Raw genomic sequence first — 57,671 nt, forward strand, 5'->3', positions numbered from 1 at the left:
AAGGCGGTGACCACGGACGCCGTGACCGTACGGAAGGTCGAGCGGGAGCGCTGGTCGGCCTCCGAACTGGCGCATTCCGTGCCGGCGGGCCACGCGGTCCTGTCGCTGCGGACGGTGAGTGGCGAGCACGCGCCACCCCTCCTGGTCGACCTGCGGAACTGAGCGCACGGGGCGGGGCGGCCCATCGGCATCAGGACGCCTGTACTTCGTACAGGCTGGCAGAATCGGGACAAGCTGTTGCTACAAGACGGCAAAATGGTCGTGTGGCCCCGTACCGGGCCCGATGAACGCTCCGCCTCTTGATCGGCCTGCGTCCGTCGCCCTGCCCCTCCGCTGCCGAAGGTCCTACGGTTCCACCATGCCGCCCACCCTCGCCTCGCTCGTCCAGCACTCGGCGCTCCATCTCACCGTGCACGCGGGGGAGGACCGGCTGAGCACGCCCGTCCTCTGGGTTCACGCCAGTGAGCTGGCCGACCCTGTGCCGTACATGGAAGGCGGCGAACTGCTGCTCATCACGGCGACGACCCTGGACGCCGCGGACGCCGGGGCGATGCGGCGTTACGTACAGCGGCTGGCGGATGCCGGGATCGCCGGGCTCGGCTTCGCTGTCGGCGTCAACTACGAGCACATCCCCGAGGCGCTTGTCGGCGCGGCGCGCGAAGTGGGGCTGCCCCTGCTGGGCGTGCCGCGGCGCACCCCGTTCCTCGCCATCAGCAAGGCGGTCTCGGCGGCGCTCGCCGCCGATCAGTACCGCGCCGTGACCGCGGGGTTCGAGGTCCAGCGCGAGCTGACCCGCGCGGCGCTCTCCGAGGGGCCCGCGGCGCTGCTGCAGCGGCTCGCGGTGCACGTGGACGGCTGGGCGGCGCTGTACGACGCCTCCGGCGCCGTCGTCGCCGCCGCGCCCGAGTGGGCGGCGCGGCGGGCGGCCCGGCTGACGGGCGAGGTCGAGCGGCTGAGCGAGCGCCCCGCGCCCGCGAGCGCGGTGGTCGGCGGGACGGACGCGGGCGACGCGTCCGGGGACGCCGAGGACCGTGTGGAACTCCAGTCGCTCGGCACGGGCAGACGCGTCCGCGGCGCCCTCGCGGTCGGTACGGGGGCGGCACCGGGCACCGCGGAGCGGTACGCGGTGCACTCCGCGGTCGCGCTGCTGACGCTGACGACGGAGCGTTCACGAGCCCTCCAGGCGGCCGAACAGCGGCTGGGCGCCGCCGTGCTGCGCATGCTGCTGTCCGGGCAGCCGGACCACGCGCGGACCGTGGCGGGGGATCTGTACGGCGGGCTGCTCGACGCCCCGTTCCGGCTGCTGATCGCGGAGTCCACGCCGGGCGCCGGGAGCGCCGCAGCCGCGCAGGGGGGCACCGAGACGGACCATCCGCTCCAAGTACTGACGGATGCCGTCGAGGCGGTGGCCTCACGGGCCGGCGAGGCGGTGCTCGTGGTCCCGGACGGCGAGCACCGGCTCGCCGCGGTGGCCTCCGACGGAGGGGCGGTGGTCGCCTCCCTGGCGGGGTACGCGCGGCTGGAATCGGAGGAAGTAGGCGTTGTCACCGGCCTCTCCGCGCCGACGGGGCCGATCGCGACGGCCAATGCCTACAAACAGGCCGAGCAGGCGCTGTCGGTGGCCCGGCGGCGCGGCATGGCGCTCGTAGAGCACGAGGAACTGGCGGCGGGATCGATCCTGCCCCTGCTGGCCGACGACGCGGTGCGGGCCTTCGCGGAGGGGATGCTGCGTGCGTTGCGCGACCACGACGCGAAGGGACGCGGCGATCTGGTCGCGTCGCTGCGGGCCTGGCTGTCCCGCCACGGCCAGTGGGACGCGGCGGCGGCAGACCTGGGCGTGCACCGCCATACGCTCCGCTACCGCATGCGCAGAGTGGAGGAGATCCTCGGCCGTTCGCTGGACGACCCGGACGTGCGGATGGAGCTGTGGCTGGCGCTGAAAACCACGGCGTCACCGACGCTGCCTGCCCCTTCGGCGCCGGAGGCCCCGGAGGATCGGGAACCGCGGGAGTAGCGGGAACCGGAGGCGCGGGGGAGCGCGGGCGGCGTACGGGGCCGGCACGGCGCCCGGGAGGGGCGGGCGCCGTGACCCACAGTCGGAGCCACGGCCCGGACCCGTCCCGCAGCCGAGAGGTCGGGCGCTGGTGGGCACACACACGGCCCATATGCCCACAGGTCAATCGCCGGAAGCCGTGCGCGCCGTACGGGGTCGCCGCAGCGCGCCGCCGCCCCGTACGCCGCGGCCGCGCGCCCGCCGCGTCTCCGCGCCCTACTAGGTCGCAGCCTTCGCGCACCGTGCGCTCCGCACGCCCTGTACGGTGCGCACGCCGCGAAACTGGCACCTTCATAGGCACGCGGTTCGCGTTACCGACAGGGAAGCCGTTCCGTTCCACCCCGTCCCCACGCAGCCTCGTCACAGTTCGTTGGGTCCCGACCCCGCATGTGACATTGCGTAGCACAGCCTCGACCGCACCACTCCACTGCGGACAATCCGCCTCGCGCCTCCGCACCCCTACCGTGGGATGGACACGCCGTCTCCTCGGAAGGGCCCGGACTCGTAATGACTTCCACCCACGCTTTCTGGCTCGCCGGCCGCCAGGCCACCGGCGAGGACACCCTCGACGTCACCTCCCCCTGGGACGGCCGCCTCGTCGGAACCGTCTCCCTGCCGACCGACGCGCAGGTCGAGGAAGCCGTCGCCGCCGCGCACGCGGTGGTCGACGAGTTCGCCGCGACGCCCGCCCATGTACGGGCCGCCGCCCTCGACCATGTCTCGCGCCGCCTCGTCGAGCGCACCGAGGAGATCGCCCGGCTGATCTCCGCCGAGAACGGCAAGCCCCTGAAGTGGGCCCGCGGCGAGGTCGGCCGCGCCGTCTCCGTCTTCCGGTTCGCCGCCGAGGAGGCCCGCCGTTTCAATGCCGGTGACGCGCAGCGGCTCGACACCGACGCGGGCGGCACCGGCCGCCTCGCCCTGACCCGTCGCTTCCCCCGCGGCGTCGTCCTCGGTATCGCGCCGTTCAACTTTCCGCTCAACCTGTGCGCCCACAAGATCGCCCCGGCCATCGCCGCCGGCGCCCCGATCGTCCTCAAGCCCGCCCCGGCGACGCCGCTCTCGGGCCTCCTCATCGGCGAGCTGCTCGCGGAGACCGACCTCCCCGCCGGCGCCTGGTCCGTACTGCCCGTACCCAACGACCGGATGCCCGCCCTCGTGCAGGACGAGCGGCTGCCGGTGATCTCCTTCACCGGTTCCGACAAGGTCGGCTTCGCGATCATGGACTCCGTCCCGCGCAAGCACTGCACCCTCGAACTCGGCGGCAACGGCGCGGCCGTCGTCCTCGCCGACTACGCGAGCGACCAGGACCTCGACTGGGCCGCGGCGCGGATCGCCACGTTCTCGAACTACCAGGGCGGCCAGTCCTGCATCTCCGTGCAGCGGGTGATCGCGGACGCCACGGTGTACGAGCGCCTCGTGCCCCGCATCGTCGCCGCCGTCGAGGCGCAGGTCACCGGTGACCCCCAGGACGACGCCACCGACGTGGGCCCCCTCGTCAGCGAGGACGCCGCCAAACGCGTCGAGTCGTGGGTCGACGAGGCCGTACGGGCCGGCGCGCAGCTCCTCGCGGGCGGCAAGCGCGACGGGGCGAGCTACGCGCCCACCGTTCTCGCCGAGGTCCCCGAGGACACCACCCTCGCCTGCGAGGAGGTCTTCGGCCCCGTTCTGACGCTGCGCCGCGTAGAGAGCGAGAAGGAGGCGTTCGAGCGGGTGAACGACTCCAAGTACGGCCTCCAGGCCGGCGTCTTCACCCACGACCTGAAGGCCGCGTTCCGCGCCCACCGCGCTCTGGAGGTCGGCGGCGTGGTCGTCGGCGACGTCCCGTCGTACCGCGCCGACCAGATGCCGTACGGCGGCGCCAAGCAGTCCGGTGTGGGCCGCGAGGGCGTGCGGTACGCGATGGACGACTACACGTACGAGCGCGTCCTCGTGCTTACGGGCCTGGACCTGTAGACCCCCGCTCGTACGCGCCCCGTACGCCCGGTACAGGGCGCCGTACGGGGCGCGTACGAGCCCACCGGCAGCGGCCGGAGCCTCCAGCAGGGGGCTCCGGCCGCTGCCGTTCGTCCGGATGCGGTTTGTGTACGGGACGGGGCGACGGTCCGGGTACGGGGCCGAAACGGTCCGTTCCACGACTGGTGCGTGTGCCAGGAATCGGGTAGATACGGACGAGTAGCACCAGTCGGTAAATCGACACCGTCACCCGGTAGGTCGGCACCGTCCCGCACTGCCGCGTACCGGCCCGCACCGCCAGGCATCGTCCTTGGCCCCGACTCCGCGGCGAGGTGAGTTCCTCATGTCCGCCCCATCCGCACCCTCAGCAGCGTCCACGCCACAGGAACCACGGAAACCACAAGATTCACAAGCATCGCAGGGAACGCCCAAGGTCTCGGAGCGGGAAGCGCGGCAGGTCGCCGAAGCCGCCCGTGAGCAGGGCTGGCGCAAGCCCAGCTTCGCGAAGGAGATGTTCCTCGGCCGCTTCCGTCTCGACCTCATCCATCCGCACCCGATGCCGGCACCCGAGGACGTCAGGCGCGGTGAGGAGTTCCTCACGAAGCTGCGCGCGTTCTGCGAGACACGCATCGACGGCGCGCTGATCGAGCGCGACGCCAGGATCCCCGACGAGGTCATCAACGGCCTCAAGGAACTGGGCGCGCTCGGCATGAAGATCGACATCAAGTACGGCGGGCTCGGCCTCACCCAGGTGTACTACAACAAGGCCCTGGCGCTCGTCGGCACCGCCAGCCCCGCCGTCGGGGCGCTTCTCTCGGCCCATCAGTCGATCGGCGTACCGCAGCCGCTCAAGATCTTCGGCACTCAGGAGCAGAAGGACCTCTTCCTGCCGCGCCTGGCGCGCAGTGACATCTCGGCGTTCCTGCTCACCGAGCCCGACGTGGGCTCCGACCCCGCCCGGCTGGCCACGACGGCCGTCCCCGACGGTGACACGTACGTCCTCGACGGCGTGAAGCTCTGGACGACCAATGGCGTCGTCGCCGATCTGCTGGTGGTGATGGCCCGGGTTCCCAAGGAGGAGGGCCGTAAGGGCGGCATCACCGCGTTCGTCGTCGAGGCGGACTCCCCCGGCATCACCGTCGAGAACCGTAACGTCTTCATGGGGCTGCGCGGCCTGGAGAACGGCGTCACCCGCTTCCACCAGGTCCGCGTCCCCGCCGCGAACCGCATCGGCCCCGAGGGCGCGGGCCTCAAGATCGCGCTCACCACGCTCAACACGGGGCGTCTCTCCCTGCCCGCGATGTGCGTGGGCGCGGGCAAGTGGTGCCTGAAGATCGCCCGCGAGTGGTCGGCCGCGCGCGAGCAGTGGGGCAAGCCCGTCGCCCGCCACGAGGCCGTGGCGGCGAAGATCTCGTTCATCGCCGCCACCACGTTCGCGCTGGAGGCGGTCGTCGACCTCTCCTCCCAGATGGCCGACGAGGACCGCAACGACATCAGGATCGAGGCCGCCCTCGCCAAGCTGTACGGCTCCGAGATGGCCTGGCTGATGGCGGATGAACTGGTTCAGATCCGTGGCGGCCGGGGCTTCGAGACGGCGGACTCCCTGGCGGCCCGCGGCGAACGCGCCGTACCCGCCGAGCAGATGCTCCGCGATCTGCGCATCAACCGGATCTTCGAGGGCTCCACGGAGATCATGCACCTGCTGATCGCCCGTGAGGCCGTCGACGCCCATCTCGCGGTGGCCGGCGACATCATCGATCCCGACAAAACCCTCCAGGACAAGGCCAGGGCGGGGGCGCAGGCAGGGAAGTTCTACGCCCGCTGGCTGCCGAAGCTGGTGGCCGGGCCGGGACAACTGCCGGGTTCGTACGCCGCGTTCCATCCGGCCGGGCACCCGGACCTGTCGTCGCATCTGCGCTACGTCGAGCGCACCGCCCGCAAACTCGCCCGCTCCACCTTCTACGCCATGTCACGCTGGCAGGGCCGCATGGAGACCAAACAGGGCTTCCTCGGCCGGATCGTGGACATCGGCGCGGAACTGTTCGCGATGAGCGCCGCGTGCGTACGGGCCGAACTGCTGCGTACGAGCGGTGACCACGGCCGCGAGGCGTACCAACTGGCCGATGTGTTCTGCAAGCAGGCCCGGATCCGCGTCGAGGCGCTTTTCACCCGGCTCTGGTCCAACACGGACGACCTGGACCACAAGGTCGTGGACGGCGTCCTGGCGGGTACGTACGCCTGGTTGGAGGACGGCATCGTCGACCCGAGCGGCGAGGGCCCCTGGATCGCGGACGCGACGCCGGGCCCGTCACGACGGGAGAACGTGCACCGCCCGATCCGGTGAACCGCTGAGACGCACCGTACGGGGCGTCACGGGGCGCCGGGCAGGCCTCCCCAGCGCGCCGTGAGCGGCCCCGTACGGTGCGCACGTAGCCGGGCTCCGTGCGGGGCGTAGCCGGGCTCCGTACGGGGCTACGCCGCGCAAGGTGGAGAGCGCCACCTACGGTGATCGCCGCATCGTGATGCCCTCGCCCTCAGGGCGCTGCCCGAGAGGGCGGCCCGCTGTTCCCCGGCCATGGGGACTGTTCCCCAGCCATGGGGCCGGGGAACAGTCCGGGCACGGGGCGGCCGGGACCGCCCGCCTCACGCCTCCTGGGGTCTCTCGTTTGGATCTTGGACGCGTCGGGCGCTCCCTGATCCAGCCAGATCCAATCGGAAGACCTAGTTGAACGGGTCGAGGGTGATGTACGCCTCTTGCGGGTTGCTGTCGGTCACCAGCGACTCGTGGTTGCCGACATCGTCGAAGGCGAAGGCGTACGCCTTGCCGTCCGCCATCTGCGCGTGGATCTTCCGGGCGTAGTGGTTGGTCACCGAGTCCTGGTAGAAGCCTGCGGCTCCGGTGTCGGGCTGGTTGGGATTCGACAGGAGGGTGGAGCGGTTGTAGCCCGCGCACAGGGTGCGCGAGATGGGGCCGCGTACGGCGTCGTTCGGGGCGTCCAGGAACTTGTAGCAGCCGAAGACGCTGTCCGCGTCGGGCTTCTGGAACGAGGTGACGACCGCACCCGAAGTGTTGGTGAAGTTCATGACGTTGCCCGAGACCCGGCCGAAGTACTTGGTGTTCGGCTGGTCGGTGAACGGAGTCACCGTGAGGGTGGAGGAGGCGTACTTGCTCCACACGCGGTTGATGTAGTCGTCCATGACGGAGGCCGGCAGCGTGCCCGCCCCGATGCCGTGGCCGGGTGCCAGAGCGCGCAGAACGGTGCCGTCGGAGCGCGTCTGGATCAGATTGGCCCAGCCGCCCGGCTGAGCCCGCAGAGAGCTGTAGAAGCCGTTGTAGCCGCCTGCCTTGAGGTGGCCGGTGTTCTTCGTCGTACCGTTCGCGAGCTTGACGCCCACCGCGTACGGGGCCGAGAACATGTCGACCTGCGTGCTGTTGATCCAGAGCCCGCCGCCGTTGAGCGTGTACTCGGTCCAGTTGAAGAGGATGTCGCGGTTCGGGTCGGACGGGTTCTGTACGGCGGGCTGTACGAGGCCGCCTGTGGTCAGCTTGAAGACGAGCTTCTTACCGTACGAGAAGTAGACCCGGCCGGAGAACTGCGGCATCCGGATCGTCATCGACTGCCCGTTGGCGGGCCCGGCGATGGACGCGTCCGGTGCAGGGGTGGGCGGATTGCCCCCGGCGGGCCAGGGGTGGAACGTACCGTTCGCGTCGGCCCAGCCCTGCTGGCCCGTCGAGAGCAGCGTTCCGATGTTGTACACGTAGACCTGATCGCCGCGCGCGGAGCTGTTCTTGATGGTGAGCGGGATGGTCGCGGGGACCGCGGCCTCGGTCGACGGCGCGGTTGCGGCGGCCGTGGCGGCGGGCGCGGGGCCGGCGGCTGTGAACCCGGTCGCGAAGACCACGGTCGCGGCCAGGTACGTCAGTACCTTCCGTAGGGCAGGCACGCTCTTCCTCCTTAGGAGGTGGATTCCAGTGGGGGTGGAACAGAGGGTCTGAGAGCGCTCTCAGGATCGGGCCGCGAGGCAGGCGTGTCAATGAAAGGGGCTCAACGGACCAGAGTTGAACGAGTAGTTGACGAACCGTGCCCTCCCCGGCTCGGCACTCGGTGTCGCACGGAGCGCCCCACCACGCAACGCCGTGCTCCCGGCCCTCCGTGACCTCGTGCGTCCCAAAGCGCACAATGCGGCCGTCAGGACGGCACCGTGCGCGCAGCACGGAGCGAGTACGGCGCGGAGCATGGGCGCGATCAACTCAAGGACGGGTGGGGAATGTTCGGGGCCGGTCAACGGGACGGGAAGACCGAACGGCCGCAACGGCGCCTCGTGGTCGCGGCGGTTGGCGCCGTACTCGTCGCCATGTGTACGGCGGCGTGTGGCGCCGACGGGGCGAACGGCGCCAGGCCAGGCGACGCGAAGAGCGCCGCGAGCCGAGAGGGCGTGGACAGCCGGAGGGGCGGGGTGGACGGGAAGGGCGGACCGCGTGTCACCCTCACGTGGCCCGCTAACACAACGGCCCTCCCAGCCGCCGGCCCCGCGCCCACGCCCCTCACGGACGCACAGCTCACCGCGGGGTCCTTCACCGACGGCGAGCGGATCGGCGCCTACACAGCCTCTGCCTACGCGCTCGGCGCCCCGCTGGGCGAGAACTACACCGCCGAGCCCACGGGCTGCCAGCCGCTGGTCAGCCTTGCCCGGGGAGCCACTCCGCACGCCCCTGTGGCCGAGGTGAACCGCGGGTTCGAGGACGCCGACGAGACCTATGGCGTCACCGTCGCGGTACAACTGCGCTCGTACGCCGCCCATGGTGCGGCCGGGGTGCTCGGGGCGCTCCATGCGGCGGGGCGGCAGTGCGCCGACGGGTTCACCGAGGACCGGGGTCTCGCGAGGGCGAGGTACCTGTCCGTGGATTCGGCCGATGCGCCCGACCTGGGGGACGAGGCGGTGGCGTACCGGTTCACGATCCTCGACGTACGACACGCACGAGACGTACGAGGGGAGACAAGGCTCTACGAATATCTGACCGTCGTACGGGACGGTGCCTGCACGCTCTCCTTCCGTGCCGAGACCACGGACGGCGAGGACATCGGGGGAGTGCCCGAGGAGATCGTCCGGGCTCAGTGGGAGAAGTTCCGCGTCGCCGCCGGATGACCGTACCCAACCCCGCCCCCCAGCCCCCAGCCCTGAGCCTTGCCTCGTGGCGGAAGAGCCCGCCGTACGCCGCGGCCACGGGGCGCGTCCGAGGCGAACCCGAGACACGCACCCGGGCCCCGCGCGCCGGTCACGGGGCTGCGCGGGGGCTGCGCGCGGGACCACCCACAGGGGAGCGCTGTCCTGACCGTTCGCGGATGAGGCAAGAATGGGGGGCATGAGCGACAGCCCAGCCCCTCTCGCCGATCCGCATATCGTCTTCGACCCGATCGAAGGCCGCCGTGACATCGTCGTCCTCGGCTCCACCGGATCCATCGGCACGCAGGCCATCGACCTGGTCCTGCGCAACCCCGACCGTTTCCGTGTCACCGCGCTGTCCGCCGCGGGCGGCCGCGTGGCGCTCCTCGCCGAGCAGGCGTGGCGGCTGCGGGTCCGTACCGTGGCCGTCGCGCGCGAAAGCGCCGTACCCGCCCTCCAAGAGGCACTCGGCGCGCGGTACGGGGCGGGCGAACCGCTCCCCGAGATCCTCGCCGGCCCCGACGCCGCGACCGAACTGGCCGCCTCCGAGTGCCACACCGTACTGAACGGCATCACCGGCTCCATCGGGCTCGCCCCCACGCTCGCCGCGCTGACCGCGGGCCGTACGCTCGCGCTCGCCAACAAGGAGTCGCTGATCGTCGGCGGCCCCCTGGTCAAGGCCGTGGCCAAGCCCGGCCAGATCATCCCCGTCGACTCCGAGCACGCCGCGCTCTTCCAGGCGCTGGCCGCCGGCACCCGGGCCGATGTGCGCAAGCTCGTCGTGACGGCCTCAGGAGGGCCGTTCAGGGGCCGTACGAAGGCCGATCTGGCCGGCGTCACCCCCAAGGACGCCCTCGCGCACCCCACCTGGGCGATGGGCCCGGTGATCACGGTCAACTCCGCGACCCTTGTGAACAAGGGTCTCGAAGTGATCGAGGCGCACCTCCTCTACGACATCCCCTTCGAGCGTATTGAGGTGGTTGTCCACCCTCAGTCGTATGTTCACTCGATGGTGGAATTCAAGGACGGTTCGACACTGGCCCAGGCGACGCCGCCCGACATGCGCGGGCCGATCGCCCTCGGTCTGGGCTGGCCCGAGCGGGTGCCCGACGCCGCGCCCGCGTTCGACTGGACCAAGGCTTCGACCTGGGAGTTCTTCCCGCTCGACGGTGAGGCGTTCCCGTCCGTGGCACTCGCCCGGCACGTGGGAACAGTGGGCGGCACGGCCCCGGCGGTGTTCAACGCCGCGAACGAGGAGTGCGTGGACGCGTTCCTGGCGGGGCGCCTGCCGTTCAACGGCATCATGGAGACGGTCACCGCGGTCGTCGCGGAGGCGGAAAACGACGGGCCCCGTACGAGCGCGGATGGGGCCTCGGGACGGGGCGGCGCGGCGGGAACCTCGCTCACCCTGGCCGACGTCCTCGAAGCCGAGACCTGGGCGCGTGCCCGGGCCCGCGAGGCGGCAGCGCAACGCAGTGACGTACGTCAGCCAAGCGAAGAACAGTCGGCGGAGGCTCGCGCATGACGATTCTGTTGACGGTCCTCGGGATCCTTGTGTTCCTCGCGGGGCTGCTCTTCTCCATCGCCTGGCACGAACTCGGCCATCTGTCCACGGCCAAGTTCTTCGGTATCCGGGTGCCCCAGTACATGGTCGGCTTCGGGCCGACCATCTGGTCACGTAAGAAGGGCGATACGGAGTACGGCCTCAAGGCGATCCCCATGGGCGGCTTCGTCCGCATGATCGGGATGTTCCCGCCGGGGCCCGACGGACGCATCGAGGCACGCTCCACATCGCCGTGGCGCTCGATGATAGAAGACGCGCGTTCCGCCGCTTACGAAGAGCTCGAGCCCGGCGACGAGAAGCGCCTCTTCTACACGCGCGCGCCGTGGAAGCGCGTCATCGTGATGTTCGCCGGTCCCTTCATGAACCTCGTACTCGCCGCCGTGATCTTCATCAGCGTCGCGATGGGCTTCGGCTTCCAGACGCAGACCACGACGGTCGCCGGGGTCCAGAAGTGCGTGATCTCGCAGAGCGACAAGCGTGACTCGTGCGAGAAGGGCGACCCCGTCTCGCCCGCCCAGGCGGCCGGCCTCAAGGAAGGCGACAAGATCGTCGCCTTCAACGGCAAGCCCGTCGACGACTGGTCCACGCTCTCCAACCTGATCCGCGGCACGATCGGCCCCGCCACCATCACCGTCCAGCGCGACGGTGCGGAGCGGGTCCTGCACGCCACGCTCGCCAAGAACATGGTGGCCGCGAAGGACTCCGACGGGGAGGCCGTTCCCGACAAGTACGTCCCCGCCGGCTATCTCGGGTTCGCCGCCTCCACGGAGATCGTCCCGCTCTCCTTCATCGATTCCGTGGACCGGATGGGCGACATGATCGGGAACGGCGTCGAGTCGATCATCGCGCTGCCTTCCAAGATCCCCGACCTGTGGAGCGCGGCCTTCGGGGACGGCCCGCGCAAGGACGACTCGCCGGTCGGCGTGGTCGGCGCGGCCCGCATCGGCGGCGAGGTGCTGACGCTCGACATCCCCGCGCAGAACCAGATCGCGATGATGCTGTTCCTGCTCGCGGGGTTCAACCTCTCGCTCTTCCTCTTCAACATGCTGCCGCTGCTGCCCTTCGACGGCGGCCATGTCGCGGGTGCGCTCTGGGAGGCCCTGCGGCGCAGGCTCGCACGGTTGTTCAAGCGTCCCGATCCGGGCCCCTTCGACGTGGCGAGGCTGATGCCGGTCGCGTACGTCGTGGCCGGGATCTTCATTTGCTTCACCCTGCTCGTCCTGGTCGCCGACGTCTTCAACCCCGTCAGAATCAGTTGATACCACCCGTTTCGTAGCGGCCGGACATCATATGTGTCCGGTCGCTTACCTTTGGGCGGACTTTTCGCGAGGATGTGCCCACGCGGCACACGGTGGCGTAATCTCGGGTGCTGGAGCCCGCCGATCTCGGGACCTTGATCCACACCTTGGGGTTGCAGAGCAGATGACCGCAATTTCTCTCGGAATGCCGTCCGTTCCGACGAAGCTCGCCGATCGAAGGGTCAGCCGTCAGATCCAGGTGGGGTCGGTGGCGGTTGGCGGGGATGCGCCGGTGTCGGTGCAGTCGATGACGACGACGCGTACGTCGGACATCGGTGCGACGCTGCAGCAGATTGCCGAGTTGACGGCGTCGGGGTGCCAGATCGTACGGGTGGCGTGCCCGACGCAGGATGACGCGGACGCGCTGGCGGTGATCGCGCGGAAGTCGCAGATTCCGGTGATCGCGGATATTCATTTCCAGCCCAAGTACGTGTTCGCGGCGATTGACGCCGGGTGCGCGGCGGTGCGGGTGAATCCGGGGAACATCAAGCAGTTCGACGACAAGGTGCGGGAGATCGCTCGGGCGGCCGGGGACGCGGGGACGCCGATCCGTATCGGGGTGAACGCGGGTTCGTTGGACGCGCGGTTGCTGGCGAAGTACGGGAAGGCGACGCCGGAGGCTCTGGTGGAGTCGGCGTTGTGGGAGGCGTCGCTGTTCGAGGAGCACGGTTTCCGTGACATCAAGATCTCGGTGAAGCACAACGACCCCGTGGTCATGGTGAACGCCTACCGGCAGCTCGCGGCGCAGTCCGACTATCCGCTGCACCTGGGCGTGACGGAGGCCGGTCCGGCGTTCCAGGGCACCATCAAGTCCGCCGTCGCGTTCGGTGCGCTGCTGGCGGAGGGGATCGGGGACACGATCCGGGTCTCGCTGTCGGCTCCGCCGGCGGAGGAGGTCAAGGTCGGCATCCAGATTCTGGAGTCGTTGAATCTGCGCCAGCGGCGTCTGGAGATCGTGTCGTGTCCGTCGTGCGGGCGGGCACAGGTGGATGTGTACAAGCTGGCGGACGAGGTGTCCGCGGGGCTGGAGGGCATGGAGGTCCCGCTGCGGGTGGCGGTGATGGGCTGCGTGGTGAACGGTCCGGGAGAGGCGCGTGAAGCCGATCTCGGGGTGGCGTCGGGCAACGGCAAGGGCCAGATCTTCGTCAAGGGCGAGGTCATCAAGACCGTCCCGGAGTCGAAGATCGTGGAGACCCTGATCGACGAGGCCATGAAGATCGCCGAACAGATGGAGAAGGACGGCATCGCCTCGGGCGAGCCCGAGGTCTCCGTGAGCTGACCGAAATCCGCGATCCCTGCGCCTCGTGCGGAGCCTTCGTACGCGGCCCCGCAGCCACCGTTCCTCGGACGCCGGCTGCGGGGCCGCGGTCGTCAGGGACGGCATACGGGGTACGGGGCGCAGACGAGAGGCCCGCGCGCGAACGGAACCGTTGGGCGCCCCGTACCCGGCGCCTCCGCCCCGTACCGGGCGTTCCGTACGCCCCGGCGAGGTCCGCCCCGTACGCCGCGACCTCGCTCCGTCCCCGTACGCCGCGGCTACGTCCGCCCCGTACGCGCCACCCGGCGTACGTGGCCCCGCACGCCCCGTACCGCCCCGCACGGGGCCACGTACGTCGTGCCACAGCGCCCCCCCGTGAGCGGCCCCGGACGCGCGGCGCCCCGTACGGGGCGTACGGGGCGTACGGGCCTTGGTCGCGCACGCGAGCGGCGCGTCACAGAGCCGCCGGGTACAGTGCGGAGATCGGCATACGTATGGTGAGGCCCCCTCGTGTTGACGCAGACCACCACCCGGGTCCTCGAACCCAGTGAACTCGGCGCCGCGCTCGCCATCCTGGAGAGCGAGCCCGTCGCCAACGCATTCGTCACGTCCCGCGTCCAGGTCGCCGGACTCGACCCCTGGCGCCTCGGCGGCGAGATGTGGGGCTGGTACGCGGACGGCCGGCTCCGCTCGCTCTGTTACGCCGGAGCCAATCTCGTCCCGATCTGCGCCACCCCCGAGGCCGTCCGTGCCTTCGCCGACCGCGCCCGCAGGACCGGCCGCCGCTGTTCCTCCATCGTCGGCCCCGCGGGCCCCACCGCCGCGCTGTGGCGCCTTCTGGAGCCGAACTGGGGCCCCGCCCGCGAGGTCCGCGCCCATCAGCCGCTGATGGTCACCGAACAGCTCCCCGCCGCCGTCGCGCCCGATCCCTTCGTACGCCGCATCCGCAAGGAAGAACTCGAAGTGATCATGCCCGCCTGTGTGGCCATGTTCACCGAGGAGGTCGGCGTCTCCCCGCTCGCGGGCGACGGTGGACTGCTCTACCAGGCGCGTGTCGCCGAACTCGTCGGCTCGGGGCGCTCGTTCGCCCGCATAGAGGACGGCAGAGTCCTCTTCAAGGCCGAGATCGGCGCGGCCACCCCGCAGGCCTGCCAGGTCCAGGGCGTCTGGGTCGACCCGGAGTTCCGCGGCCGCGGCCTCTCCGAGTCCGGGATGGCGGCCGTCGTACAGTACGCGCTCGCCGATGTCGCGCCCATAGTGAGCCTCTACGTGAACGACTACAACGCCCCCGCCAGAGCTGCCTACCGGCGCGTCGGCTTCCACGAAGTGGGTGCCTTCATGAGTGTGCTGTTCTGAAAGTAAGGTTCGGCCATGCCGAGCATCCCCGGGGGCACCCCCCGTACCCCCGACGTACAGGTAGGGCCGGTCGATCTCGCCGCGCGCGTCGACGAGGCGCTCGCCGTCCAGGCCCTCGCCTTCGGCCTCAGTGACGACGAGGTCGGCGTACGGCGCCACATCGTGCTTCGGCACGTGCTGCACCGCGGCTGCCGCGCGCTCGGCGCCACCACCGCGACGGGGCGGCTCGTCGGATTCGTGTACGGCATGCCCAACGACCGTGCCCACTGGTGGTCCACCATCGTCGAGCCCTATCTGCGCGCCAATGGCTCCGACGGCTGGCTCGACGACTCCTTCGTGATCACCGAGCTCCATGTACACCCCGAGTTCCAGGCACGCGGCATCGGCCGCACCCTGATCACCGCCATCACGGACGCCGCCGCGCAGCCGCGGTCCATCCTGTCCGCCATCGACATCGAGAGCCCCGCCCGCAGGCTGTACCGCACCCTCGGGTACGAGGACCTCGCCCGCCGGGTTCACTTCCCCAGCGCACCCAAGCCGTACGCCGTGATGGGCGCCCCGCTCCCGCTGCGCGGCACGGCGCGGCGCACATACTGATTTCCGCCTGCTGGCGGACCCCGGCTAACCTCCTGGCAACACCCGAGAGAAGCAGAACGCAGGAGTGCTCCCCATGTCCCAGGTCCAGCGCATGTCCCGGTTGATGGTCAAGACATTGCGCGACGACCCGGCGGACGCCGAGACCCTCAGCCACAAGCTGCTCGTCCGCGCCGGCTACGTCCGCCGTACGTCCGCCGGCATCTGGAGCTGGCTGCCGCTCGGCAAGAAGGTCCTCGACAACATCTCGCGCGTCGTCCGCGAGGAGATGGACGCCATCGGCGCCCAGGAAGTGCTGCTGCCCGCGCTGCTGCCCAGGGAGCCGTACGAGGCGAGCGGGCGCTGGGAGGAGTACGGCGACCTCCTGTTCCGCCTCAAGGACCGCAAGGGCGGGGACTACCTCCTGGGCCCCACGCACGAGGAGATCTTCACCCAGGTCGTCAAGGACCAGTGCGCGTCCTACAAGGACCTGCCGGTGATGCTCTACCAGATCCAGACGAAGTACCGCGACGAGGCGCGTCCGCGCTCCGGCGTACTGCGCGGCCGTGAGTTCCAGATGAAGGACTCGTACTCCTTCGACACCACGGACGAGGGCCTGGCCGAGTCGTACGCGCTGCACCGCGCCGCCTACCAGAAGATCTTCGCCAGGATCGGCCTCGACTTCCGCATCGTCTCGGCGGTCTCCGGCGCGATGGGCGGCTCCGCGTCCGAGGAGTTCCTGGCGCCCGCCGCGGCGGGCGAGGACACCTTCGTCGACTGCCCCGCCTGCGACTACGCCGCCAACACGGAGGCCGTCACCTTCGCCGCCCCGGTGGTGGAGCCCGTCGAGCACGGCCCCGTCGAGGAACTGGACACCCCCGACACCCCGACCATCGAGACGCTCGCCGCGCACCTCGGCGTGCCGGCCTCCGCCACCCTGAAGAACCTGCTGGTCAAGGTCGACGGCGAGATCACCGCGGTCGGCGTCCCCGGCGACCGCGAGGTGGATCTCGGCAAGCTCGGCGAGCACCTGGCGCCCGCCGTCGTGGAACTGGTGACGGCCGAGGACTTCGTGGACCGTCCGGATCTCGTACGCGGCTACGTCGGCCCCCAGGGCCTCAAGATCCGCTACATCGCCGACCCGCGCGTCGCGTCCGGCACGGCCTGGGTCACCGGCGCCAACAAGCCCGACACCCACGCCCGCAACGTCGTCGCGGGCCGTGACTTCGAGGTCGACCAGTACCTGGACGTCGTCGTCGTCGAAGAGGGCGACCCCTGCCCCTCCTGCGGCTCCGGCCTCAAGCTGGACCGTGCGATCGAGATCGGCCACATCTTCCAGCTCGGCCGCAAGTACGCCGACACCTTCCAGCTCGACGTACTGGGCCAGCAGGGCAAGCCGGTGCGGGTGACCATGGGCTCGTACGGCATCGGCGTGTCGCGCGCCGTGGCCGCCCTGGCGGAGCAGAGCGCCGACGAGCAGGGCCTGTGCTGGCCGAAGGAGATCGCCCCGGCCGACGTCCATGTCGTGGCGGCGGGCAAGGCGCTCCAGACGGAGCTGGCGCTGGACGTCTCCGAGCAGCTTTCGGCGGCCGGACTGCGCGTCCTGGTCGACGAGCGCCCTGGTGTCTCGCCGGGCGTGAAGTTCACCGACGCCGAGTTGATCGGTGTCCCGCAGATCCTGGTGGCGGGCCGCCGCTCCTCGGAGGGCGTCGTGGAGCTGAAGGACCGCCGTACGGGGGAGCGCGAGGAGCTGACGGTCGCGGAGGCGGTCGCCCGCCTGACGGCCTGACGGCCGGCTGCCGCGCTGTGCGCGCCGTACGGGCCTGGTTTCCGCCCCGTACGGCGCGCGGCGCGGCTACGTACGGGGCGCAGCGTACGAAGGGGTGGCCCCGCCCCGTACGGTGCGCACGCGGCTACGTACGGGGCGCGGTAGGACGGGGCGGGCGCCTCCGCCTCAGAGCCAGCCCGCGAACTCCAGCAGTGACTCCGCGCTCTGGCGGCGCCCTGCGGCCAGCGCGCGCGTGCCCGACTCCACCGCGCGGAAGAGCGTCCAGCCGCGCAGCCGCTCCCGGTCCACGTCCAGGGAGTCGGCCAGCCGGTTGACCCGGCGGCGCGCCGAGGAGGCGCCGGACGAGGCCGCCACAAGGTCCTCCACCCGGTCGCGCACCAGCCGCGCCAGATCGTAGGCGCGCTCGCCCACGACGGGCTCGGGACCGACCGCCAGCCAGGGCGTGCGGTCGCCCGCCAGCACCTTGCCCTGGCGGAACACCCCGTGCAGCAGCAGTGCCTCGGGGGACGTGGCGCACAGTTCGTCGCGTGCCGCCAGCGCGGCGGTGACGAGCGGCGCGAGACTCTCGTCGGACGACGCGCGCAGCGCCGCCGCCTCGACGGCGGTCCGTTCGGTCACCGTCTCGAAGCCGTGGCCCGCAGGAGGCTCGACCCACAGGCGGCGCACCGTACCCGCCGCTTCGAGCAGGGCCTTGGCCTCCGGCAGGGAGCGCAGCGACATCTCGGGGTGCAGACGCTCCAGGAGCAACGCACCGTCCTCCGCCTCCCCCGTGGCGCCCCCGTCGCCCGTCGCGGCGTACAGGGCGTCGAGGAGCCGGACCGTCCCCCAGCCCTGCCAGTGCGCCAGCGCCGCCTGCTCCAGCGCCGGGCCCGCGAACGGTGGCGCGATCTTGAGCGTGGCGGGGGAGCCGTCGGGCCGCCGTACGAGCAGCACCAGCCCGCTCCGGCCGCCCGGCGCGATCGCCCGTTCGACCTCAAGGCCCCGCCGCGCGACGGCCTCCGCGACAAGCCCGGGAAGCCGCCCGAGCCATTCGGCGGCGGCGGTGTCCCCGGTCAGCTCACCGAGCGTACGCACCAGACGCTGCGGCGGTTCGAAACCCATACGCGCGTAGATCCCTTTCGGAGCCATGGGGGACGTGCAGGGCTCACGCTCTCTCGGCGAGCCCAGGAAAGGCTACGCCGCTCCCACGCCAGCGCACGGCACGTACTGCCGCCTCACGCAGCGCCCCTGCCGCCTCGCGCCGCAGGGGCCCCTCCGAGGCCCTGACGAGATCCGAGTAGACGCCCGAGATCCGGTCCTCCAGCTCGGCGGCGAGCCGTTCGGCCGTGGGGCCGTCCGGCACGTCGAAGGGCAGCGCGTACGCCGCCGCCGCGACGGCGGGCCTGCCGCCCATGTCGCGTACGGTGCGCGCCAGCGCGTCGCGCCGGGCACGGTGCGCGGTGTACGCCGCGGTGGCCTCCGCCCGGCGCGCGCGGCCGACGCGCCCGCCGACGACCCCGTACCCGTAGACGGCGGCGTGCTCCGCGGCGAGTGCGGCCTGCGCGGCCTCCAGCGCACGGGTGGTCACGGGCGGGCTCCTTCCGTCAGCAGATAGGCGTGGCCGGCGCTCGCCGCGGCGAGGGAGGCGAGCAGCCGGGCGAGTTCCGGGGGCGCTTCCATGAGCGTGGCGGTATGCGCTTCGCAGGTACGGCGCTCGGTGGCGGCCAGGTCCTTGAGCGCCGCCGCGGGATCGGCCGGTACGTGGGGGACAGCGGTGACCGTCGCGTCGGGGCTGGTGGTGGAGGCAGGAGTGGCGGATGAACCTGGTGCGCCGGTCCTGCCCGATGAGCCGGGCGAGTCAGACGGGTCGGACGTGGCGGAAGGTTTTTTCGGTGCACGCGCCGCGCCGCGCTCCGCGCCATCGCCCGGGCCGTCCGACGCCCCGTGGCGCGCATCGCGCGTCGCGCCATCGCCCGCTCCGCGCTCCGCCCTGTCCGACGCCCCGTACGGCGCGTCGGATGCCTTCGGCGCCTCCTCCTTGCGGGCCTCGGGCGTCAACACCGTGATGTGCCGCGCCACCGCGTCGCGCAACGGCGCCAGCCGCGCTTCCTGCCCCGGATGGCGCTCCCGTACCGCGTCGTACCGCGCGAGCAGCGCCCGGCTGGTGTGCGCGGACCGCTGCCGCAGCGCCTTCTCCGTACGCGCCGCCCGTACCGCGGCGCCGTCCGGTCCCACGGAGGTCTGCCCGTTCCCGGAGTCCGACGAGGAGCACGCGGCGGTCAGCAGACCGGCCGTCGCGGCGCCCGCGGCCAAGAGGGCATGCCTCCGTGTCGTCCCCGTGCGCCCCACGCGTCTCTCCTCGGGCTCGTGAAGATCTCCATGATCAACGCAGGCGAGCGTACCCGCGGGTCACCCTTGGGTGGACGGCAACACCCCTTGGGACCGGATACCCTTTGATCCGACACACGACTGATCTGACACGCGACGATCCCACAACAGCACACGCGGCCGAGGAGTCACCCGGATGAGCACCACCCAGAGCGAAAGGCTGCGCGGACTGCTGGAACCGCTCGTCAGCGCCAAGAACCTGGATCTGGAAGAGATCGAGGTGTCCCGGGCCGGCAGGCGTCGTGTGCTGAGAATCGTGGTCGACTCCGACGAGGGCGTGGACCTCGACGAGTGCGCCGAGCTGAGCCGCTCCATCTCCGAGAAACTCGATGAGACGGACGCGATGGGCGAGGACGAATACCAGCTCGAAGTCACCTCCCCGGGAGCGGAACGCCCGCTGACCGAGCAGCGCCACTATCTGCGCGCCGTCGGCCGGCTGGCCCGGATCCAGCTCCACGAGGGCGACGAACTGGTCGCACGCATCCTCACCGTGGACGACGAGGGACTCGACCTCGAAGTGCCGGGCGTGAAGGGGCGCAAGCCCACCGCCCGCCGGGTCGAGTTCGCGCAGATCGCCAAGGCGCGCGTCGAGATCGAGTTCAACCGCAAGGACAAGAAGGAAGAGGAGGCGTAGCCGTGGACATCGATGTGAAGCTCCTGAAGGGCTTGGCACAAGAGAAGGAGATCCCCTTCGATCTGCTGGTCGAGGCGATCGAATCCGCCCTCCTCATCGCCTACCACCGCACGGACGGCAGCCACCGGCGCGCCCGCGTCGTCCTCAGCCGCGAGACCGGCCACGTCACGGTCTGGGCCAAGGAGGACCCGGCCGATCTGGAGGAGGGGCAGGAGCCCAAGGAGTTCGACGACACTCCGTCGGACTTCGGCCGGATCGCCGCGACCACCGCGCGCCAGGTCATCCAGCAGCGGCTGCGCGACGCGGAGAACGACGTCACCTTCGGCGAGTACGCGCGCCGCGAGGGCGATGTCGTCGCCGGTATGGTGCAGCAGGGCAAGGACCCCAAGAACGTCCTCGTCAAGCTGGACGACAAGCTCGAAGCGATCCTCCCGGTGCAGGAGCAGGTGCCGGGCGAGGAGTACACGCACGGGCTGCGGCTGCGTACGTACGTGGTCCGCGTGGCCCGCGGCGTACGGGGCCCCTCGGTGACTCTCTCCCGTACTCACCCCAATCTGGTCAAGAAGCTTTTCGCGCTGGAGGTCCCGGAGATCGCGGACGGTTCCGTGGAGATCACGGCGATCGCCCGCGAGGCCGGGCACCGCACCAAGATCGCCGTGCGTTCGACACGTTCCGGTCTCAATGCCAAGGGCGCCTGCATCGGCCCGATGGGTGCTCGTGTGCGTAATGTCATGGCCGAGCTGCTCGGCGAGAAGATCGACATCGTCGACTGGTCGGACGACCCGGCCGAGATGGTGGCGAACGCGCTGTCGCCCGCCCGGGTCAGCAAGGTCGAGGTCGTGGATCTGGGCGCCAGGTCGGCGCGGGTGACCGTGCCGGACTACCAGCTCTCGCTGGCCATCGGCAAGGAAGGGCAGAACGCCCGGCTCGCCGCGCGACTCACCGGCTGGCGCATCGACATCCGCCCCGACACGGAGCAGCCGGACGACGACGGCGACCGTGGCGCGGACCGCGACCGTGACCGTGGCGCGGACCGCGACCGTGGCAGCGACCGGCCCCGTGGCGGCGAGCGGGGCGCCGACCGGAGCAGGGATCGCGAGCGCGGCTGATACCCGCCGGTAACGATCCGGGTGTGATCTTTCGGGTGTGTGGCGGCGAGATCCCGCCGTACACCGTCACGCCCTTTTGTGTACGCGAGCGTTCGAACGTTGCCCCAAAGGGGTGAGGTCGGCGCGGGGAGGTAGACTTGAACGTGTCTGGCCGGACGAGCGACCGACCCTGCCCTGAGCGAACGTGCGTGGGCTGTCGGGAGCGAGCGGCCAAGAGCGATCTGCTGCGCATCGTGGCGATGGGTGAACAATGTGTTCCCGATCAACGCGGTACGCTGCCCGGCCGGGGTGCGTACACGCATCCCGCCTTGATCTGTCTCGACCTGGCGATCCGCCGCCGGGCGTTCTCCAGGGCCTTCAAGGTCCAGGGACCGTTCGACAGCACGGAACTGCGCCGGTATGTCGAGCAGTCGGCACTGTAAGAAGAAGTACGGCACGGGTCCCCGTGCGGTTCAGGTACCTCGCGAGTTGGAAGTAGGTCGAGATTGCGATGAGCACTCGATGAGTACGCGATGAGTACGCCCATGAAGTAGCGACGGTCCGGCGGTAACCCGGACCTAAAAGGAGCGAAGTGGCTAAGGTCCGGGTATACGAACTCGCCAAGGAGTTCGGTGTGGAGAGCAAGGTCGTCATGGCCAAGCTCCAAGAACTCGGTGAATTCGTCCGTTCGGCGTCCTCGACGATCGAGGCGCCGGTCGTGCGCAAATTGACTGACGCTTTGCAGGGGCCCGGCGGCAACGCCGGCAAGTCCGCTGCCAAGCCCGGGGCGCCCCGCAAGGCGACCCCCGCAAGGCCCACCCCCCCGTCTCCGGCCTCCCCGGCCCAGACGGCACGTCCCGCTGCCCCCAAGCCCGGTGTCCCGGCCCCCAAGCCGGCCGCCGCCGAGGCCCCCAGGAGCAGCACCCCCTCTTCCGCGCCGAGCCCCGGCCCGCGTCCGGCTCCGGCCGCCCCGCGGCCCCCGGCCAAGCCGGCGCCCGCCGCCCCGGCGGCTCCGGAGTTCACCGCGCCCCCGTCGGCCCCGGCCGCCGGTCCCCGGCCCGGTGCCACCCCCGGCCCGCGTCCCTCCAACCGCCCCACGGGCGGTCAGGGAGACCAGCGCCAGGGTGACCGTCAGGGTGACCAGCGCGGCGAGCAGCGCCAGGGCGGCCGCCCCGGCGGCGCGCGTCCCGGCCAGGCCCCGCGTCCCGGTGCCCGCCCCGCGGGCCCGCGTCCGGGCAACAACCCCTTCACGTCCGGCGGCTCCACCGGCATGGCGCGCCCGCAGGCGCCCCGTCCCGGCGGCGCCCCGCGTCCCGGCGGCCCCGGTGCCCCCGGCGGCCCGCGCCCCCAGGGCGCCGGTCAGGGCGGTCCCCGTCCGCAGGCCGGCCCCGGTGGACAGACCGGTGGCCGTCCGACCCCGGGCGGCATGCCGCGTCCGCAGGCCCCGCGCGCCGCGGGTCCCGGCGGTGGCCCCGGTGGTAACCGTCCCAACCCGGGCATGATGCCGCAGCGTCCCGCTGCCGGCCCGCGTCCCGGTGGTGGCCCCGGCGGTGGCCGTGGTCCCGGCGGCCCCGGTCGCCCGGGTGGCGGCGGTGGCGGTCGTCCCGGTGGCGGCGGCGGTTTCGCCGGTCGTCCGGGTGGCGGCGGCGGTGGCGGTTTCGCCGGTCGCCCCGGTGGTGGCGGCGGTGCCCCGGGTCGTCCCGGTGGCGGTGGCTTCGGTGGCGGCGGTGGCCGTCCCGGCTTCGGCGGACGTCCGGGTGGTCCCGGCGGCCGTGGTGGCACACAGGGCGCGTTCGGCCGTCCCGGCGGGCCCGCCCGTCGCGGCCGTAAGTCGAAGCGGCAGAGGCGCCAGGAGTACGAGGCCATGCAGGCCCCGTCGGTCGGCGGCGTGATGCTGCCGCAGGGCCAGGGCCAGACGGTCCGGCTCTCGCGCGGTGCGTCGCTCACCGACTTCGCGGAGAAGATCAACGCCAACCCGGCGTCGCTCGTCGCCGTGATGATGAACCTCGGCGAGATGGTCACGGCCACGCAGTCCGTCTCCGACGAGACCCTTCAGGTCCTCGCCGGCGAGATGAACTACGTCATCGAGATCGTCAGCCCCGAGGAGGAGGACCGCGAGCTGCTCGAGTCCTTCGACATCGAGTTCGGCGAGGACGAGGGCGGCGAGGAAGCGCTCGTGTCCCGTCCGCCGGTCGTCACCGTCATGGGTCACGTCGACCACGGTAAGACCCGGCTGCTGGACGCGATCCGCAAGACGAACGTCGTCGCGGGCGAGGCCGGCGGGATCACGCAGCACATCGGTGCGTACCAGGTCGCCACGGACGTCAACGGTGAAGAGCGCAAGATCACCTTCATCGACACCCCGGGTCACGAGGCGTTCACCGCCATGCGTGCCCGTGGTGCGAAGTCCACCGACATCGCGATCCTCGTGGTCGCGGCCAACGACGGTGTGATGCCCCAGACGATCGAGGCGCTGAACCACGCCAAGGCGGCCGACGTGCCGATCGTGGTCGCGGTCAACAAGATCGACGTCGAGGGTGCGGACCCGACCAAGGTGCGCGGTCAGCTCACCGAGTTCGGTCTGGTGGCCGAGGAGTACGGCGGCGACACCATGTTCGTCGACATCTCCGCCAAGCAGGGTCTGAACATCGACAGCCTGCTGGAGGCCGTGGTCCTCACCGCGGACGCCTCGCTCGACCTGCGGGCCAACCCGGAGCAGGACGCGCAGGGTATCGCCATCGAGGCCCACCTCGACCGCGGTCGCGGCGCCGTCGCCACCGTGCTCGTCCAGCGCGGCACGCTGCGCGTCGGTGACACGATGGTCGCCGGTGACGCGTACGGCCGTGTCCGGGCGATGCTCGACGACAACGGCAACAACGTCGACGTGGCGACGCCTTCCACGCCCGTCCTGGTCCTGGGTCTCACCAACGTCCCCGGCGCCGGCGACAACTTCCTCGTCGTGGACGAGGACCGCACCGCCCGGCAGATCGCGGAGAAGCGCGCCGCCCGTGAGCGGAACGCGGCCTTCGCCCGCAGGGGCGTCCGGTTCTCCCTGGAGAACCTGGACGAGGCCCTCAAGGCCGGCCTGGTGCAGGAACTCAACCTCATCATCAAGGGCGACGCGTCCGGTTCGGTGGAGGCTCTCGAGTCCTCGCTGCTCCAGCTCGACGTCGGCGAAGAGGTCGACATCCGCGTCCTGCACCGCGGCGTGGGTGCGGTCACGGAGTCGGACATCGACCTGGCCATGGGCTCCGACGCCATCGTGATCGGCTTCAACGTGCGCGCCGCTGGGCGTGCCGCGCAGATGGCCGACCGCGAAGGTGTGGACGTCCGCTACTACTCGGTCATCTACCAGGCGATCGAGGAGATCGAAGCGGCCCTCAAGGGCATGCTCAAGCCGGAGTACGAAGAGGTCGAGCTGGGTACGGCGGAGATCCGCGAGATCTTCCGCTCGTCCAAGCTGGGCAACATCGCGGGTGTTCTCATCCGCTCCGGCGAGGTCAAGCGCAACACCAAGGCCCGGCTCATCCGCGACGGCAAGGTCATCGCGGAGGACCTCAACATCCAGGGTCTGCGCCGCTTCAAGGACGATGTCACCGAGATCCGCGAAGGCTTCGAGGGCGGTATCAACCTCGGAAACTTCAACGACATCAAGATCGACGACGTCATCGCGACGTACGAGATGCGGGAGAAGCCGCGCGGCTGACGTGCGGTAGCCGGTCCGGGGCCGGTCGACGGGACGTATTTCCGTCGATCGGCCCCGGCCGTTCCGTGTACGGTTCTTGTGTCCCTGCCAAGCATCGGCAGGGCCTCCGAACCCGTACCGGCGGGACATCCGGACATACATGTATGTGGGGACACTGTCCTTCGATCTGCTTCTCGGCGACGTACGGTCGTTGAAGGAGAAACGCTCCGTCGTCCGGCCGATCGTCGCCGAGCTGCAGCGGAAATTCGCGGTGAGCGTGGCGGAGACCGGCGGCCAGGACCTCCATCGCAGGGCCGAGATCGGTCTGGCGGTGGTCTCCGGCGACTGGGCGCATCTCACCGATGTGCTGGACCGGTGCGAACGCATGGTCGCCGGCCGGCCCGAGGTGGAGCTGCTGTCGGTACGGCGCCGGCTCCACGGCGACGACGAGGATTGACCTGTACGGGGGCCTTACGGGGCCTTATGGGGCGTACGGAAGGCCCCGTACGCCCCGTACGGGGCGAGGCCCGGCACCGGGCCCCGGTCGGCGAAGCAGTAAGAGAACCAGCAAGAACACCAGCTAGAGAACCAGCAAGAATCCCAGAAGGAAGAGTGACGGACCGGTGACCGACAACGCGCGGGCCCGCAAGCTGGCCGATCGCATCCAGGTCGTGGTCGCGGAGACCCTGGACCGGCGTATCAAGGACCCGCGACTCGGCTTCGTGACCATCACGGACGCCCGCGTCACCGGCGACCTGCGGGAGGCCACGGTCTTCTACACGGTCTACGGCGACGACGAGGAGCGCGCCGCCTCCGCGGCGGCGCTGGAGAGCGCCAAGGGCGTCCTCCGCTCCGAGGTGGGCCGTCAGACCGGCGTCCGCTTCACCCCGACGCTGGCGTTCGTCCCCGACGCCCTCCCGGACAACGCGCGCACCATCGAGGACCTCCTCGACAAGGCGCGCGCCAAGGACGCCGAGGTACGGAACGTGTCGACCGGCAAGACCTACGCGGCCGGGGCCGACCCGTACCGCAAGCCCGACGCCGACGACGAGGCCGACGGCGAGACCGAAGGCGGCGCGGACGGCACCACGGGTGGCAACACGAACGGCGCCGCCGCGGAATGACACAGCAGAACAAGACGCCCGACGGCCTGATCATCGTGGACAAGCCGTCGGGCTTCACTTCGCACGACGTCGTCGCCAAGATGCGCGGCATCGCCAGGACCCGGCGGGTCGGCCACGCCGGCACCCTCGACCCGATGGCGACCGGCGTCCTCGTCCTCGGCGTGGAGCGCGCCACGAAGCTCCTCGGCCACCTCGCACTGACCGAGAAGGAGTACCTCGGTACGATCCGGCTCGGCCAGGACACCGTCACGGATGACGCGGAGGGGGAGATCATCTCCGCCACCGACGCCTCCGCCGTGAAGCGCGAGGCCATCGACGCCGGGATCGCCGCCCTCACCGGCGCGATCATGCAGGTGCCGTCCAAGGTCAGCGCCATCAAGATCGACGGAAAGCGGTCGTACGCGCGGGTCCGCGGCGGCGAGGAGTTCGAGATCCCGGCCCGGCCGGTGACCGTCTCGTCCTTCCGGTTGTACGACGTCCGCGACGCCGTCGCGGAGGACGGCACCCCGGTCCTCGACCTGGTCGTCTCCGTCGTCTGCTCCTCGGGCACGTACATCCGCGCCCTCGCCCGCGACCTCGGCGCCGGGCTCGGGGTCGGCGGCCACCTCACCGCGCTGCGCAGGACCCGCGTGGGACCGTATGCGCTGGACGGCGCGCGGACCCTTGACCAGCTCCAGGAGGAGCTGACCGTCATGCCCGTCGCCGAGGCCGCCGCCGCGGCGTTCGCGCGCTGGGACGTGGACGAGAGGCGCGCGGGGCTCCTGCTCAACGGCGTACGGCTCGACATGCCCGCGTACGGCACGGGGCCGGTCGCCGTCTTCGACCCGCAGGGCCGCTTCCTGGCGCTCGTCGAGGAGCAGCACGGCAAGGCGAAGAGCCTCGCGGTCTTCGGCTGACCCGTCGGTCCTCGGCCGATCCGTCGGCCGGTTCCTCGGCGGATTCTCCGGCGGATCGCCTCGTCGCGGGGCGAGCCCGGATTTCCCGCCGTGGGGCGGACAGGCCTGCCTGTCCGCCCCACGGCCCCCCTCCGGGAAGGATCTCTGTCCAACCGGGACCGCTCCTTCACCCCTTCAGCGGGGCGTACGGAATGCACCACGGGGGCATTGGGGGGCGCGAGCGCGGGGCATGGCAGTCTTAGCATTGCGTAACTGGAAATGACGTACATGGGTTCGGGCGAGGAGCGGTCTCAGTGCAGCGCTGGCGTGGCTTGGAGGACATCCCCCAGGACTGGGGGCGCAGCGTCGTCACCATCGGCTCCTACGACGGCGTGCACCGCGGGCACCAGCTCATCATCGGGCGGGCCGTCGAGAGGGCGCGTGAGCTGGGCGTACCGTCGGTCGTGGTGACCTTCGACCCGCACCCCAGCGAGGTGGTGCGCCCCGGCAGCCACCCGCCGCTGCTGGCCCCGCACCACCGCCGCGCGGAGCTGATGGCGGGGCTGGGCGTGGACGCGCTGCTGATCCTGCCGTTCACGCTGGAGTTCTCGAAACTGTCGCCGGCCGACTTCATCGTGAAGGTACTCGTCGACAAGTTGCACGCCCGCGCCGTCATCGAGGGCCCGAACTTCCGCTTCGGCCACAAAGCGGCGGGCAATGTCGCCGTCCTCTCCGATCTGGGCGCGTCGTACGACTACGAGGTCGAGGTCGTCGACCTGTACGTGAGCGGTGCGGCGGGCGGCGGGGAACCCTTCTCCTCCACCCTGACCCGCCGCCTCGTCGCCGAGGGCGACGTCGAGGGCGCGGCGGAGATCCTGGGCCGGCCGCACCGTGTCGAGGGCGTGGTGGTGCGTGGCGCGCAGCGCGGACGCGAACTCGGCTTCCCGACGGCCAATGTGGAGACCCTGCCGCACACCGCGATCCCCGCCGACGGCGTCTACGCGGGGTGGCTCACGGCCGACGGCGAGCGGATGCCCGCCGCGATCTCCGTGGGCACGAACCCGCAGTTCGAGGGCGTCGACCGGAGCGTCGAGGCGTATGCGATCGACCGGGTGGGGTTGGACCTGTACGGGCTCCACGTCACGGTCGACTTCCTCTCGTACGTACGGGGCATGCGGAAGTTCGAGTCCATCGAGGTGCTGCTCGACGCCATGGGGGACGACGTGAAGCGCGCGCGGGCCCTGACGGAGGCCTACGACGCGGCGTAGCGCCGTACGCGCTTCTTACCGCTGGTGATGCCGCCCCGTACGGCGCCGTGATGCCGCCTGGTAGGGCGCAGTGATGCCGCCCCGTACCCGTCCCATACGGCGCCGTACGGCGCGCGACGCCACCGCGCCGTGACGCCCGGCCCCGTCACTCCGCCGTGCGCCCCGCCGTCGCGACGTGGCAGGCCACCTGTGCCCCCGAGCCGCCCGTCAGTATCGGCAGCGGCGCCGTACGGCAGCGGTCCGCGAGCCCCGCGCGCTCCGCCGCGCCCGACGCCAGCACCTGGCACCGCGCGTGGAAGCGGCACCCGTCCGGGATCCGGGACGGGTCCGGCGGCTCGCCCGTGAGGACGACCGGAGTGCCGTCCGACTCGGGCAGTACGGAGAGCAGCGCCTGCGTGTACGGGTGCTGAGGCGCCGTCAGGACGTCCTCGACGGGGCCCGTCTCCACGATCCGGCCGAGATACATCACGGCCACCCGGTCCGCGATGTTCCATGCGAGCCCCAGATCGTGCGTCACCACCAGCGCGGAAAGCCCGAGTTCGTCGCGCAATGAGAGCAGCAGCGCCAGGATCTCGCCCCGTACGGAGGCGTCCAGGGACGCCACCGGCTCGTCCGCGACGATCAGTTCGGGCTTCAGGACCAGCGCCCCCGCGATGACGACGCGCTGGCGCTGCCCGCCCGACACCTCGTGCGGGTAGCGCAGGAAGAAGCGCTCGGGCGGCCGTAGCCCCGCGCGCGACAGCGCCTCAGCGACGGCGGCGCGCTCGTCGCCCGGGTAGCCGTGGATCCGCAGACCCTCGGCGACCGCGTCGTACACGGTGTGGCGTGGGTTGAGCGACCCGCTCGGGTCCTGGAGCACGAGCTGGACGCGCTTGCGGTACGCCTTGAGGGCGCGTGAGCCGTACCCCAGCGGCTCCCCGGCGAAGGTGACCCCGCCCGCCGTGGGCGGCACCAGACCGAGCAGCGAGCGCGCCAGGGTGGTCTTGCCGCAGCCGGACTCGCCGACCAGGGCGACGATCTCCCCGGGGGCGATGTCGAGGTCGACCCCGTCGACGGCGCGGGCGGGCGCGGCGCCGCGCCGCCCCTGGAAGGTCACGCTCAGCCCGGCGGCGGAGAGGAGCGGCGCCGGTGGCAGGGGCACCGACGGCGCGGGGGTGGTCGTCATGGCTGGCTCCTGGGAGAAGGTCGTCCGGCGGCCGTACGGACGACTGGGGTGCGCTGCCGGACCGTACGGCGCGTACGAGAGGGACGGCGCCTGGCGGGGCGCTCGGAGGGTGCGGTGCGGATACGTTTCGCCATGCCCCGTACCCGGCGTACTGCGCGGCGTACGGGGCGGCGCGCAACGCGGCGTACGGGGCGTACGGGGCGTCCCACGGTGCGGCGTACGGCGCCCGTCACAGCAGCGGCTCCGCCGCGCCGGCGGCGATCGGCGCGCCCGCCCGTACGCACGCCGCGCGCCGCCCGGGGCCCACGTCGCGCAGCGCCTGGTCGTCGTGGGCGCAGGCGTCCAGCGCGACGGGGCAGCGCGGATGGAACGTGCAGCCGGACGGCAGCGCCGCCGGGTCCGGCGGGTCGCCGGGCAGCCCGCGCGGCGCACGGCGCGACGCGAGGTCCCCGATCCGGGGGAACGCGGCGGAGAGGGCGCGACCGTACGGGTGCTCCGCCGCGTCGTACACGCCCCGTGCGGGGCCCTCCTCGACGATCCGGCCCGCGTACATCACGGCGAGCCGGTCGCACGTGTCCGCCAGCACGGCCAGGTCGTGACTGATCATCAGCAGGCTGATGTTCTGATCGGCGACGAGTTGTTCGATCAGCCGCAGGATCTGCGCCTGGATCATCACGTCGAGCGCCGTGGTCGGCTCGTCCGCGACGATCAGGCGCGGATCGCAGGCGAGCGCCATCGCGATCATGACGCGCTGGCGCTGGCCGCCGGACAGCTCGTGCGGGTACGCGTCGGCGCGGGCGGCCGAGAGCCCGACCTGCTCCAGCAGCTCGGCGGCGCGCGACCGCGCGGCGCCGGGGGTGACGCGCCGGTGCAGCAGCAACGGTTCTGCGATCTGGTCGCCGATCCGGTGCACCGCGTTGAGCGAGTGCATCGCGCCCTGGAAGACGATCGACGCGCCCGCCCACCGTACGGCGCGCAGCCGGCCCCACTTCATGGTGAGGACGTCCTCGCCGTCGAGCAGGATCTCCCCGGAGAGCTTCGCCGCGGGCGGCAGCAGCCGGAGCAGTGCCAGGGCCAGCGTGGACTTGCCGCACCCCGACTCGCCCGCGATGCCCAGCTTGCTGCCGGCCTCGACGGTCAGGTCGACGCCCCGTACGGCGGGCACGGCGCCGGGCCCCGTACCGTACGTCACCCGCAGGTTCCTGACCTCCAGCAGGCTGACGGCGCCCCCTGCGCCCGCCTGCGGTGTCACGCTTGTCGTGGTGGTCAACGGGGAACCCCCAGCTTCGGGTTGAGCACGGCCTCGATCGCCCGGCCGCAGAGCGTGAAGGCGAGCGCGACGAACGCGATCGCGATACCGGGCGGCGCCAGGTACCACCAGTGTCCGGACGACACCGCGCCCGCCTCGCGCGCGTCCTGGAGCATGCCGCCCCACGAGATGATGATCGGGTCGCCGAGGCCGAGGAAGGCGAGCGTCGCCTCCGTAAGGATGGCGCTGGAGATGCCGAGCGTCGTCTGGGCGAGGACCAGGGGCATCACATTGGGCAGCACGTGGCGCGTCATGACGTGGCGGTGCCCGCCGCCGAGCGCGCGGGCGCGTTCGATGTACGGGCGGGACTCGACGGCGATCGTCTGCGCCCGGACCAGCCGCGCCGTCGTCGGCCAGCTCGTGACGCCGATCGCCAGGATCACCGTCCAGATGGACCGGGACATGACCGTCGCCAGCACGATGGCCAGCACCAGGGTCGGCATCACCAGGAACCAGTCCGTGATCCGCATGACCACGGTGGCGAACCAGCCGCCGTAGTGCCCGGCGATGACGCCGACCAGCGTACCGATGGCCACCGAGAGCGCGGCGGCCAGCAGACCGACGGTCAGCGAGACCCGCGCGCCCCAGATCAGCAGCCCCAGCAGCGACCGGCCGAACTGGTCCGTGCCGAGCGGGAACGCGCCGCTGGGCTTCTCCAGGGCCGTTCCCGGGGCATCCGTCACACTCGCCACGTCGCCGCCGACGAGCAGCGGGGCGAGGAGCGCGAGCAGCGCGATGAGGGCGAGTCCGGCGAGGCCGAAGAGCCCCGTACGGTGCGTACGGTACTGCGCCCAGAAGCGGGCCACCGAGCCGCGCCGCCGGGCCCAGGCGAGCGCGGAAGCGGACGGTGCCGCGTCGGACGACGCCGCGTCCGACGGCCCCGCACCCGAGGGCGCCCCATCGGACGACGAGGCCGACCTGGGCGGGACAGACGGCGTCGGCGGGGTCTTTTCCACAGTCATCGGCCCACCCGGGGATCGAGCAGCGGATACAACAGGTCGGCGAGGAGGTTCATCAGGATCATCGCCCCGGCGAAGACGACGAACAGCCCCTGGACGAGCGGCAGGTCCGGCACGCTCAGCGCCGAGTAGAACAGCCCTCCCAGGCCCGGCCAGGAGAACACCGTCTCGACGAGGATCGAACCGGCCGCCACATGGCCCAGATTGATGAAGACCATCGTCACGGTGGGCAGCATCGCGTTGGGCACCGCGTGCCGGCGGCGTACGAGGTTGTCCCGCAGCCCCTTCGCGCGCGCCGTCGTCAGATAGTCGCTGCCCATCTCGTCCAGCAGGGAGGACCGCATGACGAGCAGCGTCTGCGCGTAGCCGACCGCGACCAGTGTGGTCACCGGCAGCACCATGTGGTGCGCCACGTCCGCGACGTACGCGAAGCCGGTCGTGTCACCCGACTCCATCCCACCAGTGGGGAACATCCCGGGAATCGGCCCTATACCCACCGAGAAGAAGATGATCAGCAGCAGCCCGAGCCAGAAGGCGGGTACGGACCACAGGGTGAGCGCCACGCCGGTGTTCAGCCGGTCGCCGAGGCTGCCGTTGCGCCACGCGGAGCGCGTACCGAGCCAGAGCCCGAGCGCCGAGTAGAGCACCACGGCGACGCCCGTGAGCAGCAGTGTCGCGGGCAGCTTCTGGACGATCAGCTCGCCCACCGGCGCGTGGAACTGGTACGAGGTGCCCAGATCGCCGCTGAGCGCCTTGGCGCAGTAGTCGGTGAACTGCTGCCACAGCGGCAGATCCAGACCGAACTGCCGGCGCAGCGTCGCCAACTGCTCGGCGGACGTCGGAACCCCGTGGGTCATCGCCTTGACCGGGTCACCGGGGATGATCCGGAAGAGGAAGAAGCTCGTGACGAGGACGGCGAAGAGGGACACGAGCGCCCCGCCCAGCTTCCCCGCCACATAGAGCGGATACGCGGTCCTGGTGCCCGAGGCGGCGCGGGCGGCGGGGCCGGACGGCCCGGCGAGGACCGGGCCGTCCGCCGCGTCCCGCACCGTACCGGGCGTGCTCGCGGTGCTCATGAGTTATTCACGGTCTTCCACGGTGGACCGGCGCCGCAGCATGAAGAAGCCCCCGAGCGCCGCGGCGACCACCACGACGGCGCCGATCCCGATCAGCACACCGGTCGACGAGGAGCCCTCCGAGCCGTCGCCGGCGTCGGCGGGCGCCGCGGACCACCAGCTCCAGTAGCCGTCCTGGCCCCAGATGTTTCCGGCCGCCTCCGGCATGGTCGTGATCGACTTGATCTGGTCGGTGCGGTACGCCTCGACCGCGTTCGGATACGCCATGACGTTCATGTACCCGGTGTCGTACAGCCGCGACTCCATCTGCTTGACCAGATCCGCCCGCTTGGCGGTGTCGTACTCCGCCGACTGCTGCGCGTACAGCTCGTCGAACCGCTTGTCGCACATGAAGTTGTCGGTCGCGCCGCTGTCCTTCGGAGTGGCGGGCAGTGCCCCGCAGGTGTGAATGGAGAGGACGAAGTCGGGATCGGGGTTGACGGACCAGCCGTCGAAGGCGAGGTCGTAGTCACCGGCCATCCACGGATCGGAGACATTGTCGAGGCACTCGACCTTCAGTCCGATGCCGAGCGTGCCCCACCACTCCTGGAGGTACTTGCCGATCGCCTTGTCGTTCGGATCGGTGGCGTGGCAGAGGATCCGGAGGTCGAGCGGCTTGCCGTCCTTGCCCAGACGCTTGCCGGCGCTGTTCTTGCGGTAGCCGGCGGCGTCGAGCGTGCCGGCCGCCGCGGCCGGGTCGTACGCGATCTTCTGGCTGTCCGAGGGCTGCCAGAAGTACGAGGCGAAGCGCGGCGGGATGTACCCCTGGCCCTCGACCGCGTACCCCTGGAACACCTTGTCGATGATCGTGCCACGGTCCACGGCCTGGAAGAGCGCCTTGCGCACCGCAGGGTCGAGCAGCGCGGCGTTCCCGTTGCCGAACTTCTTCCCGTCCTTCGACCGCGCGCCGGGGTTGGTGGCGAGCGCGTAGAAGCGCCGCCCCGGGGCGTTGTTCACCTTGATGTCCTTGGCGCTCTTCAGCGCCGTGGCCTGGGCCGGGGTGAGGTTGGAGGCGAAGGACACCTCGCCCTTCTGGAGCGCCGCGACGGCCGCGTCCCCGTCCTTGTAGTACTTGAATACCAGTTCGTCGAACTTGGGTGCGCCGCGCCAGAAGTCCTTGTTGGGCTTGAGCTTGACGTACTGATCGACCTTGTAGTCCGTGATGACGAAGGGACCGTTGCCGACGATCGGGAACGTCTTGTCGTTGTTGAACTTCGAGAAGTCGTCGACCTTCTCCCAGATGTGCTTCGGCACGATCGGCACGTCCAGCGCCGTCATGGTCGCCTGAGGCTTCTTCAGCTTCACGACCAGCGTGGCGGGGTCGGGCGCCGTGACCTTCTCGAAGTTTGCGGTGAAGCTGCCGTTGGCGGTGGCGGCGTCCGGGTCCGTCATCATCTTGTTGAACGTCCAGGCGGCGTCCTCGGACGTCGCCTTCTGTCCGTCGGACCACTTCGAGTCCCCACGGATGGTGAACGTCCACGTCAACTTGTCGGCTGACGACTTCCACGCGGTGGCGAAGCCGGGGACCGGACGGGCGTCCTTGGGGTCGTAGTTGACGAGGTACTCGTACGCCAGTCGGTGGATGCTGGTACTGGTCAGTCGCTGCGCCAGGAACGGGCTGAGCGAGTCGACGCTCTGACTGACCGCGACAGTGAGGACGTTCTTACCGTCGGCGGCCCGGGCCTGCTGGGGCGCGGGGAGCAGCGGCCCGAGCGGGACCACCGATCCGGCCACGAGCGCGGCGGAGGCGGCGACGGAGGCCAGAAGGTGACGGAGGCGGGGACGGCGGCGCTGCCGTACGGGGCGGGGTTCGGGCCGGTGCAAGGGCCGGGGCGCGGCCTGCCGCGGCGTACGCGGCGGAACTCTTTCGACCATGGGACGGTGACCTCGTGTTATCACTCGTACGGAGAAGCCGGGTTGATGCTGGTTCGTCAACTGGTGAAGCGAAGGTTTATCAGCGCTTCACGGCCGCGTCAACGGCCGCCCAAACCCCGTGTGGTCTGCGGGAATGCGCTGAGGGGCCGCACCGTGAAGACGGTGCGGCCCCTCATTGGTCTCTACCTCTGACGCCCTACTGCTGAGACGCTGGCGGTGCTGCCGGGGGCTGCTGCTGAGGCCACCCGGCCGGCGGTACGGGGCGCTGTGCGTCGGGCTGTTCCGACGGGTCCGCCGACGGAGTGTGCGGCGGGGCGTGCGGGGGGCGCAGACCGTACGCGTCCGGCTGGGCGGGCCCTCCGGGCTGAGACTGCGGCGGTCCCGCGGGGTTCGCGGGGCTCTGCGCCTGGGGCGGCGGGGACTGCTGCCACCCCTGCTGGACGCCCGGCCCCGGCTGCGGCGCGCCGTACTGCTGCTGCGGCGGGTACGGGTACGCCGGGGGCTGCTGCTGGGGCTGGGCCTGCTGGGGCACCGGCGGCTGCGGGTACTGCTGGGGCGGATACGGCTGGCCCTGCGGGGGCCCCTGGACCGGCTGTCCAGGCTGCGGCAGGCCCTGCGCGGGGTGCGGCGCCCCGTACGGCGGCTGACCGTGCATCGGCTGCCCGTACGGCGGGCCCTGCGGCGGCTGCCCGTACGGCGCCTGCCCCTGCGGCCCCTGCCCCGGCACCTGACCCTGCATCGGCTGGCCCTGGTAGCCCGGCATCGGTGGCGCGAGATGCGGCGGCGGCTGGCCGTCCGCCGTCCACAGCCCCTGCGCCTGCTGCGCCCGTACGAAGTCCTCGGCGACCAGCGCCGAGAGATGGAAGTACGCCTCGCGCGTCTTGGGGCGCATCATGTCGAGGTCCACCTCGGCGCCCGCCGAGAGGTGTTCGTCGAAGGGCACCACGACGACGCCGCGGCAGCGGGTCTCGAAGTGCTGCACGATGTCGTCCACCTTGATCATCTTGCCGGTCTCGCGGACCCCGGAGATGACCGTCAGGGACCGCTGCACAAGGTCGGCGTACCCGTGCGCGGAGAGCCAGTCGAGCGTCGTCGACGCGCTGCTCGCGCCGTCCACGGAGGGCGTCGAGATGATGATGAGCTGATCGGCGAGGTCCAGCACGCCGCGCATCGCGCTGTAGAGCAGACCGGTGCCCGAGTCCGTGAGGATGATCGGGTACTGCTTGCCGAGGACATCGATCGCGCGCCGGTAGTCCTCGTCGTTGAACGTCGTGGAGACGGCCGGGTCCACATCGTTGGCGATGATCTCCAGACCGGACGAGGCCTGCGAGGTGAACCGGCGGATGTCCATGTAGCTGTGGAGGTGCGGGATCGCCTGCACCAGGTCGCGGATGGTCGCGCCGGTCTCGCGCCGTACGCGGCGGCCCAGTGTGCCGGCGTCGGGGTTGGCGTCGATCGCCAGGATCTTGTCCTGCCGCTCGGAGGCCAGGGTCGAGCCCAGCGCGGTCGTCGTCGTGGTCTTGCCGACGCCGCCCTTGAGGCTGATGACCGCGATCCGGTAGCAGGAGAGCACCGGCGTACGGATCAGTTCGAGCTTGCGCTGCCGCTCCGCCTCCGCGGCCTTCCCGCCGATCTTGAAGCGCGAACCACCGGACGGATTGCGGCTGCTCTTGGCCTTCTGCTTGTTGTTGCGCAGCAGACGGTCCGAGGACAGCTCCACGGCCGCCGTGTAGCCGAGCGGGGCGCCCGGTACGGAGCGCTCGCGGTGGTCGTGCGCGACGGCGGAGGGCCACGCCGCGCCGGTACGGGGGTCGACGGGCGGCGCACCGGGCGCGGCCTGCGGCAGCGCCTGGTGGAGCTGCTGCGGCTCGCCGGGCCGGGGCGGGGGAGTCTGCCCCTGGGACGGCTGGGCGGCCTGCTGGGCCGGGAGATGGGGCGCCTGCGGAGACGGCGGTACGGGAGCCTCCGCGCCCGGTCGGCCCTGCTGCTGCGGGAACCCGTAACCCGCCTGCGGGGGCTGCTGCGGCCCGGGGCCGCCCGACTGCGGGAAGCCGTATCCGCCCTGCTGGGGGAAGCCGTAGCCGCTCTGCAGCGCGGGCGGCTGCGGCGCGGTCGCGGGGACGGGGAGGCCCGGGTGTCCCTGCTGCTGCGGGAAGCCGTAACCGGCGGGCGGTACGGGGGCGTTCGGGCCCGGAAAGCTCGGCGCGTGGCCCGTGGGCGGCGCGGACGCCGCGGGCGGCAGCGCGGCGGGCGGCTGCGGCGCGGGCGCTACGGGGGTGGGCGGCGCCGGTACAGCGGCGGCCGACGGGCCCTGGCCGGCCGGGCCGGCCTGCTGGGGGAAGCCGTAGCCACCCTGTGGCTGCGGGGCGGGGGGCAGCGCGGGCCACGCGTGCGCGCCCTGAGGTGGCCCCTGGGGCGCACTCGGGGGCTGGTCCTGGGGCTGGGGCTGCGCCTGGGCCGCCGGGGCCTGGCTCTGCGGCGGGGCGGACTGCTCGGCGGACTGCGCCGATACGGGCCACTGCGGCGCGGACACCGGCGCGGCCGGCTGGAACGCGGGCGGGAGCGGCGGCAGTCCGGCGCCCGGTACGGCGCCCGGCCGGGGCGCCCAGGGCTGGGCCGGTGCGGGGGCCGGGGGAGCGTCCTGCGGTTCGTCGGCGGGCACCGCGTCCTGCGGGGCGGCGTCGGCGACATCGGCCACGGCGTCCGCCGGTTCGGCGACGGGCACCGCGTCGGAGGGCTCGTCGGCCGCCCCGTCCTTCAGGGACGCGGGGATCGCGTCCGAGACGCCGTCGTCGGGTGCGTCGGACGTGGCCTCGGACGTGGCGTCGAACGCGACCTCGGGCTTCGGGGCCTGCTCGGGAGCCGCCTCCGGTGCCGGTACGTCCGCGGCGCCGTGCTCCGCGTCCGGTTCGGCCGGACCCCGCGCCGCGTTCGGCGCCGTAACGCCGTCGGACGCGGCGTCGTCGGCCGTCGCGCCGTCGTCCGCTGCGGACGGGGCGGGGGATGCCTCTTCGGATGTCGGCGCCACGGATGTCGGCGCCACGGACGGAGCGCTCGCGTTCTCCGCCTCTGCGCCGGCCGCCCCGGAACCGGCCGCCCCGGAACCGGCCGCCCCGGAACCGGCCGCCCCGGAACCGGCCGCCCCGGAACCGGCCGCCCCGGAACCGGCCGCCCCGTGTACCGCGTCGTCCGCGTCCGGCACGTCCGCCGAGGCGGTGGCACCGTTTGAGGCGCCCCCACCGGTCTCCGCGTCCGGCGCCGTGTACGTGGCGGGTTCCGGGCTCGTGTCGGCGTCGGACCGTGCGTCGGCCTCCGCCGTCCCCGCCGACCCCGGCGTCTCCGCCGTCCCGGACGCACCGTTCTTCGCCGCCTCGTGCTTCTCGATCTCGCGCTTCAGCGCCGTCGGGGAGAACCGCATCGTCGCGCCGGTCTCCACGTCGCCACCGCCGAACGGCTCCGGCGCTCCGGGCGCGGACGCCGGAGGCGCCGGAGGCACCGGAGTCGTCGGTTCTGCGGCGCGAGCGGGCTCGGCCCCGGGCCCCGACTGCTGCGCGGGCTGCGCCGGAGGCGGGGTCGGCTGCGCCTGGGTTCCGGGCTGCGGTGCGGGCGGGGGCTGCGGCGCCCAGTGGGGCTCGAAGCCCCCGCCGGCGGGCAGCCCCGGCACCGCGACGGGCGCGCCGCCGGGCGGCGGGGGAGAGTTCGTGAAGGCCGGTGCGCTCGTGGCACCACCACCGGTCGTGTCCCCCGGCGCGTTCTGCGTGTACCAGGCGGGCGGGGTGTAGTCGATGGTGAACTCACCCGTCATCTCGGGCTCCGCGTCGGACTGATCGTCCGCGGCAGGCCGGTTCCAGCCGCTGCGGATCTCGTCCCGATCGCCGTTCACTTTGCCTCCTGGTGTGGTCGAGCACCCTTGTGCCGTGGTGGGTGGGGGCGGCCGAAATCCGTCACTCCGGTCCGCCCGGCTCTTCCCCTTACGGCGCGGCCGGTCTGCCCGCAGGTTCTCTGCTCCCGCGCCCACACCCACCCTAATCGCCAACGGTGCCGATACGGCAGGGCGGACCGCCCCGTCAACGCCCGCCCCGTACGTCGCGTCCTGTCCCCAAGTGACCCCGGTGGCGCGGAACGTGAGGTTCCGGCCCCGTACGGGGCGGGCACACCGGAGTATGAGAACGGTGCAAGGGCGGTCGAATCGGCATATCCGCCCCTGTGCTGACGGGTGGAATCGCGCCGGGTGGGCAGCGCCGTGCGGGTACGGCGCCGCCTCAGTCCATCCGGCGCGCGCTGCCCAACAATCCGGTCTCGGCGTCCGTCGCCTGCGTCATCACGAACTGCCGGTCCCGCGCGGTGCACCAGAGGGTGACCCCGTCCGAGAGCGTCGACAGCGCCTCGGTCTCGGCACGCGGCAGGCTCATGATCCGGCCGATCTGCACCGCTTCGTCCGGCGACACCCGCTGAAGGCCGACGAGCGCCGACTTCTCCATCAGCCGCGGCGCCACCGGGCTGAGATACGGCAGCAGCGTCAGCACCGACTGCCACGGCGCCGACACCACGCGCCCGCGCGGCGGCCGCATCCCGCAGTCCCGCACCACGAGCACCGGGCTGCCGGCCGAGGCGCCCTGCGGCGGCACCCGCCCCACGTCGTGCAGCGAGATGCAGGGAGTTCCCCCGCCCGCCGCCTGTGCCAGCCCCGTCCAGGCATGAGCCCGGCCCGTCTCCACCGCGATCCGCGCGCCGGTCGCGGCGGCCCGGAGCACCAGCACCTGGGCCGTCCACAGGCCACCGATCAGCGTGATGTCGTACGGAGTGGGCCGGTTGACGCCGAGCACGGCGGGCCGGTTCCCCGCGTCCACGCCGATCACCACCCCGTCGTCCCCGACCGGCAGCGCGAGCGCCTCCAACTGGTCGACGGAGAGCGCGTGGCGCTCACGGCGCGGCCCGATCAGCCCGAAGCCGATCCGCGGCTTGCCCCGGCCCCTGACCGGCTCCCGCATCATCGCGGGCATCGAAGCCCCCGCCCCCGCCGGACCGGGGCCAGCCCCCGCCGGACCGGGACCAGGGCCAGGACCCGCACCAGAAGCCGATGCGGGCGCGGACCCCGTTGTCGGTACGGACATCAGCGAGTACCCCCGAGCGGAAGAGTGGCGAGCATCGCGGGCACCTGCTCGCGGTCCAGACGCACCAGCCCGGTCTTCACCCCGCGGGCCGCGCGCTCCAGTTCATGACGGGCGGTCACCAGCTCCTCGTCGCTGCGCCCCGTGATCCGTACATGTCCGCTGACCGTCACCCCCTGCCGCTCGCCGCGCCCCAGCGTGAGACTGAAGGTCGTGGCCAGTGCCGGGATCGACGTGAGCAGCGCGACGAGTTGCGGCATCGGCGCACCGCCGCCGCCCAGCTCCGGCCAGCGCGCCACCCAGTACGAGGTGTGCCTGCGGTCGTCACAGCGCCACGTACGCGACGTCTCCGTCGTCCGCCGTACGGGCGTCTCCGTACGTCCCGCCTGCGCTATGGCCAGGGGATTGGCGCACGACGAGACGGCTATCGCCGCGGTCAGCTCCTGCTCGGTCAGCACCGCCGCGCGGAATCCGGCCCCCGCCAGCCGGCTGGAGAGCTGGTCCGCCGCGCGCACCACACACTTCTGTGCGCCCACCAGACCACCGCCCCGCGCCGCCACCGCCTCGGGGCAGAGCTCGGGGTCGAGCTTGAGCGCTATCCACGTGATCCGCACGGCCGGGGAGCCCGTCTGGGCCTGCAGCGGCGCGTAGTTGCGGGCCGCCACCGACTGCTCCGGCAGATGCGGGGCGGGCGCGGGCTGCGTGTGCTGCACGATCTGGGCCGACTCCAGCCGTACGTCGTCCACGTCCAGCGCGTCCCGTACGAGACGGACGGGCAGCGGCCTGGCCGAGCGGTCGGGCCGCAGCGCTGTGGCGTCCGACTCGACCTGGAGCACCACCGTCAGGAACGTACCGTCGCCGATCATCCCGACCGGGCGCCGGTCACGGTCGCTGTACGCGTACGTACGCAGCGCCGGGTCGCACTCCACGGCGGGCGCCAGCCCCGGCTCCGTACCGGCGGGAACGACCAGGGAGGCGGCCCTGCGCGTCCGGGCGCGCAGTGCGAGGGCGGTCGCGAGCCAGTCGGGGAGCGCGCGCCGGTGCCTGCGCACCAGGGCGAGCAGCACCAGCAGCGCGGCGAGCACACCGGCCGGGACCAGCAACAGGGGACTGATCACCCACGCCACCAGCAGCAGAGCGGCCGCCAGCTCGATCAGTACGAGTTGTTGCATTCGAAAAGGTCCGAAATGCCCTGGCCGCGCCTTCAGTCCGGGCGTCGCCTGGCCTGGGGAGGCGACGGCGGACGGCGCGGTCGCGGCAGGCCGCGTCTGCGTCGCTGAAGCCATGATGGAGAAACCCCCCAATTCGTCCCGATCACCCTGGCCGACCAGGGTGTTGGCAGCTCGGTCAGCCTACCCGCCCCACCACCACGCCCGGCCTACAGGCATAGTAGGGGGCCGGTCCGACAGTCAGGCAGGGCCCGGGGGCCATGCCGACGTGCCCTGCCCCCGGGGGCGACCGAGCCTTTTTCATCGATGGGGACTCATGGCATCACGGCGGGATGAGCTCAACGCGTACACCTTCGCGAAGAAGCGCACGGTGGCCGCATTTCTCCAACCCTCGGCCACCACCGCGGAGGAGGGCGCGCCCAGACCGTTGCGCGCCGTCGTCCCCGGCCTGATCGTCGGCGCGCTGATCCTGGCGGGGTTCGGGGCGTGGGGGATGTTCAAGCCCACCGCGCCCAAGGACTGGGCCAAGCCGGACACCAAGGTGATCGTCGGCAAGGACTCCACCACCCGTTACGTCGTGCTGAGCACCGGCAAGGGGAAGCAGAAGGAGACGCTCCTCCACCCCGTGCTGAACCTGGCGTCGGCGCGACTCCTGCTCACTCCGAAGGAGTTCGCGGTCATCCAGGTGCCCGACAAGATCCTGGACGCGGGCAAGCCCCCGCGCGGCCCCGTCCTCGGCATTCCGTACGCCCCGGACCGGCTCCCCAGCGACACGGAGGCGGCCGAGCCCAAGCGGTGGGCCGTCTGCGAGCAGCCGGGCGGTGGCAAGGGCGGCAGCGTACAGAAGGCCGCGTTCCTCTTCGCCGACCGTGACTTCGCCAGGACGGACGGCGGGCAGCGGCTGACCGGCGCGCAGGTGCTGTACGTGAAGGGCCAGAAGGGGGCCCGCTATCTGGTCGACGCCAAGGGTACGAAGTACCTGGTCCGCGACAAGCCGAGCGACAACCTCACCCGCGCGCTCGTCGGCGACCGGGAGCCGCAGTCCGTGACCGACGACTGGCTGGCCACGCTGCACACCGGCAGCTCCGTCGACTTCCCCGAGGTCCCCGGACAGGTCGCCTCGGACGCGGGCGCCGGCGGCGGGCTCACCGAGGAGCAGGACCGGGTCGGGAAGGTGCTGCTCGCGCAGACCGGCGCAGGGCCGCAGCACTACGTCGTCCTCCAGGGCAAGGTCCAGCCGGTGTCGGAGTTCACCGCCTGGCTGCTGATCAACTCCCCGCAGACCGGCGACCTGGACATGGGCGGCGAGGCCGACACCGTGGACGCGCAGTCGATCACCCCCGACACGGAGACCTTCGGCGCGGAGAACCGCTGGCCCGAGCGGCGCGCCACCCAGGTCAACACGGAGAGCGGCGAAGGCGCCCGCGACACCGTGTGCAGCGTGCTCCGATCCGTCGACGACAAGGGCCGCGCGACCCTGTCCACCTGGGCCGGCGCGGCGTACCCCGCGGACATCACCGCGGCGGGCACGAGCACGTACGTCACCCCGGGCAGCGGGCTGCTCTACACGCAGGTGCGAGGGCGGCAGACCAACCCCGACGGTTCGCTCTTCCTGGTGACGGACACAGGACTGCGGTACGCGGTTCAGGCGAACGGGGACAGCGACGCCGCGCGTTCGGACATCGGCACCGGGGAGCGGCAGGAGCAGCAGGACGGCCGCCCCGAGCCCAGTGAGGCACAGATAAGGCTCGGCTACGAGAAGGTCACCCCGGCCCTGGTCCCGATCGCCTGGTCGGAGTTCCTGTCGAAGGGGCCGCGCCTCGACACCAACAGCGCCCGCCAGCCGCAGGGCTCGTGAGGGAGGACCGGGACCCGATGCCGCAGATGCCCCACGTACGCATGCCTCACGTACGCATGCTTCACCTGCGCCTGCCTCACGTACGCGTGAAAACCGCCCTGGTGGCCGCCGTGACGGCCCTGACGGGACTGACGGCGCTCCCCCCTGCCCACGCCGCACAACGGCCCGCAGAGGGGCCTGGAGCGGCGTCCTGGAGCCTCGGGATAAACGGCAGCGGCGAATGCTCGTTCCCGATGAAGAAGCAGATCGAGGGCACCCCCTGGCCCCTCCAGCGCGTGATACTCGACGAACTGTGGGCGGACACCAAGGGCAAGGGGGTGCGCGTCGCGGTCATCGACACCGGGGTCGACAACACCAACCGGCAGCTCAGGAAGGCCGTCGACACCTCCGCGGGCACCGAGTTCCTGGCCAAGAAGATGGAGAAGGGCGCCGACGGCGACGGTACGGACGACAAGGTCGGCCACGGCACCAAGGTCGCCGGGATCATCGCCGCGCGCCCCCGCAAGGGCACCGGATTCGTCGGACTGGCCCCTGAGGCCACCATCATCCCGATCCGCCAGAACGACGAGAAGAACAGCGGCCAGGACACCACGATGGCCGACTCGATCGACCACGCCATCGCCAAGAAGGCCGATGTCATCAACATCTCCCAGGACACGACGAAGCCGTTGACGGAGGACTCCGCCCTGGGGCGCGCCGTACGCCGCGCACTCGACCAGGAGATCGTGGTCGTCGCCTCGGCCGGCAACGACGGGGTCGACGGGGCGCGCAAGAACACCTACCCGGCGGCCTTCGAGGGCGTCCTCGCGGTCGCCGCCTCCGACCGCAACAACGAACGCGCGGCGTTCTCCCAGTCCGGCGCGTTCGTGGGGGTGGCGGCGCCGGGCGTGGACATCGTCTCCACCGTCCCCGGCAACGGCCAGTGCGTCGACAACGGCACGAGCTTCTCCGCCCCGTACGTCGCGGGCGTCGCCGCGCTGCTGCGCGCCAAGCACCCGCAGTGGAAGGCCCACCAGATCGTCGCGCAGATCGAGCAGACCGCCGAACGCAGCGTCAACGGCCATGACGACTTCGTCGGGTGGGGTGTCGTCGACCCGCTCCGCGCGCTGACCGAGGACGACCGCGCGCCCGAGTCCCCGCGCCCCGACGCGGGCCCGCCCAAGGCGCCCGCGCCCGAGCCCGCGCACCTCGCGCTCTCCGAGACGACCCAGGAGCGGTCGGAACGGTACGCCACGTACGCCCTGGGGATCGGCGGAGTGCTCGTCGCGGTCGTCGCGGGATCGGCCACGGTGCTACGGGACCTGCGACGGCGGGACTCACGGCGCCGGAGCCCACGACGGCGGGCCTGAGAGAGCGGATCATAAGGACAGCGGACCTGAAGGGCGGCGGACCTGAGACGGCGCCGTACGGTGCCGCCCCGCTGTGCGACGAGTTCCGGCGAGTGAAGACGAGTGAAGTCGATCTCTCTCCCGAAACCGGTGTTGGGGCCGGGAGGGGATATGGCTAAAGTGACCGTGGCTTCACGAGTGCGATGAAGCCCATGGGGTCGACGGGGGTCATGGGGGACCTGACATGGCGGGGGACATGCTGGACGGCGGAGAGGATTCCCGCCCTCCGGTCAGCGAGGCGTACCGCCCCTTCCGACGGGAAATCCATCCTCACCCATTGCTTCCCCCTCTTCTGAGACACGGGGGCAAGCGCGACGTACGTACGGGAACGTCCGGGGCACACACCACGGCCGGTTCCTGCGGCGCGCGCGAAGAGAAGAAGCCCGGCGGCGATCGCGTGTGCCGGGCCGGGAACCGATAGATAGGACTCCGGATGAGCAGCCCCGCAGGTGGGTTCGGACTTTCAGACGACCCGATCGTCCAGGCGAAGACCAAGATCACGGAGACCAAGGAGCAGGTCTCCAAGCAGGCCAGGGAGCTGGCCGACATCATCGCGACGGTCAGCGCCGGATGGACGGGTGTCGGCGCCTCGGGCTTCGTCTCGGCCCAGGTGATGATCAACGAGGATCACGACGCGATCCTCCGTCTGCTCAGCGTCCTGGAGAACGCCGTCGGCCAGACGAAGAACCTGAGCAACGAGCAGGACGACGAGGTCCGGGCCCAGTTCGCGGCCGCCAGGACCGAGGCCGCCCAGAACACCTCGGGTCTCAACAACATCTGACACGACCGACCCGCTCGCGGCCGTACGGCCGATCGACCACATATCGAGGAGAACAGCATGGCCGGCACAGATCCGGGCACCCGGGTTCGGTACGAGAGCGTCCAGGAGATGGCCAACCGCATCCGGACGGTCTCGAAGAACATCATCAAGGACCTCGAAGAGATGGACCAGGCGCTCAAGGTGGTGACCGACACCTGGGACGGTGAGGCTCACGGGGAGTACGAGGCCCTCCAGCGCAAGTACAAGGGCAACGCCACGCACATGAGGGATCAGTTGGAGAAGGTCGCCAAGCTGATCGAGAGCGGCAAGGACGGGTACCGCGCCACCGACGTGAAGGCGTCGCGGTACTTCACCGAGGCGTACTGACCGGTCCCGGCCGGGAAACACGGGGAGGGGCACGCACCGTACCGGGCGTGCCCCTCGGCCGTCCTCCGGCCGCCTTCCGGCCCTACCGGGGCTCCCGGCTCACTTCAGGTCGAACTCCCCGTCCCTCGCCCCGAGTACGAACGCCCGCCACTCGGCCTCGGTGTACCGCAGCACGGTGTCGTGGTCCATCGACGACCGCATCGCGACGGCCCCGCCCGGGAGATAGGCGATCTCCACCCGCTCCTCGTCCGGACTGGTGCCGGGAGCGCCCTGCCACTCCACGCCACTGATGTCGAGCGCGTACAGCTCGTCCTTCTCCTGCTGAGTACCCATCAGGGGCCTCCCCTTCTTCGTCACGGTACGGAGTCGCAGACCAAGGTATCCGTAGTCGGTGGCGCCCCTCGCACAGGTGCCCCGTTCGAAGGGGAACGCGGCACTCTCCGAGGGGACTTCCAGCGAGAACCGCACGTCGCCGGTGCCCGGTCCGACGGCCGTCCGTTCGACCGTGCAACGTCGAGCCTCTCCGGCGTCCTCGCCGGTCAGCCGCCCCGTTCCGGGGAAGGCCCGCTGGAAGTCGTCGGCCGACAGCCTGCCGTGACAGACCTTCTCCGGGCCGAAGGCATGGGTTTCGAAGGTGAGGAACAGCCCGGCGACGAGGGCGAGAACAGTCGGCACGACAGCGGCCGACCATTGCGCGCGTCGGGAGCGCGGCATACGTACGGGCACGGAACGTCGATCTCATCCGAGGCTGGTCGCGGCGTCACTGCGAAGAGCTGGAACAGGACCGCTCGGCTTCTCCGGGCGGTCGCGGATTCCTTCGAGGGCCATCTGAAGGGATGCCTGAAGAGACATCCGGTACCGGCGGATCACTCACCCCAGCGAGCGGAGCGAGTCGTCGTAGGCCGAATCGGCAGCAGCGCGGCCGGTCCGCACCAGGCCGTTCAGCGTCTTGTCGTCCGTCTTCCTGGCCACCGACCAGATCTCCACGAGACGGACACCCTGTTCCCGTAGGGCCGGGAACGCGTCTTCGCCCTTGGCGGAGCGCAACGCGGACCTCCATGTCCCCACGAGGTGGCGGACGGGATCATCCGCGTACGAGGCCGGCTGGACCGGCCCGTCCTCCAGCTTCGCCACCACCGTGCTCCGCCAGTCCTTCGCCTCTTCGCTGTCGCGGCTGCGCAGCACGTCCGCCGCCACGGCGTCCAGAGTCGCCAGCACCCGTGCGCTGCTCGACACGGGAGCGGACAGGCCGAAGCCACGGGCGCCCTCGGTCACGTCCGCCAGTGCCGCGGAGGCGCGCAGGGTCTGCGCGTCGCGCACGGCGACGTAGGCGAGCGGGTCGTCCGACACCGCGCGCACCACGTGGAGCAGTTCGTTCCGGGGAACGGCCATGTGGTAGCCGTCATCGCTGCCCCAGGGGCCAGCGGAGGAAGCGCCGTTCCGTCCGTACTCGGCGTCTCCGGCACCGAGGAGGGCATGGACGTCGCCCGCGTAGTCCGCCAGCGCGTGAGCCACGGGAGCACGGAGACCGGGATCGAGCGTGCGGTCCGCACGCCGCTCGACGTCCTCGGCGAGCGCGGGCAGCACTCTCCTCATGGCGAGGGCCTGCCCGGAGGTGTGCCGGCCCGACGAGTCGGCGACGGTCGCCATCCGGATGGCCTCGCCGAGGTCCGCACAGCTCATCCCGGGGCGGCTGCCCTTGCCGAGTGCTTCCTGAACACGCCGGTCCGCGAGCAGGCCCGCACAGGGCGTCGAGCTCTCACCGGTGCCCAGGAGCAGCCATGCCCCGAGCGCTCCGACCGCCGCCAACGCTGCTGCGATCGCCGACCCGGTTCTACGGAGTCGGTGCGTACGCGGTGGGGACTCTTCGAAACGATCTTCCTCGGTATGGGTCAACGGCGGGTGAATTCCTTCTCTTCAGGGAGAATTCCGGTGATCATTTCCCATATTCTCTTTGCCGGTACGGGGACGAGTCTCAGGAGGCTGTCGGGCCCGACCTGCCCTTCCAGTACGGGTTCCGCCGGTAGTTCCCGGTGCCAGTAGCCGAGCGGTCCGCAGTCCCAGATGCCGAAACCACGTACCTTCGTTCCCTTTTTCCCTTCGTCCTCGCCGTGCCAGGCCGCGGTCATCCGCCAGCTCGACCGCAGTTCGCTGATCATGTTGGCGAGGAGGGAGAGCGTGGGATCCGCCAGGCCTTCGACTTCTGCCAGGGCCCTCGTCACGTGTTCGGCAGGGTCCTCGGAACCGGCGGGCAGGGTGCTCAGGCTGTCGAGCCCCGCGTCGAGTGCTCCGACGGTGCTCTCCACGGACGGAACACCGGTGTTGACGGGTTCGGCACGCTGCAGATTCACCATGTGGGCCAGAGCCCAGACCATCATCTGCGGCTCGATCCGAGCGTATTCCACCTCGGTCTCGCCGGGCCAGGAATCATGGGAGAAGACGGAACCGTTTCCGACGATCATGCCGTGGTTCAGCCGGCCGTGCGGACCGATGGTCTCCACACTGATGACCACCACCGGATCGGCGAGTGTGGCGGCCAATGGCGCGAGGGCGCTGGCGAAAGCGCCTGAATCATCTATCAGGCCGGCATCCAGCATCTCCCTCCGCGCCGGACCGAGGGCGGGCGGCACCTGCTCTCCGGTGGCCAGGTGGCCCATGACCGCGACGTTTTCCTCCGACAGCCGGAAACGTGCCCTGGAACTGTCATGCGACGGCATTCATTTACTCCCCGTATTGACTGCTGGTTCATTGAGAGGCGAAGCCTCGGTCCGTTGTTCAGGAAAACATGTCGAGGATCCGTGCCACGGCGGACCGAATGGCTCCCCCCAGCGTCAGATTGGCCCTGTTGGCGCCTGTGAAGACGACGGCGATGGAGATGTCGACAGGGTCGGCCGGACCGTTCACGTCGACAGATTGGTATTTCTTCTTCCCATGGCCTTTCTGGGCAACCTTGATGCGTACTCCATCGCGGGCCAGGACATAGCCCTTTCCTCGCCCGGTGGCGGTGCAGGTGTACTTGCGTTCCGCGTTGACCAGGCGTAGCGAGCGGCCTCTCTTTGTCACGGCCCACCGTCGCCTGGTCAAAGAAACCGGCGTGCTGCCGATGCGGAGTTCCATGAGGGACAGGGACGGGCTGCTCCCGTCCGCGAAGCCCTCGAACCACGAATCCGGGATCCGTTCACCACTGACTTCGACACGGGCTCGGGTGTTCTGGCGCACCGTGGGGTACTTCACGACTACCTCGCCGAAAGCATCCGAGGTGCCTCGCCAGCCGAACTGATGGGTCGATCGATGTCCATTCCGGGTCTCCCAGAATTCAAGGGTGAACGACGTTCTATTCATTTCTCTCCCAAGGTTTCCAGGACTCCGAGGCTTCCTCGGACATCGGATTCTGGGCAGGGTGTCGGAACGGTTCCGAAATCACCACGCATATCGATCATGGTATTCAGTCGAACGGGTTGAGGAATCCGCCGACCTTCTTCGCGCCCGAGGAAATCGAGGAACCGACTTCGCTCGCCTTGTCGCCGACCCACTCCGTCGCTTTTTCTGTGCCGCCCTTGATGGAGTCCCAGTTGTCCCAGACCAGGGCTCCGCCATAGGCCACGCCGGTTCCCACGGCGAGACCGATGGTTACCGGGTTGGGTGCGACCATTGCCGCGGTGAGCGACGCGTTGAACGCTGTTCCTGTGAGATCTGCGGCGAACTTCGAGGGATCCTTGCTGATCTGTTCCGAATCGTAGGTCGCGAGATTCGCGACCCCCCACACCGTTGCCCCGGCCGATCCCACGACTCCCGCACCGCGCATCCAGCCCGCCGCCTTGGCCGCGTTGGCGAGACCGCCGTTCTTCGCCACGGTCAGAAGGTTTGCCTCGGCGGCCGAAGGCATGAAGAACGAGCCGTTCTTCATGTAACCGCCGAGCATCGCGGCCTCGTCGGACCCGGTGATCGCCGTGACGAGTCCGTTGGGCAGCCGACTGTAAAGCCCGCCGACGCGAGGAATTCCTGCCAGCCTGGAACTGTTGTCATTGACGAGCTTGCCCAGGAAAGTGCCCGGCGCGGTGAGTGCTTTCGAAGGGTCCTTGAAATACTTGTAGAGACTCAGACCCTTCCCGAGTGAAATTCCTGCAGCAGTGGAAAACGCCGCGAGAGTGGTGGTCCCCGAGAGGTAGCTCTTCAGCAGGTTGCCGAACTGCTCACTCCCGGTGACCCTCGTGGCCACCTGGCCCTGGACGCGCAGGAGATAGTCGTCGAGGGTCTCGTCGTCGCGCATCTTCCACGCGTTGAGGTTCGTCTGGGAGCCGGGAGTTTCGAGAGTGCCCTTCGCCTCTCGATTGAAACCGTTGCCGCCGTTGGTCCCCTCGGCCGCCGCTACCAGAGCCGTCCTGATCTCCTGGTCGAATTCATTGACGGCCTTGACCCGGTCCTTTATGAGCTTCGCCCACGACTCCTCGGCCTTGCGGACGCCGGTCAGATAGTCCGGGTCGTGATGCATGGCGTTCTTCTCACCAGGGGTGAGTTTGTCGTAGTCGTACGCCACGTCCCCCTGGGCGGATACCTTCATTCCCGCCGCGATGGCATCGTCGCGTGCGGACTGGACCTTCTTCTTGAGGTCGACGAACTGTGTGTGCGCCTGGCGCAGCAGGCTCGCTATCGCCTTGGCCTCCGTCTGGGCGCCCGAGTATTCGCCCCGCGTGGCGGCAGACCTCACAGAGGCGGCGCCGGCGCTGGCGCCGCTCCATGCGGGCCCGTTGGTGACCTTCTGGACCGCTTCTTCGTAGCGATCGTCCACCTTTTTGAACTCGCCCGCCATGCTCTGCCACTTGTCGGCGGCACTGGTGAGCTTGCCGAGGTCGGCTGTCATGACATCGTTATACGTCAGCATGGTTCACTCCCCGTACGTGAGCCGACGGACTACAGATTGTTGAGCTTCGACCTGAGCGGAGCGAAACCGGAATCAATCTCGACATCGTTCCGCACGAAGAGGCCGGACGTGGCCCGGAGGGCGCCCTTTTCCGCCGAGAGTCGCCCCATCAGGGCCTTCACCTGCTTTTCCCAGGTCTCCTGCACCTTTTTCAGGCCCGCTGCCGTTTCCCAGCCCTCCAGGTCCGTGACAGCGTTTCCGGACGTCTCGTCCGCCCAGGCACCGGCCTTTTTGGTGTTCGGCTCCAGTTCCGTTTCTATGGTGTTCGCCGCCGACGACTTCTGGGCGGGTGTCGCCGCCAGGTCCTCTGTTCCTGGAAGCAGCGGGCCCGTTCCGGCGCTGTTCAGCCGCATCCCCGTCGACTGGCTCGCGGTGGCGTCGGAGCGCAGCCGGCCCCACTCCTCGTCAAATCCCATGATCTCTCTCCCCGTTGTGAAATCTGTTCAGGTGCACGCGTGCGCCGGGCGTGTACCGCACACGCCCGGCGCACGCACCTCACACTCCCGGCAGCCGCCCCGTCTGCACCAGCGGATTGCCGCGCTTGCGCGAGGCGAAGTAGCCACGGCCCGGCGGCATCGGAGTCGCCCGTACGCGGCCGATCAGGTCGCCCTCGGACGGGTCGCCCGACAGGACCACTCCCTGGGCGCCCAGTTCCAGTACGCGCTGCATGAACGGCTCGTACAGGGCCCGTGAGGCGCCCGCCGCGTTCCGCGCGATGATGAAGCGGACCCCGGTGTCCCGGGCGAAGGGCAGGTACTCCGCGAGCGGGGCCAGCGGATTGCCCGAGTTGGTCGCCACCAGGTCGTAGTCGTCGACGATGATGAAGATCTGCGGCCCGCTCCACCAGCTCCGGTCCCTGAGCTGCTGCGGTGTGACGTCCGTCGGGGGCTGGCGGCGCGCGAAGACGCCGCCCAGCGCCTCCATGTGCATCTGCATGGACGAGGCCATCGGCGCGTACTCCAGCAGGTGGGGCTCCGACAGCGCCCCCAGCAGCGTCCGCCGGTAGTCACCGACCACGAACTTCGCCTGGTCGGGGGTGTACCGCTCGGCGAGCTGCTTCGCGATCAGCCGCAGCAGGTTGGTCTTGCCGGACTCGCTCTCGCCGAAGACCAGGAAGAACGGGTCGGTCTCGAAGTCGACGAACACCGGCTCCAGATTGGTCTCGTCGATCGCGACCGCGATGCCGGACTGCGGGAACTCGAACCCCTTGGGCAACTGGTCGGCGGGGAGCTTGCGCGGCAGCAGCCGCACCGTCGGGGCCGCCTGGCCCGCCCAGTGCGTCCTCGCCGCCCGTACGAACGCCGCCGTACCCTCCGAGAGGTCCGCGGCGCCGCTCACCCCGTCGACGCGCGGCAGGCCGCCCATGAAGTGCAGCTTCTGCGGCACCTGACCGCGGCCCGGCACCCCCGGCGGGACGTTCGCCGCGACCTTGCGGTCGAACTCGGAGTCCATGACGTCGCCGAGCCGCAGCTCCAGCCGGCCGAGCATCTGGTCCTTGAGCGCCGCACGCACCTCCATGTAGCGCGCGGCGGTGACCACGACATGGACGCCGTAACCGAGACCGCGCGCGGCGATGTCGGAGATGATCGGCTCCAGCATGTCGTAGTCGTTCCTGAAACCGCCCCAGCCGTCGATGACCAGGAAGACGTCGCCCCACGCCTCGCCGGGCAGTTCGCCCGCGGCGCGCTTGCGCCGGTACGTGGCGATCGAGTCGATGCCGTTCGCGCGGAAGAACTCCTCGCGCCGGTTGAGGACGCCCAGGACCTCCGCGACGGTGCGCCGCACCCGCTCCGGGTCCAGCCGTGACGCGACCCCGCCGACATGCGGCAGCTCCGCCAGCGACGCGAGCCCGCCGCCGCCGAAGTCCAGCGCGTAGAACTGCACTTCACGCGGTGTGTGGGTGAGGGCGAACGACGAGATCAGCGTCCGCATCAGGGTCGACTTGCCGGACTGCGGGCCGCCCACGACCAGCATGTGCCCCGCCGCCCCGGAGAAGTCCCGGTAGAGCACCTCACGGCGCTGCTCGAAGGGCTTGTCGATCAGCCCGAGCGGTACGGTCAGCCCGCCGGGCCGCGAGTACTCCGTCGCGTTCAGCCCGCGCGCCTCCGTCACCGCGATCCCCGGCAGCAACTGGTCCAGCGTCGGCGCCTCGTCCAGCGGCGGCAGCCACACCTGATGCGCGGGCACCCCCTGCCCGTCCAGCCGGCGCACGATGACGTCCAGCACCGTGTCCGCCAGCGCCTCGTCCTCCGACGGCGGTACGAACGCCGCCGACGGGTCCGGCGCCGCGTACACCACCGGCACCGGCGTCGCGGTGAACAGCACCGGCCGCCGCTCGACGGGGAGCTGACCCACCGACAGGTCCGGTCCGCCCGCGCGGTACGTGCCCGAGACGTACGCCGCCTTGAAGCGCGTCATCTCGTCCGTACCGAACTTCAGATACCCGGAGCCGGGCACCGACGGCAGGTGGTACGCGTCCGGCACCCCCAGCGCCGTACGCGACTCCGCCGCCGAGAACGTGCGCAGACCGATGCGGTAGGAGAGATACGTGTCGAGACCGCGCAGCTTGCCCTCCTCCAGCCGCTGCGAGGCCAGCAGCAGATGCACACCCAGCGAACGGCCGATCCGGCCGATCTGGATGAACATGTCGATGAAGTCGGGCTTGGCGGTCAGCAGCTCGGAGAACTCGTCGATGACGAGGACCAGAGAGGCGAGCGGTTCCAGCGCCGCGCCGGCCGCCCGCGCCTTCTCGTAGTCATGGATGTTGGCGTAGTTGCCGGCCGAACGCAGCAGCTCCTGACGGCGCTGCAGCTCTCCGCGGATCGCGTCCCCCATGCGGTCCACCAGCGTCAAGTCGTCCGCCAGGTTGGTGATGACCGCCGCCACGTGCGGCATCTGCGACATCCCCGCGAACGTGGCACCTCCTTTGAAGTCCGCGAGAACGAAGTTCAGCGTCTCCGAGGAGTGCGTGACCGCCAGCCCCAGCACCAGCGTGCGCAGCAGCTCCGACTTGCCGGACCCCGTCGCGCCGACACAGAGCCCGTGCGGCCCCATGCCCTCCTGCGCGGCCTCCTTGAGGTCCAGCATCACCGGACCGCCGTCCTCACCGACCCCGATCGGCACCCGCAGCCGCTCCGCCGTCGACCGGGGCCGCCACGTACGGGCCACGTCCACGGCCCCCGCGTCGCCCAGGCCCAGCAGATCCGTGAAGTCCAGGTTGGCCAGGAGCGGTTCGTCGTCGTCGCCCCCGCCCGTACGCAACGGGGCGAGCTGGCGCGCCAGCGCCTCCGCCGCGGGCAGCGAGATCCCGTCGGGCACCCCCTCGTACGCCAGGCCCCCGCCGGACTCCAGCCGCAGCCGCCCCGGCCGTACGACCACCGACAGGCCACCCCGCGGCTCGTCCAGCTCCCCGGGCACCACCTCGACGATCGTCACACCCTGCAGCCCCTCGGCCGCCGCGAACAGCGAGTCCGGCGGCACCATCCCGCCGTCCAGCACGACGAGCACATGCGGCTGGTCCAGCACCGGCGAACTGTCCCTGCCGAACCGCGGACGCCCCTCCAGCCTGCTCTGCAGCAGCCCCTCCAACTCCCCGAGGTCGTCGCCGAACAGCCGCTTCGTACCGGCCCCGTCGATCTGCCCGGGCACCTGCGTGTGCGGCAGCCACTTCGTCCACTCCCAGCGCCCCGCCGCGCCCGGCGACACCACCACCGCGACCATCAGGTCCTCACAGGAGTGCAGCGTCACCAACTGGGCGACCAGCGCACGCGCCGAGGCCTGCGCCGACTCCTGCTCACCGGAGACCGTCACGTGGTAGAAGGCGCGCATCGACACCGCCATCGGCAGCCCGTCCAGCGAGCCGTGCACCGCCAGGAACTGCTGCATCGCACCGGCGCACAGCGGCTCCAGCTCATCCACCGGCGCCGTCTCCGGGGCCACCAGCGGCGTGGCGAGCTGCTGCGCCCCCAGACCGATCCGCACCTGGACGAAGTCCTTGTCGCCCACGCGCCGTTCCCACACCCGCGACCCCTCGGCCACCACCGACCAGAGCTGTTCGGGGGAGGGGTGCAGGTAGAGCTGCGCGTCGCGCTGCGCCCGCGCCGTCCTGCGCACCGTACGCCGCGTCTGCGCCAGGTACTTGAGGTAGTCGCGCCGTACGTCGGCAATTTGCCCCTGCGTACCGCGGCGATACCGGACGATCTGCGCGGCGATCATCGCGACCGTCGAGAACAGCATCAGCACGCCCATGATCCGCATGAACGGCGGCGCCTGGGGCGAGAAGAAGAAGACCACCGACGAGCCCATGCCGAGCACCGGCAGGACCTGCATCAGCATGCCCTCCTGCTGACCGCGCGGCAGTTCGGGCGGCGCCTCCAAGGTCAGCGCATCCGAGGGCACTTCCGGCGGAAGGGACCGTGGCGGGCGTTTGACAATGATCTGGCTCACCGGCGTATCAATCCCTCAAGACGGACGGGCGATTCCGTACCGGCGCCCCCGTGGCGACGGCGTCGCTCCGCGCGACGGTGATCCTACGTGCAGCCGCACCGCACCCCTCCCGGTAGGGTGGCGCGCGCACCGTGCGCAACCGCGAATCAGGGGGTCCAGACACGTGAGTACGACCGCAGCGACCGGCTTCTGCCGCGTCACTGTCGTGGCGCCGGACAGCAGGATCGACGTCGCCCTGCCGGAGGACATCGCCGTCGCCGACGTCCATCCGGAGATCCTGCGACTCACCGGCCAGACCCAGACAGCGGGCACCCCCACCGGCTATCACCTCGTACGGCGCGACGGGACCGTCCTCGACGGCGCCCGCACCCTCGCCGCCCAGCAGGTGCTCGACGGCGAGATCCTCAGCCTGCGCCCCTTCGCCGAGTCCCTGCCGCCCGCCGTGTTCGACGACGTCTCGGACGCCGTCGCCTCCGCCGTACGCCGCGACCGCCACCTGTGGAGCGACGACCTGCTGCGCGGCGCCGGCCTCGTCGGCGGCGTCCTGCTCCTCGTCCTCATGGGCTTCGTCCTGTGGTTCGCCGACCCCGTACGCCACGACATGCACGGCCTGCCCGGCATCATCGCGGGCGTCGCCGGCGTCCTGCTGACCGCCTTCGCGGGCGTACGGGCCCGGGTGTACGCCGACCGCGCCACCGCCGTCGCCCTCGGCCTCGGCGCGCTGCCCCTGCTGCTGATCGCCGGCTCCGGCATCCTGGCCCCCGACCCGGGCCAGGGGCCAGGACGGCTCCAGTTCCTGCTCGGCTGCGTCACGGTCCTCGTCGCGTCCGTAGTCCTCGTCGCGCTCACCCCGAGCGGCGACGCGCCCTTCGTCGCCGCCACGTTCCTGGCGACCGTCGGCACCCTCGCCACGTTCGTCATGATCCTCACCGAGGCGTCGGCCACCGACACCGCGGCCGTGTGCGTCCCCGTCGCCGTCGGCCTCGTCGCCTTCCTGCCCGGCCTCTCCGCGCGCTTCGCCCGCCTCCCCATCGGCTACGCCTCGCCGCGCGCCGCCGGGAACGACACGTCCGGCGACGCCTACGGCACGTACGACCCGCTCGGCGACCCGAACACCACCCCCGACGCAGAGCCCGTCGACGCCGCGCGCATCGCCGCACAGGCCCGCCGCGGCCACGAGATGCTCCTCGGCCTGGTCGGCGGCTGCGCGGCGGTCGTCGTCGGCTCCGCCGCGGTCCTCGGCTTCTCGGACACCGTCTGGGCCCAGCTCCTCGCCCTCACGGCGGGCCTCGCGGCGCTGCTGCGCGCCCGCCTGTTCCGCTACACCTCCCAGGTCGTCTGCGCGCTCGCCGCGGGCATCTCCGCGATCGCCCTGCTGATCCTCGGGCTCTCGCTGAACCCGCCCGTCGACCACGTCAGGGAGCTCCTGGTGTACGGCGACCGCGGCGCCCTCGACATCCGTACGATCTGGCTCACCGCGAGCGTCGCGGCCGGCGCCGCCCTGATCACCGCGATCGGCCTGATCATCCCGCGCAAGGGCCTCTCCCCGTTCTGGGGGCGTCTCCTCGACCTCGCCGAGGGCGCGGTGCTGCTCTCGCTGGTGCCGCTCTGCCTCGCCGTGCTCGACGTCTTCAGCGCGGCCCGCGCGCTCACGAGCTGACCAACGGCCCGGGGAGAAGGCGACCCGGGAAGACGGCGGCGTAAGAAGACGGAGGAGCGGGGCGACGGGGCGGGGGACGAGGGCTCACCCCGGGGCTGATACCCTGGGCGACGGCCGTTTGTGTACGCGACCACCGAAGCCACTGGCTCCGCGGTCGGCGCGCAACGGATCTCCCGCCTCCCGAGTAACGGAAGCTCCCCAGAGTATTCGACCTGGGGCACTCGGTGGCCAAGAAGACTCACGAGGAGTACGCGTGTCGCTCGACGCCGCTACGAAGAAGCAGATCATGACCGAGTTCGGCACCAAGGAAGGTGACACCGGCTCCCCCGAGGTCCAGGTCGCCATGCTGTCGCGCCGGATCTCGGACCTGACCGAGCACCTCAAGCTCCACAAGCACGACCACCACTCGCGTCGTGGTCTGCTCATCCTGGTCGGGCAGCGCCGTCGCCTGCTCCAGTACCTGGCCAAGAAGGACATCCAGCGCTTCCGTGCGCTGGTCGACCGCCTGGGCATCCGCCGCGGTGCGGCCGGCGGCGCCAAGTAAGACGCCGTGAAGGGAGCGGTTCCCACATCCGGGGAATCGCTCCCTTCGCCGTATGTACGGGGTAGCTCACGGAGGCGGGACCACACGCCGCCACCACGCGCCCCGTACGGAGGCGGACCGGGCGCCTCGCCCGGGACGGCCGGAATGCCATCCCGCGGCCAAGCTCAGTAACCTGGACGCACGAGCACAACTGAAGAGGGGGAGCGACCTCCACCGCCGCCGGTCCTCGGTAGTGGCGCCCGGAAAGGCGCGGCCCATGCCGCCGCCCCGGGTGCTTCGATCGAAGACCGGCCCGCACCAAGGAGCGCTCCTCCGCCACGTCCCCTGCCACACGGGCACCGGACGAAGACGAGGAGAAATCACTAGTGGAGAACGAGACCCACTACGCCGAGGCCGTTATCGACAACGGAACCTTCGGCACCCGCACCATCCGCTTCGAGACGGGACGGCTGGCCAGGCAGGCCGCCGGTTCCGCCGTGGCCTACCTGGACGACGACACCATGGTGCTGTCGGCCACCACCGCCTCCAAGAAGCCCAAGGACCAGCTCGACTTCTTCCCCCTCACGGTGGACGTCGAGGAGCGGCAGTACGCGGCCGGCAAGATCCCCGGCTCCTTCTTCCGCCGTGAGGGCCGGCCCTCCGAGGACGCGATCCTCACCTGCCGCCTCATCGACCGTCCGCTGCGCCCCTCCTTCAAGAAGGGCCTGCGCAACGAGATCCAGATCGTCGAGACGATCATGGCGCTCAACCCCGACCACCTGTACGACGTGGTCGCGATCAACGCCGCCTCCTGCTCCACGCAGCTCGCGGGCCTGCCCTTCTCCGGCCCGATCGGCGGCACCCGTGTCGCCCTGATCAAGGGCCAGTGGGTCGCGTTCCCGACCCACACGGAGCTGGAGGACGCCGTCTTCGACATGGTCGTCGCCGGCCGTGTCCTGGAGGACGGCGACGTC

The 57,671-nt window shown here is 71.0% G+C and carries 45 protein-coding genes (2 of these 45 only partly in view); 26 read left to right on the forward strand and 19 right to left on the reverse strand.

The genetic code is table 11. The annotated features are described in order from the left end of the window. The 4 genes from ACIBJC_RS34560 to ACIBJC_RS34575 all read left to right on the forward strand — a co-directional run. Nucleotides 1–162, forward strand: the 3' portion of a protein-coding gene (locus ACIBJC_RS34560) for an ATP-binding protein (RefSeq protein ID WP_399299373.1). 1,956 nt of this gene lie to the left of the window's left edge; 162 of the gene's 2,118 nt are visible here — the last part of the coding sequence; its start codon lies beyond the left edge, outside the window; its stop codon occupies nucleotides 160–162. Nucleotides 163–358: 196 nt separating this feature from the next. Beyond that, nucleotides 359–2,014 (forward strand): PucR family transcriptional regulator, encoded by a 1,656-nt coding sequence (locus tag ACIBJC_RS34565; RefSeq protein WP_399299375.1) that lies wholly within the window; start codon nucleotides 359–361, stop codon nucleotides 2,012–2,014. Between the two features lie 546 nt (nucleotides 2,015–2,560). After that, the gene (locus tag ACIBJC_RS34570) at nucleotides 2,561–4,006 is read left to right on the forward strand and encodes an aldehyde dehydrogenase family protein (RefSeq protein ID WP_399299377.1); all 1,446 of its coding nucleotides are present in this window, start codon (nucleotides 2,561–2,563) and stop codon (nucleotides 4,004–4,006) included. A gap of 343 nt (nucleotides 4,007–4,349) precedes the next feature. Then, nucleotides 4,350–6,350 (forward strand): acyl-CoA dehydrogenase family protein, encoded by a 2,001-nt coding sequence (locus ACIBJC_RS34575; protein ID WP_399299379.1) that lies wholly within the window; start codon nucleotides 4,350–4,352, stop codon nucleotides 6,348–6,350. Between the two features lie 377 nt (nucleotides 6,351–6,727). On the opposite strand, the gene ACIBJC_RS34580 is transcribed toward ACIBJC_RS34575, so the two are convergent. Continuing rightward, nucleotides 6,728–7,951: a glycoside hydrolase family 64 protein gene (locus ACIBJC_RS34580; RefSeq protein WP_399299381.1), complete on the reverse strand. Its 1,224-nt coding sequence runs from the start codon at nucleotides 7,949–7,951 to the stop codon at nucleotides 6,728–6,730. A gap of 258 nt (nucleotides 7,952–8,209) precedes the next feature. Here ACIBJC_RS34580 and ACIBJC_RS34585 point away from each other — a divergent pair, with 258 nt between their 5' ends. The 7 genes from ACIBJC_RS34585 to ACIBJC_RS34615 all read left to right on the forward strand — a co-directional run bounded on the left by ACIBJC_RS34585 (nucleotide 8,210) and on the right by ACIBJC_RS34615 (nucleotide 17,010). Further along, entirely contained in the window at nucleotides 8,210–9,154 is a 945-nt protein-coding gene (locus ACIBJC_RS34585; RefSeq protein ID WP_399299383.1) for a hypothetical protein, read from the forward strand. 217 nt (nucleotides 9,155–9,371) lie between these two features. Beyond that, entirely contained in the window at nucleotides 9,372–10,697 is a 1,326-nt protein-coding gene (gene dxr, locus ACIBJC_RS34590; RefSeq protein ID WP_399299385.1) for a 1-deoxy-D-xylulose-5-phosphate reductoisomerase, read from the forward strand. Beyond that, the gene (locus ACIBJC_RS34595) at nucleotides 10,694–11,995 is read left to right on the forward strand and encodes a M50 family metallopeptidase (RefSeq protein WP_399299387.1); all 1,302 of its coding nucleotides are present in this window, start codon (nucleotides 10,694–10,696) and stop codon (nucleotides 11,993–11,995) included. The genes dxr and ACIBJC_RS34595 overlap by 4 nt, the downstream gene beginning before the upstream one ends. 163 nt (nucleotides 11,996–12,158) lie before the next feature. Beyond that, the gene (ispG, locus tag ACIBJC_RS34600; protein ID WP_329822986.1) at nucleotides 12,159–13,313 is read left to right on the forward strand and encodes a flavodoxin-dependent (E)-4-hydroxy-3-methylbut-2-enyl-diphosphate synthase; all 1,155 of its coding nucleotides are present in this window, start codon (nucleotides 12,159–12,161) and stop codon (nucleotides 13,311–13,313) included. A gap of 492 nt (nucleotides 13,314–13,805) precedes the next feature. Beyond that, nucleotides 13,806–14,648 carry a GNAT family N-acetyltransferase gene (locus ACIBJC_RS34605; protein WP_399299512.1) on the forward strand — a complete coding sequence of 281 codons (843 nt, stop codon included), beginning with the start codon at nucleotides 13,806–13,808 and terminating at the stop codon, nucleotides 14,646–14,648. A gap of 15 nt (nucleotides 14,649–14,663) precedes the next feature. Continuing rightward, on the forward strand, nucleotides 14,664–15,245 hold the full coding sequence (locus ACIBJC_RS34610; protein ID WP_399299389.1) for a GNAT family N-acetyltransferase: 582 nt from the start codon (nucleotides 14,664–14,666) through the stop codon (nucleotides 15,243–15,245). A gap of 73 nt (nucleotides 15,246–15,318) precedes the next feature. After that, nucleotides 15,319–17,010, forward strand: coding sequence for a proline--tRNA ligase (locus ACIBJC_RS34615; protein ID WP_399299391.1), 1,692 nt, complete (start codon nucleotides 15,319–15,321; stop codon nucleotides 17,008–17,010). 165 nt (nucleotides 17,011–17,175) lie between these two features. Here the strand turns inward: ACIBJC_RS34615 and ACIBJC_RS34620 are convergent, their stop codons facing one another. The 3 genes from ACIBJC_RS34620 to ACIBJC_RS34630 are packed head-to-tail and all read right to left on the reverse strand — an operon-like array spanning nucleotide 17,176 to nucleotide 19,302. Beyond that, nucleotides 17,176–18,111: an aminoglycoside phosphotransferase family protein gene (locus tag ACIBJC_RS34620; protein ID WP_399299393.1), complete on the reverse strand. Its 936-nt coding sequence runs from the start codon at nucleotides 18,109–18,111 to the stop codon at nucleotides 17,176–17,178. 43 nt (nucleotides 18,112–18,154) lie between these two features. Beyond that, nucleotides 18,155–18,577: a DUF4439 domain-containing protein gene (locus ACIBJC_RS34625; RefSeq protein ID WP_399299395.1), complete on the reverse strand. Its 423-nt coding sequence runs from the start codon at nucleotides 18,575–18,577 to the stop codon at nucleotides 18,155–18,157. Beyond that, entirely contained in the window at nucleotides 18,574–19,302 is a 729-nt protein-coding gene (locus tag ACIBJC_RS34630; protein ID WP_399299397.1) for a hypothetical protein, read from the reverse strand. Before ACIBJC_RS34630 ends, ACIBJC_RS34625 begins: the two co-directional genes overlap by 4 nt. Nucleotides 19,303–19,513: 211 nt before the next feature. Here ACIBJC_RS34630 and rimP point away from each other — a divergent pair, with 211 nt between their 5' ends. The 8 genes from rimP to ACIBJC_RS34670 all read left to right on the forward strand — a co-directional run bounded on the left by rimP (nucleotide 19,514) and on the right by ACIBJC_RS34670 (nucleotide 28,051). Next, entirely contained in the window at nucleotides 19,514–20,011 is a 498-nt protein-coding gene (gene rimP / locus ACIBJC_RS34635) for a ribosome maturation factor RimP (RefSeq protein ID WP_399299399.1), read from the forward strand. Between the two features lie 2 nt (nucleotides 20,012–20,013). Further along, nucleotides 20,014–21,120: a transcription termination factor NusA gene (nusA, locus tag ACIBJC_RS34640; RefSeq protein ID WP_399299401.1), complete on the forward strand. Its 1,107-nt coding sequence runs from the start codon at nucleotides 20,014–20,016 to the stop codon at nucleotides 21,118–21,120. 143 nt (nucleotides 21,121–21,263) lie between these two features. Beyond that, nucleotides 21,264–21,542 carry a YlxR family protein gene (locus ACIBJC_RS34645; RefSeq protein ID WP_399299515.1) on the forward strand — a complete coding sequence of 93 codons (279 nt, stop codon included), beginning with the start codon at nucleotides 21,264–21,266 and terminating at the stop codon, nucleotides 21,540–21,542. A 149-nt stretch (nucleotides 21,543–21,691) separates the two neighbouring features. Next, nucleotides 21,692–24,805: a translation initiation factor IF-2 gene (gene infB, locus ACIBJC_RS34650; RefSeq protein WP_399299403.1), complete on the forward strand. Its 3,114-nt coding sequence runs from the start codon at nucleotides 21,692–21,694 to the stop codon at nucleotides 24,803–24,805. Between the two features lie 139 nt (nucleotides 24,806–24,944). Beyond that, the gene (locus tag ACIBJC_RS34655; RefSeq protein WP_329822977.1) at nucleotides 24,945–25,241 is read left to right on the forward strand and encodes a DUF503 domain-containing protein; all 297 of its coding nucleotides are present in this window, start codon (nucleotides 24,945–24,947) and stop codon (nucleotides 25,239–25,241) included. A 166-nt stretch (nucleotides 25,242–25,407) separates the two neighbouring features. Further along, entirely contained in the window at nucleotides 25,408–25,908 is a 501-nt protein-coding gene (gene rbfA / locus ACIBJC_RS34660; protein WP_399299405.1) for a 30S ribosome-binding factor RbfA, read from the forward strand. Then, nucleotides 25,905–26,804 carry a tRNA pseudouridine(55) synthase TruB gene (truB, locus tag ACIBJC_RS34665; RefSeq protein ID WP_399299407.1) on the forward strand — a complete coding sequence of 300 codons (900 nt, stop codon included), beginning with the start codon at nucleotides 25,905–25,907 and terminating at the stop codon, nucleotides 26,802–26,804. Before rbfA ends, truB begins: the two co-directional genes overlap by 4 nt. 293 nt (nucleotides 26,805–27,097) lie before the next feature. Beyond that, the gene (locus ACIBJC_RS34670; protein WP_399299409.1) at nucleotides 27,098–28,051 is read left to right on the forward strand and encodes a bifunctional riboflavin kinase/FAD synthetase; all 954 of its coding nucleotides are present in this window, start codon (nucleotides 27,098–27,100) and stop codon (nucleotides 28,049–28,051) included. A gap of 145 nt (nucleotides 28,052–28,196) precedes the next feature. Here ACIBJC_RS34670 and ACIBJC_RS34675 read toward each other — a convergent pair whose 3' ends face one another. From ACIBJC_RS34675 to eccE, 8 genes are all read right to left on the reverse strand, one after another. Beyond that, a complete protein-coding gene (locus ACIBJC_RS34675; RefSeq protein WP_399299411.1) occupies nucleotides 28,197–29,216 on the reverse strand; it encodes an oligopeptide/dipeptide ABC transporter ATP-binding protein in 1,020 nt (339 codons plus the stop codon). Between the two features lie 229 nt (nucleotides 29,217–29,445). Then, the gene (locus ACIBJC_RS34680; protein ID WP_399299413.1) at nucleotides 29,446–30,486 is read right to left on the reverse strand and encodes an ABC transporter ATP-binding protein; all 1,041 of its coding nucleotides are present in this window, start codon (nucleotides 30,484–30,486) and stop codon (nucleotides 29,446–29,448) included. Then, nucleotides 30,483–31,487 carry an ABC transporter permease gene (locus tag ACIBJC_RS34685; RefSeq protein WP_399299414.1) on the reverse strand — a complete coding sequence of 335 codons (1,005 nt, stop codon included), beginning with the start codon at nucleotides 31,485–31,487 and terminating at the stop codon, nucleotides 30,483–30,485. Before ACIBJC_RS34685 ends, ACIBJC_RS34680 begins: the two co-directional genes overlap by 4 nt. Then, nucleotides 31,484–32,560 carry an ABC transporter permease gene (locus ACIBJC_RS34690; protein ID WP_399299416.1) on the reverse strand — a complete coding sequence of 359 codons (1,077 nt, stop codon included), beginning with the start codon at nucleotides 32,558–32,560 and terminating at the stop codon, nucleotides 31,484–31,486. Before ACIBJC_RS34690 ends, ACIBJC_RS34685 begins: the two co-directional genes overlap by 4 nt. Before the next feature lie 3 nt (nucleotides 32,561–32,563). Beyond that, on the reverse strand, nucleotides 32,564–34,474 hold the full coding sequence (locus ACIBJC_RS34695; RefSeq protein ID WP_399299419.1) for an ABC transporter substrate-binding protein: 1,911 nt from the start codon (nucleotides 34,472–34,474) through the stop codon (nucleotides 32,564–32,566). A gap of 196 nt (nucleotides 34,475–34,670) precedes the next feature. Beyond that, nucleotides 34,671–38,357, reverse strand: a complete 3,687-nt coding sequence (locus tag ACIBJC_RS34700; protein ID WP_399299422.1) for an SCO5717 family growth-regulating ATPase — start codon at nucleotides 38,355–38,357, stop codon at nucleotides 34,671–34,673. Between the two features lie 379 nt (nucleotides 38,358–38,736). Continuing rightward, a complete protein-coding gene (locus ACIBJC_RS34705) occupies nucleotides 38,737–39,477 on the reverse strand; it encodes a hypothetical protein (RefSeq protein WP_399299424.1) in 741 nt (246 codons plus the stop codon). Between the two features lie 110 nt (nucleotides 39,478–39,587). Continuing rightward, nucleotides 39,588–40,871: a type VII secretion protein EccE gene (gene eccE, locus ACIBJC_RS34710; RefSeq protein WP_399299427.1), complete on the reverse strand. Its 1,284-nt coding sequence runs from the start codon at nucleotides 40,869–40,871 to the stop codon at nucleotides 39,588–39,590. Between the two features lie 199 nt (nucleotides 40,872–41,070). On the opposite strand from eccE, the gene eccB reads away from it, so the two are divergent. From eccB to ACIBJC_RS34730, 4 genes are all read left to right on the forward strand, one after another. Next, on the forward strand, nucleotides 41,071–42,612 hold the full coding sequence (gene eccB, locus ACIBJC_RS34715) for a type VII secretion protein EccB (protein WP_399299430.1): 1,542 nt from the start codon (nucleotides 41,071–41,073) through the stop codon (nucleotides 42,610–42,612). Between the two features lie 56 nt (nucleotides 42,613–42,668). Continuing rightward, nucleotides 42,669–43,961 carry a type VII secretion-associated serine protease mycosin gene (gene mycP / locus ACIBJC_RS34720; protein WP_399299433.1) on the forward strand — a complete coding sequence of 431 codons (1,293 nt, stop codon included), beginning with the start codon at nucleotides 42,669–42,671 and terminating at the stop codon, nucleotides 43,959–43,961. A gap of 472 nt (nucleotides 43,962–44,433) precedes the next feature. Beyond that, nucleotides 44,434–44,781 carry a WXG100 family type VII secretion target gene (locus ACIBJC_RS34725; RefSeq protein ID WP_329822965.1) on the forward strand — a complete coding sequence of 116 codons (348 nt, stop codon included), beginning with the start codon at nucleotides 44,434–44,436 and terminating at the stop codon, nucleotides 44,779–44,781. Between the two features lie 57 nt (nucleotides 44,782–44,838). Beyond that, nucleotides 44,839–45,147: a WXG100 family type VII secretion target gene (locus tag ACIBJC_RS34730; protein ID WP_329822964.1), complete on the forward strand. Its 309-nt coding sequence runs from the start codon at nucleotides 44,839–44,841 to the stop codon at nucleotides 45,145–45,147. 99 nt (nucleotides 45,148–45,246) lie between these two features. Here the strand turns inward: ACIBJC_RS34730 and ACIBJC_RS34735 are convergent, their stop codons facing one another. The 7 genes from ACIBJC_RS34735 to eccCa form a co-directional block, all read right to left on the reverse strand. Next, complete coding sequence (locus ACIBJC_RS34735) at nucleotides 45,247–45,480, reverse strand: DUF397 domain-containing protein (RefSeq protein ID WP_329822963.1); 234 nt, start codon at nucleotides 45,478–45,480, stop codon at nucleotides 45,247–45,249. 537 nt (nucleotides 45,481–46,017) lie between these two features. Beyond that, nucleotides 46,018–46,956 (reverse strand): hypothetical protein, encoded by a 939-nt coding sequence (locus ACIBJC_RS34740; RefSeq protein WP_399299437.1) that lies wholly within the window; start codon nucleotides 46,954–46,956, stop codon nucleotides 46,018–46,020. Nucleotides 46,957–47,039: 83 nt separating this feature from the next. Beyond that, on the reverse strand, nucleotides 47,040–47,864 hold the full coding sequence (locus ACIBJC_RS34745; protein ID WP_399299440.1) for a hypothetical protein: 825 nt from the start codon (nucleotides 47,862–47,864) through the stop codon (nucleotides 47,040–47,042). 58 nt (nucleotides 47,865–47,922) lie between these two features. Next, the gene (locus ACIBJC_RS34750) at nucleotides 47,923–48,381 is read right to left on the reverse strand and encodes a hypothetical protein (RefSeq protein ID WP_399299443.1); all 459 of its coding nucleotides are present in this window, start codon (nucleotides 48,379–48,381) and stop codon (nucleotides 47,923–47,925) included. A gap of 211 nt (nucleotides 48,382–48,592) precedes the next feature. Beyond that, complete coding sequence (locus ACIBJC_RS34755; RefSeq protein WP_399299447.1) at nucleotides 48,593–50,008, reverse strand: hypothetical protein; 1,416 nt, start codon at nucleotides 50,006–50,008, stop codon at nucleotides 48,593–48,595. 50 nt (nucleotides 50,009–50,058) lie between these two features. Beyond that, nucleotides 50,059–50,484, reverse strand: coding sequence for a hypothetical protein (locus ACIBJC_RS34760; RefSeq protein WP_399299450.1), 426 nt, complete (start codon nucleotides 50,482–50,484; stop codon nucleotides 50,059–50,061). A 79-nt stretch (nucleotides 50,485–50,563) separates the two neighbouring features. Continuing rightward, nucleotides 50,564–54,514: a type VII secretion protein EccCa gene (gene eccCa / locus ACIBJC_RS34765; protein WP_399299453.1), complete on the reverse strand. Its 3,951-nt coding sequence runs from the start codon at nucleotides 54,512–54,514 to the stop codon at nucleotides 50,564–50,566. Nucleotides 54,515–54,677: 163 nt separating this feature from the next. Here eccCa and eccD point away from each other — a divergent pair, with 163 nt between their 5' ends. The 3 genes from eccD to ACIBJC_RS34780 all read left to right on the forward strand — a co-directional run. Next, nucleotides 54,678–56,174 carry a type VII secretion integral membrane protein EccD gene (gene eccD, locus ACIBJC_RS34770; RefSeq protein ID WP_399299456.1) on the forward strand — a complete coding sequence of 499 codons (1,497 nt, stop codon included), beginning with the start codon at nucleotides 54,678–54,680 and terminating at the stop codon, nucleotides 56,172–56,174. A 253-nt stretch (nucleotides 56,175–56,427) separates the two neighbouring features. Next, the gene (rpsO, locus tag ACIBJC_RS34775) at nucleotides 56,428–56,718 is read left to right on the forward strand and encodes a 30S ribosomal protein S15 (RefSeq protein ID WP_319685150.1); all 291 of its coding nucleotides are present in this window, start codon (nucleotides 56,428–56,430) and stop codon (nucleotides 56,716–56,718) included. Nucleotides 56,719–57,083: 365 nt separating this feature from the next. After that, nucleotides 57,084–57,671: the start of a polyribonucleotide nucleotidyltransferase gene (locus ACIBJC_RS34780; protein WP_399299459.1), read on the forward strand. Its footprint extends 1,638 nt past the window's final position; 588 of the gene's 2,226 nt are visible here — the first part of the coding sequence; its start codon is at nucleotides 57,084–57,086; the stop codon falls past the right edge of the window.

It is taken from the genome of Streptomyces sp. NPDC050509 (assembly GCF_044457965.1).
Lineage (GTDB): Bacteria > Actinomycetota > Actinomycetes > Streptomycetales > Streptomycetaceae > Streptomyces.

What these genes read in the sequence shown, in the direction of transcription:
- ACIBJC_RS34565 (WP_399299375.1), top strand. Translation starts at nt 359, where the DNA reads ATGCCGCCCACCCTCGCCTCGCTCGTCCAGCACTCGGCGCTCCATCTC.
- ACIBJC_RS34570 (WP_399299377.1), top strand. Translation starts at nt 2,561, where the DNA reads ATGACTTCCACCCACGCTTTCTGGCTCGCCGGCCGCCAGGCCACCGGC.
- ACIBJC_RS34575 (WP_399299379.1), top strand. Translation starts at nt 4,350, where the DNA reads ATGTCCGCCCCATCCGCACCCTCAGCAGCGTCCACGCCACAGGAACCA.
- dxr (WP_399299385.1), top strand. Translation starts at nt 9,372, where the DNA reads ATGAGCGACAGCCCAGCCCCTCTCGCCGATCCGCATATCGTCTTCGAC.
- ACIBJC_RS34595 (WP_399299387.1), top strand. Translation starts at nt 10,694, where the DNA reads ATGACGATTCTGTTGACGGTCCTCGGGATCCTTGTGTTCCTCGCGGGG.
- ispG (WP_329822986.1), top strand. Translation starts at nt 12,159, where the DNA reads ATGACCGCAATTTCTCTCGGAATGCCGTCCGTTCCGACGAAGCTCGCC.
- ACIBJC_RS34610 (WP_399299389.1), top strand. Translation starts at nt 14,664, where the DNA reads ATGCCGAGCATCCCCGGGGGCACCCCCCGTACCCCCGACGTACAGGTA.
- ACIBJC_RS34615 (WP_399299391.1), top strand. Translation starts at nt 15,319, where the DNA reads ATGTCCCAGGTCCAGCGCATGTCCCGGTTGATGGTCAAGACATTGCGC.
- ACIBJC_RS34620 (WP_399299393.1), bottom strand. Translation starts at nt 18,111, where the DNA reads ATGGGTTTCGAACCGCCGCAGCGTCTGGTGCGTACGCTCGGTGAGCTG.
- rimP (WP_399299399.1), top strand. Translation starts at nt 19,514, where the DNA reads ATGAGCACCACCCAGAGCGAAAGGCTGCGCGGACTGCTGGAACCGCTC.
- ACIBJC_RS34655 (WP_329822977.1), top strand. Translation starts at nt 24,945, where the DNA reads ATGTATGTGGGGACACTGTCCTTCGATCTGCTTCTCGGCGACGTACGG.
- truB (WP_399299407.1), top strand. Translation starts at nt 25,905, where the DNA reads ATGACACAGCAGAACAAGACGCCCGACGGCCTGATCATCGTGGACAAG.
- ACIBJC_RS34675 (WP_399299411.1), bottom strand. Translation starts at nt 29,216, where the DNA reads ATGACGACCACCCCCGCGCCGTCGGTGCCCCTGCCACCGGCGCCGCTC.
- ACIBJC_RS34685 (WP_399299414.1), bottom strand. Translation starts at nt 31,487, where the DNA reads ATGACTGTGGAAAAGACCCCGCCGACGCCGTCTGTCCCGCCCAGGTCG.
- ACIBJC_RS34690 (WP_399299416.1), bottom strand. Translation starts at nt 32,560, where the DNA reads ATGAGCACCGCGAGCACGCCCGGTACGGTGCGGGACGCGGCGGACGGC.
- ACIBJC_RS34695 (WP_399299419.1), bottom strand. Translation starts at nt 34,474, where the DNA reads ATGGTCGAAAGAGTTCCGCCGCGTACGCCGCGGCAGGCCGCGCCCCGG.
- ACIBJC_RS34705 (WP_399299424.1), bottom strand. Translation starts at nt 39,477, where the DNA reads ATGCCCGCGATGATGCGGGAGCCGGTCAGGGGCCGGGGCAAGCCGCGG.
- eccE (WP_399299427.1), bottom strand. Translation starts at nt 40,871, where the DNA reads ATGGCTTCAGCGACGCAGACGCGGCCTGCCGCGACCGCGCCGTCCGCC.
- eccB (WP_399299430.1), top strand. Translation starts at nt 41,071, where the DNA reads ATGGCATCACGGCGGGATGAGCTCAACGCGTACACCTTCGCGAAGAAG.
- mycP (WP_399299433.1), top strand. Translation starts at nt 42,669, where the DNA reads ATGCTTCACCTGCGCCTGCCTCACGTACGCGTGAAAACCGCCCTGGTG.
- ACIBJC_RS34725 (WP_329822965.1), top strand. Translation starts at nt 44,434, where the DNA reads ATGAGCAGCCCCGCAGGTGGGTTCGGACTTTCAGACGACCCGATCGTC.
- ACIBJC_RS34730 (WP_329822964.1), top strand. Translation starts at nt 44,839, where the DNA reads ATGGCCGGCACAGATCCGGGCACCCGGGTTCGGTACGAGAGCGTCCAG.
- ACIBJC_RS34735 (WP_329822963.1), bottom strand. Translation starts at nt 45,480, where the DNA reads ATGGGTACTCAGCAGGAGAAGGACGAGCTGTACGCGCTCGACATCAGT.
- ACIBJC_RS34745 (WP_399299440.1), bottom strand. Translation starts at nt 47,864, where the DNA reads ATGCCGTCGCATGACAGTTCCAGGGCACGTTTCCGGCTGTCGGAGGAA.
- ACIBJC_RS34755 (WP_399299447.1), bottom strand. Translation starts at nt 50,008, where the DNA reads ATGACAGCCGACCTCGGCAAGCTCACCAGTGCCGCCGACAAGTGGCAG.
- ACIBJC_RS34760 (WP_399299450.1), bottom strand. Translation starts at nt 50,484, where the DNA reads ATGGGATTTGACGAGGAGTGGGGCCGGCTGCGCTCCGACGCCACCGCG.